The sequence below is a fragment of the Gordonia sp. 'Campus' genome (genome assembly GCF_022206305.1).
GTDB lineage: Bacteria > Actinomycetota > Actinomycetes > Mycobacteriales > Mycobacteriaceae > Gordonia.
Window position 1 is genome coordinate 1 of record NZ_JAKOIW010000018.1, and the last position, 57,671, is coordinate 57,671.

The 57,671-nt window shown below is 67.7% G+C and carries 54 protein-coding genes and 1 tRNA gene (1 of these 55 running past the window's edge); 28 read left to right on the forward strand and 27 right to left on the reverse strand.

From position 1 onward, the window contains the following. The 4 genes from MAY35_RS17710 to MAY35_RS17725 form a co-directional block, all read right to left on the reverse strand. Positions 1-987 (reverse strand): beta-ketoacyl-ACP synthase 3 (locus tag MAY35_RS17710; protein ID WP_245404243.1); only part of this gene is annotated, 987 nt, incomplete at its 3' end. Between the two features lie 100 nt (positions 988-1,087). Beyond that, on the reverse strand, positions 1,088-2,920 hold the full coding sequence (locus MAY35_RS17715) for an SLC13 family permease (RefSeq protein WP_238422618.1): 1,833 nt from the start codon (positions 2,918-2,920) through the stop codon (positions 1,088-1,090). Positions 2,921-2,992: 72 nt separating this feature from the next. Then, positions 2,993-3,559, reverse strand: coding sequence for an aminoacyl-tRNA hydrolase (gene pth, locus MAY35_RS17720; RefSeq protein WP_238422619.1), 567 nt, complete (start codon positions 3,557-3,559; stop codon positions 2,993-2,995). Positions 3,560-3,605: 46 nt separating this feature from the next. Then, positions 3,606-4,247 (reverse strand): 50S ribosomal protein L25/general stress protein Ctc, encoded by a 642-nt coding sequence (locus MAY35_RS17725; RefSeq protein ID WP_238422620.1) that lies wholly within the window; start codon positions 4,245-4,247, stop codon positions 3,606-3,608. A 233-nt stretch (positions 4,248-4,480) separates the two neighbouring features. Between MAY35_RS17725 and MAY35_RS17730 the strand changes: the two genes are divergently transcribed. Then, on the forward strand, positions 4,481-4,927 hold the full coding sequence (locus tag MAY35_RS17730; RefSeq protein WP_238422621.1) for a limonene-1,2-epoxide hydrolase family protein: 447 nt from the start codon (positions 4,481-4,483) through the stop codon (positions 4,925-4,927). Positions 4,928-4,975: 48 nt separating this feature from the next. On the opposite strand, the gene arsC is transcribed toward MAY35_RS17730, so the two are convergent. The 3 genes from arsC to glmU all read right to left on the reverse strand — a co-directional run bounded on the left by arsC (position 4,976) and on the right by glmU (position 7,930). Continuing rightward, a complete protein-coding gene (gene arsC / locus MAY35_RS17735) occupies positions 4,976-5,317 on the reverse strand; it encodes an arsenate reductase (glutaredoxin) (protein ID WP_238422622.1) in 342 nt (113 codons plus the stop codon). 99 nt (positions 5,318-5,416) lie between these two features. Then, positions 5,417-6,394, reverse strand: coding sequence for a ribose-phosphate diphosphokinase (locus tag MAY35_RS17740; RefSeq protein WP_238422623.1), 978 nt, complete (start codon positions 6,392-6,394; stop codon positions 5,417-5,419). 75 nt (positions 6,395-6,469) lie between these two features. Continuing rightward, positions 6,470-7,930 (reverse strand): bifunctional UDP-N-acetylglucosamine diphosphorylase/glucosamine-1-phosphate N-acetyltransferase GlmU, encoded by a 1,461-nt coding sequence (glmU, locus tag MAY35_RS17745; protein WP_238422624.1) that lies wholly within the window; start codon positions 7,928-7,930, stop codon positions 6,470-6,472. A gap of 316 nt (positions 7,931-8,246) precedes the next feature. Here glmU and fabG point away from each other — a divergent pair, with 316 nt between their 5' ends. Then, positions 8,247-9,002, forward strand: coding sequence for a 3-oxoacyl-ACP reductase FabG (fabG, locus tag MAY35_RS17750; protein WP_238422625.1), 756 nt, complete (start codon positions 8,247-8,249; stop codon positions 9,000-9,002). A 109-nt stretch (positions 9,003-9,111) separates the two neighbouring features. Next, a tRNA-Gln gene (locus tag MAY35_RS17755) sits at positions 9,112-9,183 on the forward strand. A 1-nt stretch (position 9,184) separates the two neighbouring features. Here MAY35_RS17755 and MAY35_RS17760 read toward each other — a convergent pair. Together MAY35_RS17760 and MAY35_RS17765 are read right to left on the reverse strand one after the other, a co-directional pair. Next, complete coding sequence (locus tag MAY35_RS17760; protein ID WP_238422626.1) at positions 9,185-10,531, reverse strand: NtaA/DmoA family FMN-dependent monooxygenase; 1,347 nt, start codon at positions 10,529-10,531, stop codon at positions 9,185-9,187. Next, positions 10,528-11,700 (reverse strand): LLM class flavin-dependent oxidoreductase, encoded by a 1,173-nt coding sequence (locus tag MAY35_RS17765; protein ID WP_238422627.1) that lies wholly within the window; start codon positions 11,698-11,700, stop codon positions 10,528-10,530. The genes MAY35_RS17760 and MAY35_RS17765 overlap by 4 nt, the downstream gene beginning before the upstream one ends. Before the next feature lie 179 nt (positions 11,701-11,879). On the opposite strand from MAY35_RS17765, the gene MAY35_RS17770 reads away from it, so the two are divergent. The 3 genes from MAY35_RS17770 (at position 11,880) to MAY35_RS17780 (ending at position 13,804) form a co-directional block, all read left to right on the forward strand. Beyond that, a complete protein-coding gene (locus MAY35_RS17770; RefSeq protein WP_238422628.1) occupies positions 11,880-13,022 on the forward strand; it encodes an LLM class flavin-dependent oxidoreductase in 1,143 nt (380 codons plus the stop codon). Between the two features lie 55 nt (positions 13,023-13,077). Then, complete coding sequence (locus MAY35_RS17775; RefSeq protein ID WP_238422629.1) at positions 13,078-13,218, forward strand: hypothetical protein; 141 nt, start codon at positions 13,078-13,080, stop codon at positions 13,216-13,218. A gap of 76 nt (positions 13,219-13,294) precedes the next feature. Next, the gene (locus MAY35_RS17780) at positions 13,295-13,804 is read left to right on the forward strand and encodes a pyridoxamine 5'-phosphate oxidase family protein (protein WP_238422630.1); all 510 of its coding nucleotides are present in this window, start codon (positions 13,295-13,297) and stop codon (positions 13,802-13,804) included. A gap of 345 nt (positions 13,805-14,149) precedes the next feature. Here MAY35_RS17780 and MAY35_RS17785 read toward each other — a convergent pair whose 3' ends face one another. Genes MAY35_RS17785 through MAY35_RS17800 form a run of 4 tightly spaced genes read right to left on the reverse strand, consistent with a single transcriptional unit; the run spans position 14,150 to position 17,926 of the window. Then, the gene (locus MAY35_RS17785; RefSeq protein ID WP_374237978.1) at positions 14,150-15,085 is read right to left on the reverse strand and encodes a glycine betaine ABC transporter substrate-binding protein; all 936 of its coding nucleotides are present in this window, start codon (positions 15,083-15,085) and stop codon (positions 14,150-14,152) included. A gap of 56 nt (positions 15,086-15,141) precedes the next feature. Continuing rightward, positions 15,142-15,960, reverse strand: a complete 819-nt coding sequence (locus MAY35_RS17790) for an ABC transporter permease (protein WP_238422632.1) — start codon at positions 15,958-15,960, stop codon at positions 15,142-15,144. After that, a complete protein-coding gene (locus tag MAY35_RS17795; protein ID WP_238422633.1) occupies positions 15,957-17,285 on the reverse strand; it encodes an ATP-binding cassette domain-containing protein in 1,329 nt (442 codons plus the stop codon). Before MAY35_RS17795 ends, MAY35_RS17790 begins: the two co-directional genes overlap by 4 nt. Next, the gene (locus MAY35_RS17800; protein ID WP_238422634.1) at positions 17,282-17,926 is read right to left on the reverse strand and encodes an ABC transporter permease; all 645 of its coding nucleotides are present in this window, start codon (positions 17,924-17,926) and stop codon (positions 17,282-17,284) included. The genes MAY35_RS17795 and MAY35_RS17800 overlap by 4 nt, the downstream gene beginning before the upstream one ends. 149 nt (positions 17,927-18,075) lie before the next feature. Here MAY35_RS17800 and MAY35_RS17805 point away from each other — a divergent pair, with 149 nt between their 5' ends. Next, positions 18,076-18,723, forward strand: coding sequence for a vitamin K epoxide reductase family protein (locus MAY35_RS17805; protein WP_238422635.1), 648 nt, complete (start codon positions 18,076-18,078; stop codon positions 18,721-18,723). 79 nt (positions 18,724-18,802) lie between these two features. Next, entirely contained in the window at positions 18,803-19,504 is a 702-nt protein-coding gene (locus tag MAY35_RS17810) for a TetR/AcrR family transcriptional regulator (RefSeq protein WP_238422636.1), read from the forward strand. A gap of 15 nt (positions 19,505-19,519) precedes the next feature. Here the strand turns inward: MAY35_RS17810 and MAY35_RS17815 are convergent, their stop codons facing one another. Then, on the reverse strand, positions 19,520-20,074 hold the full coding sequence (locus MAY35_RS17815; protein WP_238422637.1) for a GNAT family N-acetyltransferase: 555 nt from the start codon (positions 20,072-20,074) through the stop codon (positions 19,520-19,522). 90 nt (positions 20,075-20,164) lie between these two features. On the opposite strand from MAY35_RS17815, the gene mfd reads away from it, so the two are divergent. Further along, positions 20,165-23,743, forward strand: coding sequence for a transcription-repair coupling factor (gene mfd / locus MAY35_RS17820; RefSeq protein WP_238422638.1), 3,579 nt, complete (start codon positions 20,165-20,167; stop codon positions 23,741-23,743). A 119-nt stretch (positions 23,744-23,862) separates the two neighbouring features. Beyond that, entirely contained in the window at positions 23,863-24,789 is a 927-nt protein-coding gene (locus MAY35_RS17825; RefSeq protein WP_238422639.1) for a MazG family protein, read from the forward strand. A gap of 118 nt (positions 24,790-24,907) precedes the next feature. Here the strand turns inward: MAY35_RS17825 and efeB are convergent, their stop codons facing one another. From efeB to efeU, 3 genes are read right to left on the reverse strand one after another with little or no spacing between them, the layout of a single operon-like run. Continuing rightward, positions 24,908-26,233, reverse strand: a complete 1,326-nt coding sequence (efeB, locus tag MAY35_RS17830) for an iron uptake transporter deferrochelatase/peroxidase subunit (RefSeq protein ID WP_308192468.1) — start codon at positions 26,231-26,233, stop codon at positions 24,908-24,910. Beyond that, positions 26,230-27,438, reverse strand: a complete 1,209-nt coding sequence (gene efeO / locus MAY35_RS17835; protein ID WP_238422640.1) for an iron uptake system protein EfeO — start codon at positions 27,436-27,438, stop codon at positions 26,230-26,232. The genes efeB and efeO overlap by 4 nt, the downstream gene beginning before the upstream one ends. After that, positions 27,435-28,394, reverse strand: a complete 960-nt coding sequence (gene efeU, locus MAY35_RS17840; protein WP_238422712.1) for an iron uptake transporter permease EfeU — start codon at positions 28,392-28,394, stop codon at positions 27,435-27,437. Before efeU ends, efeO begins: the two co-directional genes overlap by 4 nt. A gap of 334 nt (positions 28,395-28,728) precedes the next feature. On the opposite strand from efeU, the gene MAY35_RS17845 reads away from it, so the two are divergent. The 11 genes from MAY35_RS17845 to MAY35_RS17895 all read left to right on the forward strand — a co-directional run bounded on the left by MAY35_RS17845 (position 28,729) and on the right by MAY35_RS17895 (position 39,750). Continuing rightward, on the forward strand, positions 28,729-30,138 hold the full coding sequence (locus tag MAY35_RS17845; RefSeq protein WP_238422641.1) for a sulfatase: 1,410 nt from the start codon (positions 28,729-28,731) through the stop codon (positions 30,136-30,138). A gap of 141 nt (positions 30,139-30,279) precedes the next feature. Further along, positions 30,280-31,122: a Stf0 family sulfotransferase gene (locus tag MAY35_RS17850; protein WP_238422642.1), complete on the forward strand. Its 843-nt coding sequence runs from the start codon at positions 30,280-30,282 to the stop codon at positions 31,120-31,122. 17 nt (positions 31,123-31,139) lie between these two features. Next, positions 31,140-32,105, forward strand: coding sequence for a sulfate adenylyltransferase subunit CysD (cysD, locus tag MAY35_RS17855; RefSeq protein ID WP_238422643.1), 966 nt, complete (start codon positions 31,140-31,142; stop codon positions 32,103-32,105). Then, on the forward strand, positions 32,105-34,018 hold the full coding sequence (cysC, locus tag MAY35_RS17860) for an adenylyl-sulfate kinase (protein ID WP_238422644.1): 1,914 nt from the start codon (positions 32,105-32,107) through the stop codon (positions 34,016-34,018). Before cysD ends, cysC begins: the two co-directional genes overlap by 1 nt. Beyond that, positions 34,015-34,935 carry a formylglycine-generating enzyme family protein gene (locus MAY35_RS17865; protein WP_308192469.1) on the forward strand — a complete coding sequence of 307 codons (921 nt, stop codon included), beginning with the start codon at positions 34,015-34,017 and terminating at the stop codon, positions 34,933-34,935. Before cysC ends, MAY35_RS17865 begins: the two co-directional genes overlap by 4 nt. A gap of 169 nt (positions 34,936-35,104) precedes the next feature. Beyond that, complete coding sequence (locus MAY35_RS17870) at positions 35,105-35,878, forward strand: lytic transglycosylase domain-containing protein (protein WP_238422645.1); 774 nt, start codon at positions 35,105-35,107, stop codon at positions 35,876-35,878. A gap of 197 nt (positions 35,879-36,075) precedes the next feature. Then, positions 36,076-37,359, forward strand: coding sequence for a phosphopyruvate hydratase (eno, locus tag MAY35_RS17875; RefSeq protein WP_238422646.1), 1,284 nt, complete (start codon positions 36,076-36,078; stop codon positions 37,357-37,359). Positions 37,360-37,371: 12 nt separating this feature from the next. Next, complete coding sequence (locus MAY35_RS17880) at positions 37,372-38,040, forward strand: septum formation initiator family protein (RefSeq protein ID WP_238422647.1); 669 nt, start codon at positions 37,372-37,374, stop codon at positions 38,038-38,040. 10 nt (positions 38,041-38,050) lie between these two features. Next, the gene (locus MAY35_RS17885; RefSeq protein ID WP_238422714.1) at positions 38,051-38,599 is read left to right on the forward strand and encodes a DUF501 domain-containing protein; all 549 of its coding nucleotides are present in this window, start codon (positions 38,051-38,053) and stop codon (positions 38,597-38,599) included. Then, complete coding sequence (locus MAY35_RS17890; protein ID WP_238422648.1) at positions 38,596-39,543, forward strand: Ppx/GppA phosphatase family protein; 948 nt, start codon at positions 38,596-38,598, stop codon at positions 39,541-39,543. The genes MAY35_RS17885 and MAY35_RS17890 overlap by 4 nt, the downstream gene beginning before the upstream one ends. 30 nt (positions 39,544-39,573) lie before the next feature. Then, positions 39,574-39,750 (forward strand): hypothetical protein, encoded by a 177-nt coding sequence (locus MAY35_RS17895; protein ID WP_238422649.1) that lies wholly within the window; start codon positions 39,574-39,576, stop codon positions 39,748-39,750. Between the two features lie 9 nt (positions 39,751-39,759). On the opposite strand, the gene MAY35_RS17900 is transcribed toward MAY35_RS17895, so the two are convergent. The 4 genes from MAY35_RS17900 to MAY35_RS17915 all read right to left on the reverse strand — a co-directional run bounded on the left by MAY35_RS17900 (position 39,760) and on the right by MAY35_RS17915 (position 43,426). Beyond that, positions 39,760-40,257 (reverse strand): DUF4395 domain-containing protein, encoded by a 498-nt coding sequence (locus MAY35_RS17900; RefSeq protein ID WP_238422650.1) that lies wholly within the window; start codon positions 40,255-40,257, stop codon positions 39,760-39,762. Positions 40,258-40,376: 119 nt separating this feature from the next. Beyond that, positions 40,377-40,883, reverse strand: a complete 507-nt coding sequence (locus MAY35_RS17905; RefSeq protein WP_238422651.1) for a hypothetical protein — start codon at positions 40,881-40,883, stop codon at positions 40,377-40,379. A gap of 145 nt (positions 40,884-41,028) precedes the next feature. After that, positions 41,029-42,243 (reverse strand): acyl-CoA desaturase, encoded by a 1,215-nt coding sequence (locus MAY35_RS17910; protein WP_238422652.1) that lies wholly within the window; start codon positions 42,241-42,243, stop codon positions 41,029-41,031. Between the two features lie 61 nt (positions 42,244-42,304). After that, positions 42,305-43,426: a ferredoxin reductase gene (locus MAY35_RS17915; RefSeq protein WP_238422653.1), complete on the reverse strand. Its 1,122-nt coding sequence runs from the start codon at positions 43,424-43,426 to the stop codon at positions 42,305-42,307. Between the two features lie 159 nt (positions 43,427-43,585). On the opposite strand from MAY35_RS17915, the gene MAY35_RS17920 reads away from it, so the two are divergent. The 4 genes from MAY35_RS17920 (at position 43,586) to MAY35_RS17935 (ending at position 48,007) form a co-directional block, all read left to right on the forward strand. Next, on the forward strand, positions 43,586-44,248 hold the full coding sequence (locus MAY35_RS17920; protein WP_238422654.1) for a TetR family transcriptional regulator: 663 nt from the start codon (positions 43,586-43,588) through the stop codon (positions 44,246-44,248). A 174-nt stretch (positions 44,249-44,422) separates the two neighbouring features. Beyond that, a complete protein-coding gene (locus MAY35_RS17925) occupies positions 44,423-45,601 on the forward strand; it encodes an LLM class flavin-dependent oxidoreductase (protein WP_238422655.1) in 1,179 nt (392 codons plus the stop codon). A 52-nt stretch (positions 45,602-45,653) separates the two neighbouring features. After that, positions 45,654-46,766 carry a dimethylsulfone monooxygenase SfnG gene (gene sfnG / locus MAY35_RS17930; RefSeq protein WP_238422656.1) on the forward strand — a complete coding sequence of 371 codons (1,113 nt, stop codon included), beginning with the start codon at positions 45,654-45,656 and terminating at the stop codon, positions 46,764-46,766. Then, entirely contained in the window at positions 46,763-48,007 is a 1,245-nt protein-coding gene (locus tag MAY35_RS17935; protein ID WP_238422657.1) for an SfnB family sulfur acquisition oxidoreductase, read from the forward strand. Before sfnG ends, MAY35_RS17935 begins: the two co-directional genes overlap by 4 nt. Positions 48,008-48,062: 55 nt before the next feature. Here the strand turns inward: MAY35_RS17935 and MAY35_RS17940 are convergent, their stop codons facing one another. After that, positions 48,063-49,256, reverse strand: a complete 1,194-nt coding sequence (locus MAY35_RS17940) for a TerD family protein (protein WP_238422658.1) — start codon at positions 49,254-49,256, stop codon at positions 48,063-48,065. 175 nt (positions 49,257-49,431) lie between these two features. On the opposite strand from MAY35_RS17940, the gene MAY35_RS17945 reads away from it, so the two are divergent. The 3 genes from MAY35_RS17945 (at position 49,432) to MAY35_RS17955 (ending at position 53,104) form a co-directional block, all read left to right on the forward strand. After that, a complete protein-coding gene (locus MAY35_RS17945) occupies positions 49,432-51,174 on the forward strand; it encodes a serine/threonine-protein kinase (RefSeq protein ID WP_238422659.1) in 1,743 nt (580 codons plus the stop codon). 65 nt (positions 51,175-51,239) lie between these two features. Further along, a complete protein-coding gene (locus tag MAY35_RS17950; protein ID WP_238422660.1) occupies positions 51,240-52,103 on the forward strand; it encodes a hypothetical protein in 864 nt (287 codons plus the stop codon). Between the two features lie 155 nt (positions 52,104-52,258). Continuing rightward, positions 52,259-53,104 carry a hypothetical protein gene (locus MAY35_RS17955; RefSeq protein WP_238422715.1) on the forward strand — a complete coding sequence of 282 codons (846 nt, stop codon included), beginning with the start codon at positions 52,259-52,261 and terminating at the stop codon, positions 53,102-53,104. 15 nt (positions 53,105-53,119) lie between these two features. Here the strand turns inward: MAY35_RS17955 and MAY35_RS17960 are convergent, their stop codons facing one another. The 5 genes from MAY35_RS17960 to MAY35_RS17980 all read right to left on the reverse strand — a co-directional run. Next, positions 53,120-54,454: a YibE/F family protein gene (locus MAY35_RS17960; protein WP_238422661.1), complete on the reverse strand. Its 1,335-nt coding sequence runs from the start codon at positions 54,452-54,454 to the stop codon at positions 53,120-53,122. 83 nt (positions 54,455-54,537) lie between these two features. Further along, the gene (locus MAY35_RS17965) at positions 54,538-55,476 is read right to left on the reverse strand and encodes a MetQ/NlpA family ABC transporter substrate-binding protein (RefSeq protein WP_238422662.1); all 939 of its coding nucleotides are present in this window, start codon (positions 55,474-55,476) and stop codon (positions 54,538-54,540) included. Between the two features lie 37 nt (positions 55,477-55,513). Beyond that, complete coding sequence (locus MAY35_RS17970; protein ID WP_238422663.1) at positions 55,514-56,221, reverse strand: methionine ABC transporter permease; 708 nt, start codon at positions 56,219-56,221, stop codon at positions 55,514-55,516. Next, positions 56,218-57,267: a methionine ABC transporter ATP-binding protein gene (locus tag MAY35_RS17975; protein ID WP_238422664.1), complete on the reverse strand. Its 1,050-nt coding sequence runs from the start codon at positions 57,265-57,267 to the stop codon at positions 56,218-56,220. The genes MAY35_RS17970 and MAY35_RS17975 overlap by 4 nt, the downstream gene beginning before the upstream one ends. Next, positions 57,264-57,671: the 3' end of an LLM class flavin-dependent oxidoreductase gene (locus tag MAY35_RS17980; protein WP_308192470.1), read on the reverse strand. The gene runs 1,044 nt beyond the window's last position; the window shows 408 of its 1,452 coding nt (coding positions 1,045-1,452); the start codon falls outside the window, past its right edge; the stop codon is at positions 57,264-57,266. The genes MAY35_RS17975 and MAY35_RS17980 overlap by 4 nt, the downstream gene beginning before the upstream one ends.

Sequence of the window (57,671 nt, forward strand, 5' to 3'; positions counted from 1 at the left end):
GAGGGTGACGACCGCACCGGCATAGCTCAGTCCGGCACCGAAGCCGAGGAGCAGTGCGGTCTGCCCGCCCGCCGCCTTGCCGGTGGCGAGCATCTCCTCCATCGCGAGCGGGATCGACGCGGCGGAGGTGTTGCCCGTGTTCTCGATGTCGTTGGCCATCGGGAGGTCGTCGGGGAAGCCGAGGTTCTTCTTCATCAGCTCGTTGATGCGGGCGTTGGCCTGATGCGGGACGAAGACCTCGATGTCCTCGACGCCCACCCCGGAGGTCTCCAGTACGGTCGCCAGGGCGCGGGGGAGCGTGATCGCCGCCCACCGGAACACCTTCGGTCCGGCCATCGTCACCACCATCCGGCCGACAGGATCGGCCGCGGGGTCCTTGTGCTGATAGGCCTGGGCACGGTCCATGTATTCGGGGATCTCCCAGTTCTGGCCGATCGCCTCGGCGTTCTCCCCGTCGCTGCCCCACACCGTCGGGGAGATGCCGTTGTCCTCGCTGGGCCCGACGACCACGGCTCCGGCGCCGTCGCCGAAGATGAACGCGGTGTTGCGGTCGGTCGGATCCATCACCACCGACATCGTCTCGACGCCGACGAGAAGGACGTACTCGGCGCTGCCCGCACGGACGGTGTCGGCGGCGACGCCGAGGCCGTATCCGAAGCCTCCGCATCCGGCGGCGACGTCGTAGGCCGCGATGCCGTTCAGGCCGATGTCGGAGGCGACGATGGGTCCGCCGTGCGGGATCTTGGTCTTCCAGCTGTTCGTGGCGAGGATCAGCGCGCCGATCTTCTCCTTGGGGATTCCGGAGTTCGCGATCGCGCGCTCCGCGGCGGCCGCCGCCATCGACCGGGCGCTCTCGTCGCCGCTGATCCACCGGCGGTTGCGGATGCCGCTGCGTTCGAATATCCACTCGTCGGTCGAGTCGAGGACCTCGCACACCTCGTCGTTGCTGACCAGGCGCCGCGGCCGGTATGCGCCGATGCCCAGCATCGAGACGTTCTGATGTCCGGTCTTCACCGAGAGGTTGACCACTGTTGTCGATCCCTTCGCAATGTGCTGCCGCAGCGATTCTAGAGCCCGGTCGACGACGTCAGCCGTTCAGCGGCCAGAAGACCGGGATCAGCGCGACCGCGATCACGAGCCAGCATGCCGTCGTGAGCAGTCCGAGGCGCCAGTAGTCGCCGAACCGGTACCCGCCGGGGTTCATCACGATCATGTTCGCGGGGGTGGCGATCGGGGTCAGCAGGGACGCGGCGCCCGCGACGCACACGAGCATCAGGACCGGCCGCGCGTCGACGCCGACGTCGGCCGCCGCGGCCATCGCGATCGGGATGACGATGAGGACGGTCGCCGCATTCGAGATGAACTGCCCGACCACGGTGGTGAGCAGGAAAAGAGCGATGAGCAGCACATACGGGCTGTGTCCGGACACCAGGTCGACAATGGGCCGGGCGATCATCTCGGCGCCGCCGGAGGTCGAGATGGCCGTCGACATCGGGATCAGGGCCGCGATGAGAACCAGCGTCGGCCACGACACGGCCCGGTAGGCCTGCTCGGAGTTGATGACGCCGGACAGGACCATCGCGAGCGCGGCGAGCAGGCCGGCGACGACGGGTGGGACCACGCCGGTGGCCAGGAGCACGATCATCGCGACGAGAACGACGCCCGCCCGCGGCGCGGTCCGTCCCAGCCTGCCGGTCTGGCGGCGCACCTGTTCGCTCGAGTCGACGACGAGGACGCGCTGGTCGTCGGCGAGGGCGTCGATGGCGCCCCACGAGCCGTGGACGAGCACCATGTCGCCCTCCTCGAGAGTGATGGCCCGTGGGCCGACGTCGCGGTTGCGCCTGCGGATCGACAGGACCAGCAGGCCGTCCTCGCGGATCATCCCCGGGAACGCCGACGTTCCCACCCAGTCGGAGCGTGGCGGCACGACGAGCTCACAGATGCCGACGTCCCGGCCGATGAGTGACCCCTGCCGGCTTCGGCGCCCCGCCACGTCTTCGAGGGTCAGCCCGTGATCGCGCGCGAGCTGTTCGACGGTCTCGCCGGCACCGGAGATCACCAGCACGTCGCCGACGTCGAGCGGCGTGTCGTCGTCGACGATTCGCGCGCCGGGCCGTTCGGTGGCGACGAGGACCACGCCGGATTCACCGGCCGGCGGATCCCCCGGTGCCGTCATCAGGCCGGCCGGGGTGGCGGCGACCGCGGCCGACCCCGGTCCGACATGGAGGCGGTAGATGCGACGGTCGAGTCCGTAGTGGTCGACGACCGTGCCGAGATAGTTGCTGAAATCGCGTGGCAGCGTCGTCGATTCGCGATGGGGGAGGAGCCGATCGCCGAACAGGATCGACACGCCCGCGGTCACGAGGACCAGCGGCAACCCGACGAGCGCGAAGGAGAAGTAGCCGAAGCCGGAGCCGGTCTGCTCGACGGCCGCATCGTTGACGATGACGTTGACCGGACTGCCCGACAGTGTCAGGAGTGCCCCGGCGCTGCATGCATAGGCGAGTGGGATCAGGACCCGGGACGGGACGAGGCCCGCATGCCGCGCGATGGCCACGGTGACGGGGACGAGCGCGGCGGCCGCGCCGTTGACCGTGATGAGGGCGCTGAGGACGGCAGCGAGCGTCATGATCGCCAGCACCGCACGTGCCCGGCCGGTACCGGCGAGGCGACCGACCGATCGACCGATCCAGCCGGTGATGCCCGACGCCTCGAGGGCTTCACTGACCACGAACAGCGCTGCGATGAACACGATGACGGTGGCACCGAGGCCGCTCGTCATCGAGTCCACGCTGATGAGTCCGCACAGATAGAGCGCGATCGCGGAACCGATGGCGACCACCCCGACGGGCAGTCGGTTCCAGACGAACAGGACGACCGTCACCGCCAGGATGATCAGACTCGTGGTGGCGTCCGACATCGATCCATGGTCGCACCGCGTCCGGTCCCGCGCAGGTCCGCCGCGAAGTCGCGTGTCAGCGACGAGGGCGGATCACCAGGTGTGCACGGTGTTCTGGGCGGTCTCCAGATCCTGGCCGGTCAAGAGTTCGACGGCGTCGCAGCCGTTGCCGATCAGCAGATCGACCTCGGCGCGCGCTGCGGCCGGGAACGGCTTCAACACGAAGTCGGCCGGATCCTGACGACCGGGCGGCCGGCCGATGCCCAGACGCACACGGAGGTAGTCACGCGTGCCGAGCGCCTGACTGATCGAGCGCAGACCGTTGTGGCCCCCCTCGCCGCCGCCGCGCTTGAGGCGGACGGCGCCGAAGTCGATGTCGAGTTCGTCGTGCACGACGATGAGGTCATCGACGGGGACGGAGTAGAACTTCGCCAGCGGACCGATCTGTCGTCCGGACTCGTTCATGTACACACGTGGCTTCGCCACGAGGACCGGGTGGCCGCCGAGCCTGAGCTCGGCGACCTCGGCGCCGGACTTCTTGTGTACCTTCCAGCGCTCCCCGGCGGAGGCGACGAGGCCGTCGGCGACCATCGCGCCGACGTTGTGCCTCGTCTTCTCGTACTTGGGCCCGGGATTACCGAGCCCGACAATCAGTTTCACGATTGTGCAGTTTCCCCACTCGAACCGAGTAGGCGTGAGAGTCGGATTACTCCGAGTCCTCGGCGGCTTCCTCGGTGCTCTCGCCCTCGGCGTCGGCGGCTGCGTCGGCGGTGCCGTCGGCCTCGGACTCGGTGGCCGCGGCCTGCGCCTCGTTGACCGCCACGATGAGGGTCTCCGGATCGGCGGTGAGGGTCACGCCCTCGGGCAGGTCGAGATCCGAGGCGTGAACGGACACGCCCACCTCGGCGCCTTCGACGCTGACGACGATCTGCTCGGGGATGGACAGGGCGTCGGCCTCGACCTCGACGACGCTGGCGTCCTGGACCACGAGGGTGCCGGGAGCGGCGTCGCCCTCGACGATGATCGCGACCTCGACGGTCACCTTCTCACCGCGGCGGACGATGAGCAGGTCGGCGTGCTCGATGTAGTTGCGGATCGGGTGGACGTCGACCTGCTTGGTCAGTGCGAGCTGGCTCGAGCCCTCGATGTCGAGGTCGATGATGGCGTTCAGGCCGTTGTTGCGCAGGATCGCGGCGAACTCGCGGGCGGGGAGGTGCAGGTGCTGCGGGTCGGTGCCGTGCCCGTAGAGCACCGCGGGGACCTTGCCCTCGCGGCGAGCGCGACGTGCGGCGCCCTTGCCCTTCTCGGTGCGGGTGTTGACCGTGAGCTTGCTGGCCTGGTTCGACATGGGGATCTCCTGGTGTGGTGTGCGGTCTGTCGGCGTCGCGACGAGCAACACCGGGCACGGGCTCCGACCGCGGACACCCACCGGCCCGAGGGGCACAGGAGGACTGCGATGGCCGCGCCGATCACGGTGACATGGTCACCCTCGCCGAGACAACGGGGGCCAGAGTAGCCGATGACCTGCCGGGATGTCACATCCCTATCCGGTCGGCCCGACCTCGGGGATACTGGTCTGCCATGACCTCACAGACTCCGATCGAGATCGTGACCACCCTGCTGGACGAGTTCGCGCGCGGCGACGTACCTGCCGCCCTCGAGACCATCGACGACGACATCGCGTACACCAACGTCTCGCTCCCGACCATCCGCGGCAAGAAGAAGGTGGCCGGTGTGCTCGGCGGGGTCGCCCGCAACGACGGGGTCGGGTTCAACTACCGGATGATCAACGTCAGCGCCGACGATGCCGGGGTGGTGCTCACCGAGCGCGTCGACGAACTGCGCTTCGGCCGGTTGCACATGCAGTTCTGGGTGTGTGGACGCTTCGAGGTCCGCGAAGGGCGAATCACGGTGTGGCGTGACTACTTCGACTACTACGACATGACCAAGGCGCTCATCCGTGGTGTCGCGGCGCTCGCGGTGCCGTCGATCCAACGGCCGCTTCCCGCGCCGGCTCTCTCGGCCTGATCGACCGGGGCGTGGGCTCGGCGGCCCTGCGGCCGAAGCGGTCGTGACTCAGAGGATCTCGTCGAGCTTCTCGATGGGCCGCGGGATACGGGTGCCCTTGTCGGTCACCACGATCGGGCGTTCGACGAGAATCGGGTGCTCGACCATCGCATCGAGGATCTGCTCGTCGGTCGCGGACGCGAGGTCGAGCTCTTTGTAGAGGGCCTCGCGTTTGCGCACCGCCTGGGCGGGGGTGACGCCGGCGCCGGAGAACAACTCGACGAGTTGTTCCCGGCTGTAGGGCTCGTCGAGATATTTCACGACGGTGGGCTCCACGCCCGCATCGCGCAGTGCCTGCAACGCCTTTCGCGAGGTCGAGCACTTCGGGTTGTGATAGATCGTCGCGTCCACGGGACACACGGTACCCCGGTCGGTGACGCTGCCGCGAACATGACGAAGGGCCCCCGGCGAGAACGTCTCGCCGGGCCCTTCGTTGGTTCGTTCAGCCGGTCAGGCGATGCCGTCGAACAGGCTTGTCACCGAACCGTTTTCGAAGACCTCGCGAATCGTCTGGGCAAGGAGGGGGGCGATCGAGAGGACCGTGAGGTTCGCGAATCGCTTCTCGTCCGGGATCGGCAGGGTGTCGGTCGCGATGACTTCCTTGGCGCCGCAGTTCGCGAGCCGCTCGGCTGCCGGGTCGGAGAACACGCCGTGCGTGGTGGCGATGATGACGTCGCCGGCTCCCGCATCCTTGAGGACGCGCACCGCGCCCGCGATGGTGCCGCCGGTGTCGATCATGTCGTCGATCAGGATGCAGGTGCGGCCTTCGACCTCACCGACCACCCGGTTGGACTTGACCTGGTTGGGCACGAGGGGATCGCGGGTCTTGTGGATGAACGCCAGCGGTGCGCCACCGAGGGTGTCGGCCCACTTCTCGGCCACGCGCACGCGACCGGAGTCAGGGGAGACCACGGCGATGTTGTCGGTGCCGTACTTGCCGCGGATGTACTCGGCGAGCTGCCCCTGGGCGTGCATGTGGTCGACGGGGCCGTCGAAGAAGCCCTGGATCTGATCGGTGTGCAGGTCGACGGTGATGATCCGGTCCGCGCCCGCGGTCTTGAGCAGGTCGGCGATGAGCCGGGCCGAGATCGGCTCGCGGCCGCGGTGCTTCTTGTCCTGGCGGGCGTACGGATAGAACGGGAGGATCACGCTGATGCGCTTGGCCGAGCCCCGCTTGAGGGCGTCGATCATGATGAGCGCCTCCATGACCCACTGGTTCAGCGGGAACGGGCAGCTCTGCAGGACGAAAGCGTCCGATCCGCGAACCGAGTCCTCGAAACGAACGAACAGCTCGCCGTTGGCGAAGTCGCGGGCGGTCTGGGGGGTGACCTTGATGCCCAGTTCATCGGCGACGGCTGCGGCGAGTTCGGGATGGGCACGACCAGAGAACAGCATCAGGTTCTTCTGGTTGTCGGTGGTCCAGGTCATGAAAACTCTTCTGTTCGTGTCGTTTCGGATCAGGAAAAGCTGCCCGCCGCGACGGCGGGGTCGTGTCCGGACCGGTCAGGCCGATCCGGGGTCGTTCTCGCGGGCCTTCAGGGCCGCGCGTGCCGCCGGGGTGTCGGGTCGCTTGCGTACGACCCAGTCGTCGATGACACGTTGTTCGCCCGCCGAGACCGCAAGGGCTCCCGGCGGTACATCTTGCCGCACGACGGTTCCGGCTCCGGTGTATGCCCCGTCGCCGACCGTCACCGGTGCGACGAACATGTTGTCCGAGCCGGTGCGGCAGTGGTCGCCGATCACCGTGCGGTGCTTGCTCACCCCGTCGTAGTTGACGAAGACACTCGACGCCCCGATGTTGGAGTGCTCGCCGATGGTCGCATCCCCGACATACGTGAGGTGCGGGATCTTCGAGCCGTCGCCGATGGTCGCGTTCTTGGTCTCGACGAACGTGCCGATCTTGCCGGCGACCCCGAGTGATGTTCCGGGCCGCAGGTAGGCGAATGGGCCGACGCTGGCGTCGGCGCCGATGACGGCGTCGCTGCCGTGAGTCCGGATCACGTGGGCACCCGGTCCCACGGTGACGTCGGTGAGCGTCGTGTCGGGGCCGACGACCGCGTCGGTGGCGACGGTCGTCCGGCCGAGCAGCTGGGTTCCCGGTTCGATGCGGACGTCGGGCTCGATGGAGACCTCGACATCGATCCACGTGGTGGCCGGATCGACGACGGTCACGCCGTCGAGTTGGTGGCGACGCACGATTCGCCGGTTGAGTTCGGCGCCGAGTGCGGACAGCTGGGCGCGGTCGTTGCAGCCGGCCACCAGGACCGAGTCGGCGACGGTGTGGCCGCGGACCGTGCGGCCGGCGGCGCGGGCGATCTCGACGATGTCGGTGAGGTAGTACTCGCCCTGCACGTTGTCGGTGGAGAGCTGCGACAGCCCGTCCCGAAGGGCTGCGGCGTCGAAAGCGTAGACGCCCGCGTTGACCTCGGTGATCGCGCGTTGCCCGGCGGTGGCGTCCTTGTGTTCGACAATGGCCGCGACGTCGGTTCCGTCGCGGACGATGCGTCCGTAGCCGGTCGGGTCGTCGGCGACGAAACTGGTCAGGGTCACCGCGGCGCCGCCGTCGGCGGTGTGGGTGTCGATGAGGTCGCGCAGTGTGCCGGCGTCGAGCAGCGGGACGTCGGCCGCGGTGACGATGACGGTTCCGTCGAACTGTTCGGGCAGTCCGCCGAGTCCGACGCGGGCCGCGTCACCGGTGCCGCGGGGCGCATCCTGTTCGGCGATGCCGACCTGCACAACCAGCCGGCCGGCGATCTCGGCGATCGCGGCGGTGACGCGCTCCTTCTCGTGGCTCACGACGGCGATCAGATGCTCGGGCGAGATGCCCGCGGCGCCGTGGAGCGCGTGGCCGACGAGGGATCGCCCGCCGATGGTGTGGAGGATCTTGGGGGTCTTGGACTTCATGCGGGTACCGGCGCCCGCGGCCAGGACGATCACGGCCACGGATGTCGACGTCTCCGTCATCGAATGTCCACCCTCTTCCTGATCGGGTCTGCCACGATCATGTCTGCCCGACGCGTTCGCGGGACTGTTCGGGCAGCGTCCACGGTCGCACGTCGGGTGCGATCCTACGCATCGGTAGCCGGGGGCAGAAATGCACTGCGCAGAATGGAACGGTTGGTCACAGCCGGGCCTGATAGAACACAAGGGACCGCGAATCCCGAGCGATCAGTCGGTAACAGACGGCGGTACGGCCGTCGGATCGTGTTGGATGCGGGATGAGGAAACGCATGCGCGCCGGAGTTGTCCGGTTCGTCAATCGAACACACGGAGGTTGTGAATGAGCACGCAGAAAACGGCGATCGTCACGGGCGCGGCTCGGGGAATCGGTGCGGCAGTGGCCAAACGCCTCGCCGACGACGGGCTGGCCGTCGCCGTCCTGGACCTCGATGCCGATGCCTGCGCGGACACCGTCAAGGCCATCACCGATGCGGGTGGCAAGGCCATCGCGGTCGGCGCCGATGTCGCCGACGAGGCCTCGGTGAACGCAGCGGTCGAGAAGGTCGTCGCCGAACTCGGCAAGCCGACCGTCGTGGTGAACAACGCCGGCATCACCCGGGACAACCTGCTCTTCAAGATGACGGTCGACGACTGGGACGCCGTCATGGCCGTCCACCTGCGTGGCGCGTTCAACGTCACCAAGGCCGCTCAGAAGTACATGGTCGAGGCCGAGTGGGGACGCATCGTCAACCTGTCGAGCACCTCGGCTCTGGGCAACCGGGGCCAGGTCAACTACTCGGCGGCCAAGGCCGGCATGCAGGGCTTCACCAAGACCCTCGCGATCGAACTGGGCCGCTTCGGCGTCACCGCCAACGCCATCGCACCGGGCTTCATCGAGACCGAGATGACCGCGGCGACCGCCGAGCGCGTCGGCGTGCCCTTCGAGGACTTCAAGCGCGCCGCGGCGAGCCAGATCCCGGTCAACCGGGTCGGTGTGCCCGAGGACATCGCGCACACCGCGTCGTTCTTCATCAGCGAGGGTGCGGGCTTCGTGTCCGGCCAGGTCGTCTACGTCGCCGGCGGCCCCAAGGACTGACCGACCCGCAGACTTCGACTCGACTCCCAGACCTCGATCGAGGTCTGGGAGTCGAGTGGTCACCTGGCGTGAGTGCCCGCAGGCTGTGGCACAATCGTCAGCGCAGTGATCCGCCATGGTGTAATCGGCAACACTCCTGATTTTGGTTCAGGCATTCTAGGTTCGAGTCCTGGTGGCGGAGCTCATGAGTCGGCGCGCGGTCGTGGGAGCCCCAGATTGTCCCGCAGCGTGGTGCCCTCGTAGTCGGTGCGATACACGCCCAGCTCCTGCAGCACCGGCACCACCTCGTCGACGAACCGGTCGAGTCCGCCGGGCACGATGTGGGGTACCAGGATGAACCCGTCCGCGACGTCGGCCTGCACGAAGTCGTTGATCGTGTGCGCGATGGTCTGTGGCGAACCGACGAACGACTGGCGGCCGCTGACCTCGATGATGAGTTCGCGCGTCGTCAGGTTCTTCGCCTCGGCCAGGTCGCGCCATTCGCGCGCGACGGCCACCGGGTCGCGGTGCATACGTACGCTCGCGCGTCCCTTCGCGATCGTGTTCTCGCCGGGAACCGGATCCACCTGCGGCAGCGGACCGTCGGGGTCGTGGTCGGACAGGTCGCGATTCCACAACTGCTCCAGGAATTTGATTGCCGTCTGGCCGCTGACCTGTTGCAGGCGCACTTCGTGGGCTTCTTCGGCGGCCTGGGCGTCGGTGTCGCCGACGACGAAGGTGGCGGCGGGTAGCACCAGCAGTTGTTCGGGGCGACGGCCATAGGAGTCGAGTCGCTGTTTCACGTCGGTGTAGAACGCCCGGCCGGCATCGTAGGTGGCGTGCCGGGAGAAGATGGCGTCGGCCGTGGCGGCCGCGAACTCCCGGCCGTCGCGGGAGTCCCCGGCTTGGAAGATGACCGGCCGCCCCTGTGGCGGACGAGGGGTCGGAAAGTGCCCACGGATGTCGAACTGTGAACTGGTGAAGTCGAATCCACCCGCCTCTTGACGAGCCAGGAACCGGCCGCTCTCGGCGTCGGCGACGACGTCGTCGTCGCGCCATGAGTCCCAGAGCGTTGCCGCTGCGGTGAGGAACTCCTTCGCGCGTGCGTACCGCTGGTCCTCGGGCAGGTAACCGCCCCGCCGGAAGTTCTCGCCGGTGAACTCATCCCACGAGGTCACCACATTCCAGGCCGCGCGTCCGGCGGACAGATGGTCGAGGGTCGCGAACTGCCGTGCGACGTCGACCGGTTCGTTGAAGGTCGAGTTGATGGTGCCGGTGAGGCCGATGTGGGTCGTCACCGCGGCCAGGGCCGACAGGGCAGTGAACGTGTCCGGGCGTCCGACCACGTCGAGGTCGTAGATCAACCCGTTCTGCTCGCGGAGACGCAGGCCTTCGGCGAGAAAGAAGAAGTCGAACTTCCCGCGCTCTGCGGTCTGTGCGAGATGGACGAACGAGGCGAACTCGATCTGACTGCCCGAGTCCGGGTCGCTCCACACCGTGGTGTTGTTGACCCCGGGGAAGTGCGCAGCGAGATGTACCTGTTTGGTCATGCGACACCGGCCCTTCCGGAGGCGAATCGGTTGGACGGACGGTCCAGGCCGAGATGGCCGCGCAGCGTCGACTCGGCGTACCGGGAGCGGAAGAGGTTGCGGCGCTGCAGTTCCGGTACGAGCTCTTGCGTGATCGAGCGCAGATCCTCGGACAAGGCGGCCGGGTGCAGACGGATTCCGCTGATTCCCTCCACCGCTGCCCAGCGCTCGATCTCGTCGGCGAGTCCGGTCGGTGTGTCGATGAAGACCGCACTGTCGGGTGTGAACGGTTCGCCGGCCCAGTCGTCGAGTTGCGCCCGGCGCCCTTCTGCCTCCGCGCGCGAGGCGGCGAGCACGACGAACAGGTCGACGAACAGCAGTGCAGGGTCGGCGATCTCGCGACCGGCGTCCGAATGGGCGGCACCCACGGCGTCCACCGCTCGCACGGCGTCATCGACATCGCGTGGGCTGATGAACCCGACGTCGGCACCCCGCCCGATCACCCGCAGGTCGGTGGGATGTGCGCCGGTCGTGGCGATGACCGGCCGTCCCTGCGGTGGGCGCGGGGTGATGGCGGGGCCCCGCACCGAGAAGTGGTCCCCGGCGAAGTCGATGTGGTGCAGCTTGTCTCGGTCGATGAAGCGACCCGTTGCGACGTCGCGGATCTCGGCGTCGTCCTCCCATGAATCCCAGAGCAGTCCGAGCACGGTCGCGAAATCGAGGGCCTCGGACGCGAGATCGGCGAGCACCTTCGGGTCGTCGGGGAATCGTCGCCGACCGAAGAGAGCGGCCTCGCCTGGGTTCGCGGTCGTACGCAGCACGACGCCGGCACGGCCGTTGCTGACGAAATCGAGGGTCGCGATGGCCTTGGACACGTGGAACGGCTCGGTGTGCGTGGCGGTCGCCGTCGGGAGCAGCCCGATCGAGCGGGTTGTCGGTGCGAGACGGGAGGCGAGCAGCACCGAGTCCAGACCTCCGGTCGCCCGGTCGGTGCGGGGGCGCCCGCGGTGCAGGGCGAATGAGTCGGCGAGGGTGATGAAGTCGAGCAGACCGGCTTCGGCCTCCTCCACCAGGTTCTGCCAGTGCGCTGCCGTGGTGAGAGCGGTGCCCCGGGCCCGGGGTGTTCGCCACGCAGCCGGGTGAGAGCCGAAGCCGTCCAACGCAACAGCCAGGTGCAGGTGCTCGGCCATCGAATCCTCCCATGTCGTGTAGTCGTTCATCGTCGAGAACGGCGCTACGAGGAACGAGGATTCCGGGGGACGGGCATCGGATCGGGGTGGGTCAAACCCTTTCGTTATCCCGCGCGCCGCGCTTCGGTGATCAGGGTGACGCGTGTTCGGCGGAGGACTCGAGATGGTCGGGGAGAGGCATGACAGGAAAAGAACCGATACCGCTGTCGGTGCTCGACCTCGCCCCGGTCACCGAGGGGAGTGACGCCGCGACGGCGGTGCGGCGCAGCGTCGTCCTGGCCCGGCATGCCGAACGCCTGGGCTACCGGAGGTTCTGGCTCGCCGAACATCACTTCGTCGCGGTCGCCAGTTCGTCGACGACCACTCTCATCGGGCTGATCGCCGGCTCGACCGAGTCCATCCGTGTGGGGTCGGCGGCGGTGCAGAGCGGATTGCACACCCCGGTGTCGATCGTGGAGGCATTCGGGACGATCGACGCGCTGTACCCCGGCCGGCTGGACCTTGGTCTCGGTCGATCCGCTCAACGTCGCGCCGAGCTGTCGACCGCCGACCGGCAACCCGCACCCCGCGAGCCGGCACCCCGACAGCCCGATCAGATCGTCGACGGTCTGCTCATTCCGACGCCGTTCCCCGTCGAGTCGATCCTGACCGCGCCGCGGGTCGTCGCCGCGTTCGAGGCGTCGCAATTCGACGGTGCGTCACCGCCGGATTTCGACGACGCCGTCGGTGACGTGCTCGCGCTCCTGGCGGGCGACTTCCATCACCACGACGTCGAACTGACCGCGGTGCCCGGGCGTGGCGCGGACGTGGCGGTATGGATCTTCGGGAGCAGCAAGGGACAGAGCGCCCAGACCGCGGGTGCGCGGGGCCTGCCGTTCGTCGCCAACTATCACGTCAGCCCGAGCACGGTCCTCGAGGCCGTCGAGGCGTATCGCAGTGCGTTCCGGCCGTCGCAGGTTCTGGCCGAACCCTATGTGGTCGTGTCCGCGGATGTCGTTGTCGCCGAGCATGAACCGACCGCACGTCACCGCGCGTCCACTTACGGGCACTGGGTGCACGGCATCCGCAGCGGGGCGGGCGCGCAACCGTATCCCGACCCGGACACAGCGCAACCCCTCGATGGCGATGCGCGGGTTCTCGTCGACGACCGGGTGAGCACCCAGTTCGTCGGTGATCCCGAGACCGTCGTGGACGGCCTGCGGACGCTCGCCCGGGTGACCGGCGCCGACGAGTTGCTGGTCACCAGCGTGACCCACGACTTCGACCATCGGCTGACGTCGCACGAACTGCTCGCCACCGCATGGGGATTGGGAGGGCGGTGACGTGACCGGTTTCGCGGCGGAGGGTTTCCGACCACGCGCGGGTGCGCGGTCGTCGATGAGCGCTGTGTTCGCCGGCATCAGGCGCCACGTCGACGTCGATCTCCTCGCCGTCGGCGCGGCACTGCATCCCGAGGCGCCGCCTCTGGGTCTACCCCTCGAGACAGCAAGAACGGTCGGACGCGGACAGCCCTCGTAGCCGGTTTGCGGTGGCACCATGGGGTTCCTCGGCGACGACGGTCGTCGCCGGTGAACGGCCACGAGGAACTCCCACCATGTACGAGACCCCGGATGAACTCCACGAACTCCAGACGCTTCTCGATGCGTCGCTGTCCCGATCGACCGACCACCTGCGTTCCATCATCACCACCGAGAACACCGTCGACGCACCGCGATTGATCGAGATCCTGACCGGTATGCGGGTGCTCGCGCTCTCGACGGTGACCGCGTCGGGTGAGCCGAGGATCAGCGCTGTCGATGGCCACTTCCTCCACGGCAAGTGGGTGTTCGGGACCGCGCGCACCGCCGCGAAGGCCCGGCACCTCGCCGCCCGCCCGGCTGCCAGTGTCGCGCACATCCGAGGGGAGGAACTCGGGGTGTTCGCGCACGGGACCGTCGAGATTCTCAACCCGATCGATGGTGACCGCGCCGACGACTGGCCGGAATTGGTGGCGCACTTCAAAAAGACCTACGGAGACGACGCCTTCGACTGGGACGTCGAGGTCATCTACTTCCGGTTGCACCCGCACTGGATGACGGTCTACGCCCCGAACCCATCTCGTTGACTGTGCGTCCGATTTCGTCGAGCGTGCGTCGTATTTCGTTCGCCGTGCGCCCAATCACGTCGACCGTGCGTCGCACTTCGTTGACTGTGCGTCCCGATCTGCCCACTGTGCGGGACTCGTCACGTGTGCGCGGTCTCAGAACACCTCAGCTGCTTCGCACCGCCGAGCGAGCGGACGAGCCTGTCGCACAACCGACGAGTACCGACGCACGGTCGACGGGGTCGGACGCACGGTCGACGGGGTCGGACGCACGGTCGACGGGGTCGGACGCACGGTCGACGGAAGCGGACGCACGGTCGACGTAACTGGACGCACGGTCGACGAAAATCGACGCACGGTCGACGGTCAGTCCACCGGGACGATGAACCCCTCGTCCTTGAGCCAGTCGTAGGCGACATCGGCGGGGTCTGCGCCGTCGATGTCGATGAGGCCGTTGAGTTCTTGCATCAGCGGGTCGGTGAGCTTGGCCGAGACGGGGGCCATCAGCTCGGCGATCTTCGGGTTGGACTCGTTGAGGCCGCTGTTGATCACCACACAACCGCTGTAGGGGAGGAAGAACTTGCGGTCGTCCTCGAGCACGGTCAGGTCGAGGTTCTTGATGCGACCGTCGGTGGAGTAGACCATGCCGAAGTTGCACGGTTCGCTGCGCGCGGTCGAGGTGTAGACGACGCCGGAGTCCATCGTGGTGACATTGCCCTTGGGGACGCCGCCCGGGGCGCCGAGCGGGATGTCGTACGCCTTGAGCATCGGAATGAAACCGTCGGCACGCGAGAGGAATTCGTCGTTGATGCAGAAGGTTCGCTCAGACTCGGGCAGCTTTGCGATGTCGGACATTTTGGTGACGTTCAGGGCCTTGGCGGTCGGTGAGGCCGCGGCGAACGCATAGGTGTTGTTGAACGACGCGGGCGGAAGCCATTCGACCCCGTTGGGGCGCTCGGCATCCCGCACCCGCTCCCACAACTGCTGCGGGTCGGCGATCGTCTCGGTCTCACCCAAATAGGTCTGCCACGCCGTGCCGGTGTACTCCCACACGATGTCGGCGTCGCCGTTGAGGACGGCCTGACGAGACGACATGGAACCCGGTGCGTTGGTGAGGTCGTCGACGTCGGCGCCCGCGGCGGCCAGGTACGTCGCGGTGATCTTGCCCAGCAGGACCTGTTCGGTGAAGTTCTTCGACGTCACGGCGATCGACGTGCCTTCGAGGGGGCGTTCGCCACCGGGTAGCGAGGCCGCTCGGTACGTTCCGGAGGAACTCACGAGCCCGCACGCCGACAACATCATCAGCAGGGCGGCCGACGCGGCGAGGACCGCGACCGGGCGGCCGGACTTCAACGCTCTCATGAGATCCCCCGTGGTGTGGCCGCGAGTTCGATCAGGCGGCCGAGCCAGTCGATCGTCATCGCCAGGAGGGCGACCAGGATCGCGCCGGCGACGAGCAGCTTGGGCAGGAACAGGGTGATCCCCGTGGTGATGACGGTGCCGAGGCTCGGGGCCCCGATGAACGTGCTCAGCGTCGCGGTGCCGACCAGGATCACCAGCGCGGTGCGCACGCCGTTGAGGATGACCGGTACGGCCAGCGGCAACTCGACCTGGACGAGCGTGCGGATCGCCGACAGCCCGATCCCGCGCGAGGCCTCGACCGTCCGTTGATCGACCTGACGGAGACCCACGATCGTGTTCTGCAGGATCGGCAGCACCGCGTAGACGACCAGACCGACAACCGCGGTGTTGAAACCGGTGCCGAGCCAGAAGGTGAACAGCACCAGCAAACCGATGGCCGGTGCGGCCTGACCGATGTTGGCGATGTTGACCGCGATGGGGTTCAGCCACCGCAATGACGGTCGGGTGAGCGCGATGCCCAGCGGAATGGCGATCAGGACGACGATGATCGTCGCGACGAGCGTGAGCTGGATGTGATCTAGAATGGTGGCCCGCAATGCGGGCCACGCCATGGAGGCGCTCTCGGTGGTGGTGAAAGTCGTGTTCTGGTACCAGATCAGGAATCCGACGCCGACGACGACGATCACGAGCGGTTCGAACCAGACGTCGATCGGGATGCGGGCGAAACGGCGTCGAAAACCGCTCGGGACCGATTCCGGTGCAGGCGGTTTCGAGGTCTCGGTGAGGCGCGCCTCCTCGGCGATGAAGCCCGTCACCGGTCGGCGCTCGTCTCGGGTGTGCCCACCGGAGCTGCGCCGGCGTCGGTGGCGGACTCGAAGCCGGGCTCGTCATCGGCTGCGACGACCGGGGTCTCGACGGGGGCTGAGCCTTCGGCATGGTCGAGGTAGCCGACGTGATCGTCGTCGTCGCGCACCGTGGCGAGTTGCCCGCGGATGGCCTCCATGACCGCGGCGATGTTCAGTGCGCCCACCACCGCGCCGCGACCGTCGGTGACGAGCACCCCGCCCTGACTGGTCGCGAGCATCGAATCGAGAGCGTCGTTGAGTGTCGAGGACTGCGCGACCACGGGGAGTCGTTGATCGAGATAATCCGAGATCTCGGGCTTGGCCCGCACCTCGTCGATGGAGGGCCAGGCCCGCGGGCGGCCGTGCTGGTCCACCACCGCGACCCACTCCTCGCCGGCGGCCCGTGCGCGGGACACGACAGCGCCGGAGGGTTCGCCGACGTGGGCGGTGACGACATCGCGGATGTCGACGTCGCGGACGCGGGTCAGGGTCAGGTGGGCAAGCGTCGCACCGGAACCCACGAATTCTTCGACGAAGGGGCTCGCCGGGTTCGCGAGGATCTCCTCGGGCGGGGCGAACTGTTCGATACGGCCGCCCTCGGACAGGATGAGCACCTTGTCGCCGAGCTTGGTCGCCTCCTCGAAGTCGTGGGTGACGATGACGATGGTCTTGGCGAGTTCGTGTTGGATCGCGATCAGCTTGTCCTGCAGGCGGGCTCGCGTGATCGGGTCGACGGCGCCGAACGGTTCGTCCATCAGCAGCACGGGGGGATCGGCGGCGAGTGCGCGCGCCACGCCGACGCGCTGCTGCTGGCCCCCCGACATGTCCTTGGGCAGGCGGTCGGCGAACGTCGCGGCGTCGAGACCGACGAGATCGAGCAGGTATTCGGTCCGTTCGGCGATGCGTTTCTTGTCCCACTTGAGAATCCGGGGGATCGCGCCGATGTTCTTGCTCACCGACCAGTGCGGGAAGAGCCCGCCGGACTGGATGACGTACCCGATGGATTGGCGCAGGCTGTCGGGGTTCTCGGCGGTGACGTCGCGGCCGCCGATGTAGATCCGGCCCTCGGTGGGCTCGATGAGCCGGTTGATCATCTTGAGCGTCGTCGTCTTACCGCAACCCGATGGTCCGACGAAGGCGACGATGTCACCGGCGTCGATCTCCAGATCGAGTCGGGCAACGGCGGGTTCGGACGAGCCGCGGTAGCGCTTCATCACGCCTTCGAGGCGGATCGACTCGCCGGTGACGTTGCGGCTCGTGGGGTCCGCAGGAGACGAGGTGGTGGAGTCGGTCATGAGAGTCCCTTGGAGATGGTGAGTCGGCCGAGCAGAACCAGGAGTGCGTCGAAGACGAGGGCGATGATGACGATGAGAATGGTTCCGGCGAGCGCCATCTCGAGTGCATTGGCGCCGCCGAGGCGGGAGAGTCCGTTGAAGATCAACGAGCCGAGGCCGGGGCCGAGGACGTAGGCGACGATGGCCGCGACGCCGACGATCATCTGCGTCGAGACCCTGATGCCGGTGAGGATGACCGGCCACGCGATCGGGAGCTCGACCGTCAGCAGGATGCGCCATCTCGAAAGTCCGATGCCACGGGCAGATTCGACCACCGATGGCGGGACCGAACGCAACCCGACCACCGCGTTGCCGATGACGGGCAGCGTCGCGAAGAACGCGAGCATCAGAAACGACGGTGTCACACCGAGTCCGAACGGCACGATCAACAGGGCGAGCAGGGCGAGTGACGGAATGGTCAGTGCCACACGGCTCGACGTCAGGGTCAGCGCGCCGACCAGCGGAAGTCGGTACACGACTGTGGCGATGAGGATCGCGACGAGGGTTCCGACCAAGACGGTCTGGAACGACAGCGAAGCGTGTTGGTAAGTCAGAAACGTGAGAGAGCGTGCGTTCTCGCTGATGTAGTCCCACAGTTGCACTGTTGATGTCCCATCCCCGGCGCTCCCGCCCCCGGTGTCTGGATCGACATTACGCAGGGTTCGCACCGGACGCCGACATTTGGACCGATCCAGTGTGACTTCGACGCAGACCGAGCCGAACTCTCAGGTCGCGGTGTCATCCTGGAGTCGTGAGTGACAGTGCCTCGACCACGACGACGACCGAAGACGACGACCGCGCGCACCTCGACGACGCGGTGCGTTCCTGGACCCGGGTGGTCGCCTGGATTCTGAGCGTGGGGGGCGCCATCGGTTTCGTGGCGTCCTTCGTACTCACCGTCGAACGATTCGAACTGGCCGCCGACCCGAACTACGTGCCGTCGTGCAACTTCAACCCGGTGCTGAGCTGCGGGTCGGTGATGGCCGAACCCCAGGCCGCGCTGTTCGGTTTCCCCAATCCGCTGCTCGGCATCGCCGGTTTCGCCGTTGCGATCACCACCGGCGTCGCTCTGCTGGCAGGCGCGCGTCTCGCCGGGTGGTACTGGGCGGGACTGCAGGTCGGTGTGACCGCGGCCCTGGTGTTCATCTCGTGGCTGATCTACTCGAGTCTCTACTCGATCGGCGCGCTGTGCCCCTACTGCATGGTGGTGTGGGCGGTGACCCTGCCGATCTTCGTGTTCGTCAGCGTCCGCAACGCCCACGCGAGCGGCCTGACATCGAGGTCTCGTGCCGCACTGCTGCTGGCGCGCAACCACGCCCCGATCCTGGTCCTGGCGGTGGGCGTGGTCATCGTGCTGATCGCGGTGCGGTTCTGGTCGTACTGGTCGAGCCTCTACTGACCGTCCATCGTGTCGCCGCGGCCGGGTCGTGGATGTCGTTCCGTTCGTGATCCCGGTGGCCGCCCCCTACCCTGGGCACATGGCGATCGGACGTCCTTCGGAAGGTTCGGCCGAGGTGCAGCGCGCACCTCGGGCGCGGATGACCGGCGCCCAGCGGCGGCTACAGCTCATCGAGGTCGCGCGCGGTCTGTTCGCCGAACGCGGTTTCGAGGGCACCTCCATCGAGGAGATCGCCCAGCGCGCGGGGGTCTCGAAGCCAATCGTGTACGAGCATTTCGGCGGCAAGGAAGGTCTGTACGCGGTCGTCGTCGACCGTGAGATGGAGACATTGCTCGAGATGGTCACCTCGTCGCTGTCGAAGAATCGCTCGCTCTACCGCATCCAGCAGGTCGCACTGGCGCTGCTGACGTACATGGAGGAGCGCACCGACGGATTTCGCATCCTCGTGCGCGGCGACAGCACCGCGGGCACGAGCGACACCGCGACGTATTCGAGCCTGCTCAACGACGCCATCAGTCAGGTCGAGCACATCCTGGCCGGCGATTTCGAGCGGCGCGGCTTCGACCCGTCGCTCGCCCCGCTGTACGCCCAGGCTCTGGTCGGGATGGTGTCGGTCACCGCGCAGTGGTGGCTCGACGTGCGGGAGCCGTCGAAGGAAGTCGTGGCCGCGCACCTGGTCAACCTCTGTTGGAACGGCCTCACGCGGCTCGATCCCGACCCGGCGCTCGTCGGACCCGACTATGTGGAGTCGCAGCGGCGCACATCCGTCGACGACAACTGAGCCCCCACCGAGACGTCAGTCGGATGCCGGCCACAGATCCTTCTGCATGTAGACGCAGTCGATCCACTGATCGGCCTTGTGGCCGATCGCTCGCAGCCGACCCACCTGCTCGAATCCGAACCGGGCGTGCAGGGCGATCGAGCCCTCGCCGCCGGTGGCGGCGATGACCGCCACGATCTGCCGGACGTTCGTGGTGTCCGCCCGGTCGAGCAGACCGGACATCAGTGCCGACCCGATGCCGCGACCTGCGTAACCGGGGCGGACGTAGATCGAGTCCTCGGTCGACAGGTCGTAGGCGGGCATCCCGCGGAAGGTCCCCAGGTAGGCGTACCCGACGACGCTCTCGGCGCCGTCCTCGACGATCCGCGCCACGACGAACGGGCGCCCGGCCGCGGTGATCGCGGCATGTTTGGCATGCCACTGGGGCAGTGACGGGACGACGTAGTCGAAGGTCGCGACGGTGTGTTCGACGTAGTGCGCGTAGATCTCCGCGACCGCTGCACAGTCGTCGATCGTCGCGTCACCCACAGCGATGCGGGACGCCTGTGCGTCCGGTGTCCGCTCGGTCATGCGCCTGAGGTTAGGACAAGGGCGGCGACGGCGAGAACTCGTCATGACCGGGGGGAGCTCCGGAAAGCGGCGCCCCATAGAATCGGCGGAGTGTCATCGCTCCGCGCCCTGTCCGGTCTGGCTGCACTCGCGTGTTCGGACAAGTCCTTCGGCGAGGTCCACTCGCGCCGCGACGAGCGCACGCTCGACATCACCGCGCCGGATGCGGCGCGGCCCTTCCTCGTCTCCTGCCTGACCTCGGCGAACGATGCGCCGCTGCTCGTGGTCTCCGCGAACGGTCGCGAGGCCGACGACCTGACGGCCGAGCTCGCCGAGCTGCTCGACGACGCCGGCGCCGTCGCGCAGTTCCCGTCGTGGGAGACGCTCCCGCATGAGCGGTTGTCGCCGAGTGCGGACACCGTGGGCCAGCGGCTCGCGGTGCTGCATCGCCTCGCCAACCCCGGCGACACCCCGCTGCGGGTCGTCGTGACGACCGTCCGCTCGCTCGTGCAGCCGATGGCGCCGGGGCTCGGCAACGTCGCCACCGTGACACTCCGCGAGGGCATCGAGATCGACTTCGACGCGCTGCTGGCGCAACTGGTCGAGATGGCCTACGAGCGCGTCGACATGGTGGGGCGTCGAGGCGAATTCGCCGTGCGCGGCGGCATCCTCGACGTCTTCCCGACCACCGCCGACCATCCGGTTCGTGTGGAGTTCTGGGGCGACGAGATCACCGAGATGCGCGCGTTCTCGGTGGCCGATCAACGCAGCCAACCCGAGGTCGAGACCACCGAGGTCCGCATCCACCCCGGACGTGAACTGCTCCTCACCGAGAAGGTCCGCGCACGCGCGGCCGATCTCGCCGCATCCGACCCCGGCGACACGACGATGGTCGAGATGCTGGGCAAACTCGCCGAGGGGATCCCCGTCGAGGGCATGGAAGCGTTGATCCCGGCGCTCGTCGACGGCGAGATGCAGTTGCTCACCGAGGTGGTCCCCGCCGGCACCCGCGTACTCATCCTCGACCCCGAGAAGGTGCGGACCCGCGCGTCGGACCTGTCGAAGACCGGCGCGGAGTTCCTCGAGGCGTCGTGGACCGCGGCCGCGATGGGCGCGCAGGCCCCGATCGACGGGCGGTCCGCGCAGGGGTTGGGCATCGATCTCCAGGCCAGCGCCTACCGGCCACTCGACGAGGTCCGTACGGCCACACTCGCGGCGGGACGCCCCTGGTGGACCCTGAGTCCGCTCTCCACGGGCAGCGGCAACGAGCTCGAACTCGATCTCGCGCCCGGCCCTGCGCCGCGAGGCGATGAGAAGGAGATCGCCGCCACCTTCGCGCAGTTGCGCGCGCATGTGTCCGACGACAAGACCGCGGCGATCGTGGTCGCGGGCAAGGGCACCGCGCAACGCGTCGGCGAACGGTTGTCCGAAGCGGAGGTGCCCCACGTGCTCGCCGAGCCCGGGCATCGTCCGGTGCCGGGTGAGGTGGCGGTGTTCTGCGCCCCCCTGCGCGCCGGGATCGTCTGCCCCGATGCCGGTCTCGTGGTGGTGGCCGAGGCCGATCTCACCGGTACCCGGGTGGCGAATGTCCGTGACGGGCGCCGACTTCCGGCGAAGCGGCGCAACCAGGTGGATCCGCTCGCGCTCGCGGCGGGCGACCTGGTGGTGCACGACCAGCACGGGATCGGCCGGTTCGTGGAGATGATCGAGCGCACGGTCTCGGGCGCACGCCGGGAGTACCTGGTCCTCGAGTACGCGTCGAGCAAGCGTGGTCAGCCCGCGGACCGCCTGTATGTCCCGATGGACGCGCTGGATCAGTTGTCGCGCTACGTCGGTGGCGAGCAGCCGTCGCTTTCGAAGCTCGGCGGGTCGGACTGGCAGAACACCAAACGCAAGGCGCGCAAGGCTGTTCGCGAGATCGCGGGAGAGCTCGTCCAGCTCTACGCGGCACGTCATGCCGCGCCGGGCCACGCCTTCGGGCCGGACACCCCGTGGCAGCAGGAGATGGAGGACGCCTTCGACTTCACCGAGACCGTGGATCAGCTGACGGTCATCGCCGAGGTCAAGTCCGACATGGAGCGCGCGGTACCGATGGATCGCGTCGTCGTCGGCGACGTGGGGTACGGCAAGACCGAGATCGCGGTCCGCGCCGCGTTCAAGGCGGTGCAGGACGGCAAGCAGGTCGCCGTGCTCGTCCCGACAACCATTCTCGCGCAACAGCATCTGCAGACCTTCACCGAGCGCATGAGTGGATTCCCGGTGCGTGTCCGCGGCCTGTCACGGTTCACCGACGCCAAGGAGTCCCGCGAGATCACCGAGGCGATGTCGAAGGGGGAGGTGGACATCGTCATCGGTACGCACCGGTTGTTGCAGACCGGCGTCGTGTGGAAGGACCTCGGGCTCGTCATCGTCGACGAGGAGCAGCGATTCGGCGTCGAACACAAGGAACACATCAAATCCCTGCGTACCCACGTCGATGTATTGACGATGTCGGCGACCCCGATCCCGCGAACCCTGGAGATGTCGATGGCCGGCATCCGCGAGATGTCGACGATCCTCACGCCGCCCGAGGAGCGCCACCCGGTCCTGACCTATGTCGGGGCCTATGCGCCGAAGCAAGTGGCCGCCGCGATCCGCCGCGAGCTGTTGCGCGACGGTCAGGTGTTCTACGTGCACAACCGCGTGTCGACCATCGACAAGACGGCAAAAGACATCGCCGCGATGGTGCCCGAGGCGAGAGTCGTTGTCGCGCACGGTCAGATGGGCGAAGACCAACTCGAGCGGACGGTGTCGGGGTTCTGGAACCGCGAATACGACGTACTGGTCTGTACGACGATCATCGAGACCGGCCTCGACATCTCCAACGCCAACACGCTCATCGTCGACCGCGCCGAGAACCTGGGTCTGTCGCAGCTCCACCAGCTCCGCGGACGCGTCGGCCGTAGTCGCGAACGCGGGTACGCGTACCTGCTCTACAGTCCCGAACGCCCGCTGACCGAGACCGCCTACGACCGGTTGGCGACGATCGCGCAGAACAACGAACTCGGTGCCGGCATGGCGGTGGCCCTGAAGGACCTCGAGCTGCGTGGCGCCGGAAACGTGCTGGGGGCCGAACAGTCGGGACACGTGGCCGGCGTCGGATTCGACCTCTACGTCCGCCTCGTCGGCGAGGCCGTCGAGGCGTATCGCGCTGCGGCGGACGGGAAGCCGGTGGAATCGCAGGAGACCGGGGAGGTCCGCATCGACCTGCCGGTGGATGCGCACATCCCGGTCGAATACGTCGATTCCGACCGCCTGCGTCTCGAGGCGTACCGCAAGCTCGCATCGGCAGTGGACGACGCCGCCGTCGATGCCGTCCTCGTCGAGCTCAATGACCGTTACGGCCCACCGCCGGTGGAGACCACGCGTCTGGCCTCGATCGCCAGGCTGCGGTTGAGGTGCCGCGAGCGCGGCATCACCGAGATCGGTCTGGCCGGTCAGGGGCTGAAGATCTCGCCGCTGCCGTTGCTCGACAGTGAACAGGTGCGCCTGCGCAGGCTCTACTCCTCGGCGACCTTCCGGGCGACGACGTCCGTGGTCACCCTGCCCATCCCGCGGACCGGTGGGGTGGGTTCGGCACGTCTACGCGACGACGAACTCATCGACTATCTGACGACCTTCCTCACCCAGCTCAAGCCGGAGCCGGTCTGAACAAGCGGCGGGAAGCGCCCTTCATGACCGGGTGGAGATGCCGCGCCGGCGGGTGGGTTTTCATCGGTGGGGGATAGGTTGATCAGAGACGGCGGGGGTAGCGAAAGGACGTACGACGCATGACGGTGGTGCTGCTGGACCCGGCACGGCCCGATCTGATCCCCATCCGTGCGCGCGGCATGCTCGCCGGGCCGGTCAAGGTCACCGAGGACGTCCCCGCAACGATCCTCTGGGAGTTCGATCACGTCGAGCCCGTTTTCGATGACACCGCCGATGACCCCGAGTCGGTTCTCGTCAGCACCGATCCCGACCATCCGCTGGTCCGTGCGCGCGTCGACCGCGGCGAGGAGATCGTCGCCTCCTCAACGGCTTCGGGGTCGGCGCTGCTCGAGTCCGTCGCCCTGATGGACACGCTGCGTCGTACCGGCCCCTGGGAGAGCACCCAGACGCACCACTCGCTGCGCCGCTACCTGCTGGAGGAGGTCTACGAACTCCTCGACGCCATCGAGTCCGGTGACCGGGACGAGCTGAAGGAGGAACTCGGCGACCTCCTGCTCCAGGTTCTGTTCCACGCGCGGATCGCCGCCGATGATCCGCAGGCGCCGTTCGACATCGACGACGTCGCCCGCAGTTTCACCGAGAAGGTGATGGGCCGCACCCCCGGCGTTCTGTCGGGTGCGCACTCCGATCTCGAGACGCAGATCCGGGAATGGGAGGAACGCAAGGCGGCCGAGAAACGGCGCGGTTCAGTCCTCGACGGGGTGGCGACCACCCAGCCCGCCCTCGCGCTGCTGCAGAAGGTGCTCGAACGACTCACCGCCGCGGGTTATCCCGTGGACACCATTCCCGCGGAGACCCTGACCGTCACCGTGACCGCAGGCAACGACAGCATCGAGGCCCAGGCGCGTGACCGTGCGCTCGCGTTGATGTCCGACGTACGGGCCGCCGAGGCGCTCGCCGCCGAGCGGGGCGTCACCCTCGACTCGCCCCAGGCGTGGGCGGGTGTGCTCGCCGAGCAGCGGGTGCGTCGAACCTCGGACGCCTAGCGCGGCTGTCTCGCCTGCCCTTCGAGGCTCGTCGCTTTCGCTCCCCGCACCTCAGGGGGCGGGATGGCGCGGTGCTCCTCGCACCTCAGGGGGCGGGACGGCCGGTCGCGGCCCCGCCTCACTCGAACAGCCGCTGGCCCCACCATTCGCCGGGCGCCAGCCCCGGTGGGATCGCGAACACCGACGATCCGTTGGGGATCAGGTATTCGGTCATCGCGTCCTTGCGGGACAAGGTCTGCTGCATCGGTACGAACTGCCGGCCGGTGTCTCGGTTGAAGGCGATGAAGAACAGGCCTGCGTCGAGGTGCCCGAAGCCGTCCGATCCATCGGTGAAGTTGTAGCCGCGGCGCAGGATTCGGACACCGCCGAGGTTGTCCGGATGCGCCAGCCGCACGTGCGAGGTGCGGGGGATCACGGGCGACCCGCCGGAGGTGACGACGAAGTCGGGGTCGTCGAACTCGTCGGTCTTGCCGAGCGGAGCGCCGGACGCCTTGGTGCGGCCGACGATCTGCTCCTGTTCGAGCAGATGCGCACGGTCCCAGGGTTCGATGTCCATGCGGATTCGTCGTGCGACGAGATAGGTGCCGCCGGTCATCCACTGTGCAGACGGCGGGTTGTCCTCGGGACCGACCCAGACCCAGCGATCGAGCAGGTCGGTGTCCTCGGCGCGCAGGTTGTTGGTTCCATCCTTGAAGCCGAACAGGTTTCGCGGAGTCGACTGGGTCTGGGTGGTGGCCGACGTCCGGCCGAAACCCAGTTGCGACCAGCGCACGGAGACCACGCCGACCCCCATCCGAGCGAGGTTGCGGATCGCGTGGACGGCGACCTGGGGGTCGTTCGCGCAGGCCTGCACACAGATGTCGCCGTACGATCGCGCCGGTTCGATCTTCTCCGCCGCGAACATCGGGAGATCAACCAGCGCAGCGGGTTTGCGTTCGGCGATGCCGAAACGGTCGGGCCGATCGGGGTCGGCCGCGCACGGGCCGAACAGGCCCGGACCGAAACCGATCGTCAGAGTGAGATCGGCGGCGCCGAGGCCGAGGGCCTCCCCGGTGTCGGCGGGGGGTGTGTAGTCCCCGAGGCCGGTCGCGCCGTCCTCGACCGTCTCCTGCCCGCGGCTCATCCGTTCGGCGGCATCGGTCCAGCGGCGGAGCATCGCGATCAGCTCGTCGCGGGAGTCGGTGATGACGTCGAAGCTGGCGAAATGCAGACGATCCTGTGCCTCGGTGACGATTCCGGCCTGGCGCTCACCGCGGAACGCGACGACCTGTGGCCGCGGCTCGTCGGAGGCCGCCGATGCGCGACCGACGGCCACCCCACCTGCGGCGACGAGGATTCCGGCGCCGGCACCGCCGATCATCGCCCGACGCGAGAACCCGCGGCGCGTCGGGTCGCCCGGCACCTCGGGTGCCGGTGACTGCGGGTGGGGAGCCGACTCGCTCACTGCTGCAACACGATCCCGGGCACCTGCGAGAGCGTGGCGGAGAGCGCGTCGATCTGGTTCGACAGCTCTTTACGCTGGTCGGGTGTGACCTCGGTGTAGGACACGTAACCGTCGCCCGAGCGGTAGGTGTTGACCGAATCGCGCACGGTGGCGAACTGGGCGGTGATCTTGTCCATCAGTGCCTGGTTCTTGGCCGAGATGATCGGCTGCATGGTGGCGATCGCGGTCTCGGACCCGTCGACGTTGGCGGCGAAGTCCCAGAGATCGGTGTGCGAGTAGCGATCCTCCTCGCCGTCGATCTTCGTGGCGGCGACCTCGTCGATGAGTGCCTGCGGTCCCTTGACGAAAGAGCCCGTCTCGAAATCGAACTCCGGCTTGTTGACCTCGTCGCGAAGCATGGTGACGTCGGCGAGCAACTGGTCGGCGATCGGTGCGATGGCCTGCGGGTTGTCGGTGGCGCGTGCGTTCTCCGCGTCGGCGGGGGTGATCTGCCCCGGCGCATCGCCGATCTCCGCGGGCGTGGGCGGCCACAGGAACCGTTCGATGCGGTGGAAACCGGTGAAGGGAAGGGTGCCGTCCTCGGTGTCGTCCCAGCGCATGTCGATCGCGGGATCGAGGTCGGGGAACGATTCGGCGACCGGTTCGATGCGCTCGTAAGGTGTACGGGCCAAACCGAACTGGGCGCGAGCGCCCTCGAGATCACCCGATTTGACCTTGCCGACGAACTCGGACACCTGTGTCTGCAGCGTGTTCACCTGATTGCGCACGTATTCGAGGTACTGCGCCTTGGCCGCGGTGACGTCGGACGGCACGTCGGCCTTCTCTTTGCGCTCGCCGCCGACTGTCAGATCGGTGCGGATTCCGGTTCCGACCATGCCCGGTTTGCAGGCCACCGTGTAGGTGCCGGGTTCGACGATCTCGACACTCAGATTGCTGGACAGGCCCGGTCCGATGTTCTCGACCTCGCCGAGGACACGGTTGTTGTTGCCGTAGACGTAGAACTCGGTCACCTTGCTGCCGGAGTTGGTGACCGTGAAATCGACGTTGCCGGTGGAGGCCTCGGTGCTCGCGAGATCGCAGGCGTCGTTGGTCGAGGTGACCGCGATGGCGCCGTCGGAACCGGCCTTCTCGGTACATCCGGCCAGCAGCACGGGTAGAACGACCACCGCGGCCGCGGCTGCGGCCTTCCCGGTTCTGCGATTCACTGAGGGTTCCTCTCGGTCGCGGGCTTCGCGGTCGCGGAGCTCTGCGCGGTGTGCGGGCCGGGCCCGGTGTGCGGTTCGGTATTCGGATCTGCCGCGGTGTCTGGCAGCGCGGTGTCTGGGGCCGCGGTCCCTTGGTTCGCGACCGATGCGGGCAGGGGGCCGTGCTGTCGCCGCCAGAAGACCGTCGTGACGACGGCCACGTAGGCGATCCACGCGATGACCTGCAGCACGGTGGGGTCCGGTCGGAAGTTGAAGATGCCGCCGAGAACGGTGCCGTACCAGGACGATGCGTCGTAGCCGGCGGATATGTCGAAGGCCACGACGTTACCCCCGGGCAGCCACCCGACGGTCTGCAGCGCGCCGATGCCGTAGGTGAGGATGCCGGCCGCCACGAAGATCAGGAAGATGCCGGTGTAGGTGAAGAAGAGCCTGAAGTTGAGGCGGATGGCCCCCTGGTAGATCAGCACCGTCAGCGCCACCGCCACGAGAACGCCGAGCAGCAGGCCGACCAGCGGCCACAGCCCGCCGGAGACGCTCTCTGCGTATCCGACCATCAGCAGGGCCGTCTCGAAGCCCTCGCGCCCGACCGCGAGGAAAGCCAGTCCGAGGACCGATGCCCGTCCGGCGACCAGGGCTTGGGACATCCCGCTCTTGAGGTCGGCCGAGATGTGCGTCGCGGCCTTGCTCATCCACAACACCATGAAGGTGACGATGACGACGGCGACAAGTGACGCGATACCGGCAATGGTCTCCGCAGCGAGCGGCGTCATCGTGGAGGTGCCGAAGTGGATCACCAGGAAGACCGCGATGACCATGGCGACGGCGGCGGCCACACCGGTCCAGATCCAGACGAGCGCGTCGCGTCGGCCGGTTTTCACCACGTAAGCGACGAGAACCATGACCACTATGCCGGTTTCGAGGCCTTCGCGGAGGCCGATCAGGCCGCTGCCGAACATCTGGGTGAACGTCGACGGTGCACCGTCCGCTGCTGCGAACCACGTGCCGCCCGAAGCGACTACTGACACGAACCCATCCCCTCCGGCGCGGATCTCGCCGGCTACTTCGCTGAGGCTAACCACGCTCAGCCTGACCTGAGAAACGTTAGCTGCGGAAACGCATCCGGCATAGGGCATATCGCCTCATATCCACGCCTGCCCCGCGAGAACCTGCCCCGGCCAGGACTTTTGCTCACTGTGATTTCATGTGGCCGGGCAGTGGCGTGGGCGTATTGTCGGATTCGCTTCCGCGCGTGGGCATCGGATCGGTAGCGGTCTGGGTCATCATGGGTGCATGATCTCCCCCCGCGACGGCGTCGACCGCGACAACGTGATCCTCGTCCACTGGCATGATCTGGGCAGGCATCTGGCGTGTTACGGCGCCGACGGGGTCGACAGTCCGGTTCTCGACGCGTTGGCCGGTGATGGCATCCGGTTCACCGACGCACACGCGACCGCGCCGCTCTGCTCACCCGCGCGGGGTTCGCTGTTCACCGGTCGCTACCCGCACCGGAACGGACTCGTGGGACTGGCCCATCACGGATTCGAGTACTTTCCCGACGTCCGGACGCTGCCGGCCCTGCTCGGTGGTGCGGGTTATCGTTCGGCATTGTTCGGGATGCAGCACGAGAGCGCGGACCCGGCCACGCTCGGATTCGATGCGGTGGATGTGTCCGATTCGCGATGCGACTACGTGGTGGAGCAGTCGCAGGATTGGTTGCGGCGTCACGTCGCCGACGACCGGCCGTTCTTCATGACCGCGGGCTTCTTCGAGACGCACCGGCCCTACCCGGCCGATGAGTACACCCCCGCCGACACGAGTGGTATCGCGGTACCGGGATTTCTGCCCGACACCGCCGACGTACGCGACGACCTGGCAGGTCTGCACGGTTCCATCACGAAGGCGGATGCGGCGGTGGGACGTCTGCTGGACACCGTCGCCGAACTCGGTCTGGACCGGTCGACATGGATCGTCTTCGTCACCGACCACGGGCTGGCGTTCCCGCGCGCCAAATCGACGCTGTACGCGGAGGGGACCGGCGTCGCACTGATCATGCGCCCGCCGACGCGACGCGGGCTCGAGCCCAGGGTGTACGAGGACTTGTTCTCCGGGGTCGACCTCACTCCGACGCTGCTGGAGCTGCTCGACGTCGGCATCCCGGAATCGATCGATGGTGACTCGCACGCCGATGCGATCCTCGACGACGACGGCGGCGGGTCCGTGCGCACCGAGGTGTTCACCGAGAAGACCTACCACGACGCGTTCGACCCGATTCGCGCCGTGCGGACCAAGGAGTACAGCTACATCGAGAACTATGCGGCGCGGCCGGCGTTGCTGCTGCCGCTCGACGTCGCCGACAGCCTGTCCGCGAGATCGCTGGATCAGCAGGATCTACAACGGGATCGACGTCGAGTCGAACTGTACGACCTGCGTTCCGATCCCCATGAGCGCAACAATCTGGCCGACGACCCGTCCTGTGCCGGCATCCGGTCGGCCATGGCCGCCTCGCTCGCGCGGTGGCGCGCGGACACCGGCGACGACCTACCCGACGAGGCCACCGGCACGGCGATCGCGCAGGCCTTCATGGATGCGTTCCACGCCAAGGCCGCGCAGGTCGCGACCGAGGAGGAGGTGCTGCCGTCACGGCGACCGCAGGGGGCCCGGCGCGAGCTGGCCGGAGAGGTCACGTCCGGCGACCGCTGAGCCCGGCATGTCGATGTCCGTCCTGTCCGGGACGGTTGATCTAGCGGACCCACGACCGCGCCCCGGTGTCAAGGGTTTTCGGCTCGGTGGGCGTAAAAGTCCAGGTTGCGGCCGGTTTTTGGCTCGTTAGACTCGACTCTCATGTCAGCAACGTCTCCGCCGAGGCCGGTGAACTACCTGGTGTGTGCGAGCCAGCGCAGCGGCAGCACGCTTCTCGTGGAATCGCTCGGCGCCACTCGGGTGGCGGGCCGACCCGAGGAGTTCTTCCAGTTCTTCCCCGCGACGTCGCGGGCCCCGCAGCCACGCGAATGGTTTGCCGGCGTCACCGATCCTTCCGTCCTCGACTTGCTCGCCCCCGTCGAGCCCGGGGAGGTCGACATCCGTGACGCCGAGACCTGGCGCGCCGACGTGCTCGAGGCCGGGCGCACCGAGAACGGCGTATGGGGAGGCAAATTGATGTGGAATCAGACGCCGCTGCTGATCGCCCGTTCCCGCATCGGCGCCGGCTCACTCCGAGAAGCCATCCGGTGGCTGTTCGACGGGGACCCGCTGTTCGTCCATGTCCACCGTGAGGATGTCGTGCCGCAGGCGGTGTCGATGTGGCGGGCGGTGCAGACCCGGGTGTGGCGCGACGGCGGGGCCGAAGAAAGTGGGGCCCAGGATGACGGGGCCCAAGAAGACGGGGCCCAAGAAGACGGGGCCCAGTATCACGCGGTCGGGATCGCGCACCTCGCCGGAATCCTTCGCGAACAGGAACGCCAGTGGCGCAAGTGGTTCGCCGCGGAGGGGATCGAACCCCTCGACATCGAGTTCCGGGAGCTCGTCGACGATCCGACGAAAGCCACCGCCAGGGTCCTCGAGAAGATCGGACAGGACCCGGCGCTCGCGCCCCCGCCGCCCCTGAAACCCCAATCGAATTCACGGTCCAAGGAGTGGGCCCGACGCTATCGAGACGACGCCGAACGGAACGGGTACCCACTGTGACCACACTTGGCGAGACAGTGACCACCTTCGACGAGGGGGCGACCGAGGGCGCCGGGTCCGCGGGGTTCGATCACGTCGCCGCGATCCGCGTCTTGGAAGCCGAGGCGGTGCACATCATCCGCGAGGTGGTCGCCGAACTCGAGCGCCCCGTGCTCCGGTTCTCCGGTGGCAAGGACTCCATTGTTCTGCTTCGGCTGGCGGAGAAGGCATTTCGACCCGCTCCGCTGCCGTTTCCGATCATGCACGTCGACACCGGACACAATTTCGACGAGGTGATCGAGTTCCGCGACCGTCGGGTCGCGCCGACGCCCGAGAACCCCGGGGGCATCGAGCTCATCGTGGCCTCGGTCCAGGAGTCCATCGATTCCGGACGTGTGGGGGAGTCGACTGATCCGTCGGGTTCTCGCAATCGCCTGCAGACCCGTACGCTCCTCGATGCGCTCGAGGAGGGCGGATTCGACGCCGCTTTCGGCGGTGCCCGCCGTGATGAGGAGCGTGCCCGGGCAAAAGAGCGGATCTTCAGCTTCCGCGATGAGTTCGGACAGTGGGACCCGCGGGCACAGCGGCCGGAACCGTGGTCGCTGTACAACGGGCGCATCCGGCGCGGAGAGTCCGTGCGGGTGTTCCCCCTGTCGAACTGGACCGAGACCGACATCTGGCGCTATATCGAACTCGAGGATCTCGCGCTGCCGTCGATCTACTTCGCCGCCGAGCGGGAGGTGTTCGACCGTGACGGCATCCTGCTCGCGGTCTCGGAATTCTCGCGTCCGCGCGACGGCGACGTGGTACGGCGCGAGTGGGTGCGTTACCGCACCGTCGGCGACCTGACGATCACCGGTGCGGTTCCGTCCAGGGCCACGACTATTCCCGAGATCATCGCCGAGATCAGCGAATCCACTGTCTCCGAGCGTGGCGAGACACGCGCCGACGACCGGACATCGAGCGCCGCCATGGAAGATCGCAAGCGCGAAGGGTATTTCTGATGACTCTCACCACTGCGCACCATGCCTTCGACGGGACCGACACGGCGACAAGGCAATTCCTGCGTATCGCGACGGCGGGCAGCGTCGACGACGGAAAGTCCACTCTCATCGGTCGAATCCTGCACGACACGGGCAGCCTGCCGAGCGATCATCTCGCGGCGGTCACCGACCCGGACGGCGACATCGATCTCGCGGCCCTGTCCGATGGATTGCGGGCCGAACGAGAGCAGGGCATCACGATCGATGTCGCCTATCGGTTCTTCTCGACCCCCACCCGCAGTTACGTCCTGGCCGACACCCCGGGACACGAGCGGTACACGCGCAACATGTTCACCGGCGCCTCCAATGCGCATGTGGCGATCCTGCTCGTCGACGCGCGGCACGGGTTGCTGAGGCAGACCAGGCGACATGCGCGGATCGCGACGCTGGTCGGGGTTCCGCACGTGATCGCGGCGGTCAACAAGATCGATCTCGTCGACCATTCGCAGCATCGCTTCGACGAGATCCGCGCCGATCTGGCCGAATTGGCCGTGCAGTTGGGCATCGACGAGATCGAGGCGGTCCCGGTGGCGGCCAAGCACGGCGACAATGTGGTCCACCGGTCGCCGAACACTGCCTGGTACGACGGTCCGACACTTCTCGAGTACCTCGAGGACATCGAACTCCACGCCCCGGCGCCCGTCGCCGAAGAACTGCGGCTACCGATCCAATGGGTGTCGCGTCCGGGCGGATCCCACCGGCGCACGTATACCGGCAGGCTGGCGTCGGGGACGCTGCGCGTCGGCGACGAGATCGTCGTGCTCCCGTCGGGCAGCCGATCGACCGTCACCGCCCTGGACACCCTGGACCCTGCGAGAGACGTTGCAGTGGCGCCACTCTCGATCGGGATACAGATCGCCGACGACCTCGACATCGGTCGCGGCGATGTCGTGGTCAGTGGGATCGAGGGCGCCCACCTCCCCGTTGCGGCGCGGGAGATCGACGCCCACGTGTGTTGGCTGTCGGGCACGCCGCTGCGGGCAGGGGACCGGGTGGCACTCAAGCACGGACCGTCGACCGTCCGCGCCACCGTCCAGTCGCTGGAACGCCGCCTCGACCCCGACACGCTGATCGAGCACGTCGGCCCGGGGGAACTGGTACTCAACGACATCGGCACGGTCACCCTGCGGACGTCGTCGGTGGTGCCCGCGGACCCCTACGCCCACAACCGTGACACCGGCGCGTTCATCCTCATCGACGAGGCGTCGAACGACACCGTCGGGGCGGGAACGATCCTGGAGCCTCGCGAAGTCATCCCGGGCAAGGCGACTCGCAACGACATCAAGTGGCACCCGAGCTCACTCGCGCGGGCGGAACGCTGGGCGCACACCGGTCAGCGTGGCGCGACGGTGTGGCTGACCGGACTGCCCGCATCGGGCAAGTCGACGGTCGCGGTCGCCCTGGAACGGGCAGTCGTCAGCCGAGGCCGGGTCGCCTACCTGCTCGACGGCGACAACATCAGGCACGGCATCTCCGACGATCTGGGTTTCTCGGCGGGAGACCGGGCCGAGAACATCCGCCGGGTGGGTCACGTCGCGCGCCTGTTCGCCGACGCCGGCGTGATCGCGATCGCGTCGATGGTGTCGCCGCTTCACTCCGACCGGGAGATCGCCCGCGAACTCCATCGGGCCGCCGACCTCGACTTCATCGAGGTGCACGTGTCCACTCCGGTGACCGAGTGCGAGCGGCGTGACCCCAAGGGCCTCTACGAGCGTGCCCGGCGAGGCGAACTGCGCGGGCTCACCGGCGTCGACGCGCCGTACGAGAGTCCCGAACGGCCGGATCTGCGTTTCGACACCACCGGCGCCGACATCGACCGACTGGCCTCGCTGGTCCTCGGCGCGCTGATGGACCGCGGCATCATGGACGGGTGAGTTGCTGCCATCCTCCGGGGCCGTCACCCGGATTCGCCCCGCAGGCCCGCACGACCGGTTGCGAGGGGTCCGGGCGTCACCTCGTCGAGACCGTCGACCTCCCGGCCGGCAGCTTCGCGATGGGGGACGCCTTCGACGAGGGGTATCGCGCCGACGGTGAGACCCCGGTGCACGACGTCGAGCTCAGCGCGTTCTCGATCGACACGACCGCGGTGACGAACGCCGCGTTCGAGCGGTTCGTCACAGCAACCGGCCATGAGACCGACGCCGAACGGCTGGGTGGGTCGGCGGTGTTCCATCTCTACGTGACGGCACCGGGCGAACCCGTCACCACGACCCCGTGGTGGCTGGCGGTGTCCAGGGCGTCCTGGCGCGCGCCGACGGGACCCGGGAGCACCGTCGACGACAAGGCCGATCACCCGGTGGTGCACGTCAGTCATTCCGATGCCCTGGCGTACTGCCGATGGGCCGGCCGCTCGTTGCCCACCGAGGCGCAGTGGGAATACGCCGCGCGGGGCGGCCGTCACGGGGCGCGATACCCGTGGGGAAATCACGCCCCGTCGTCGGAGATGCCGCGCTGCAACATCTTTCGCGGCGAGTTCCCGGACCGCCCGGACGCGGGCGTCGGAACGATTGCGGTGCGGGAGTTCGAACCCAACGGCCACGGCTTGTATCAGTGCTCCGGAAATGTGTGGGAATGGTGTGCCGACCGGTTCAGTGCCCGGTACTACCGCGTCTCGCAACGGCGCGATCCGACCGGCCCCGAACGGGGGACTGCGCGCGTGCTGCGAGGTGGCAGCCACCTGTGCCACGACTCGTACTGTCGTCGCTACCGGGTCGCCGCCCGCTCGAACAACACGCCGCATTCGTCGGCGAGCAACATCGGCTTCCGCACCGCGGGCGCGTCGAGGAGCTGACCGACCCGTTCCGGGGCGCGGGAACCCCACGACCCCGTCGACAGTTGTCAGGGTGACTGTGTGTCGATTTTCCGCCGACAACGCCGACTGTGCGATCGTGTTCGGTCGAGTCACCAGAGAAGTCCGATCATGCGAGACCTGACGGGACCGAGACGGGAGTAGTGCTGGAATGCGTGTGCAGGGCCGAGGGCCGGAGCGTCGGAACTCGTGGAGGAACGGCGTCGTCGCCGCGGGTGTCGCCGTCGCGTCATCGGTACTGCTCGCGGGCTGCATCGACCTACCGTCGCTGACCAGGCCCGACATCCCGGAGGGTATCCCGCCGGGGGCGGGTGTGCCCCAGCCCTACATCGACATCAACGCCCCCGGGCGCACCGCGAACAAGATGCACGACTGGGCGGTGCCGATCTCGGAGTCCACCGGTATCCCGATCGTCTCCCTGCAGGCTTACGGCAACGCCGCCGAGATCCAGCGTCAGCAGCACCCCGAGTGCGGAATCGCCTGGACGACGCTGGCCGGTATCGCCGGCGTCGAGAGCAAACACGGCCAGTACCGCGGTTCCGAAGTCGCCGAGAACGGAGACGTCAGCCCGCCCATCCGAGGCGCCAAACTCGACGGCACCCGCGGCAACATGGAGATCCGCGACACCGACGGCGGCGAGCTCGACGGAGATCCCACCCACGACCGCGCGATGGGCCCGTTCCAGTTCATCCCCGAGACATGGAAGCGCTACGGCGTCGACGCCAGCGGTGACGGCGTCCCCGACCCGGACAACATCGACGACGCCGCCTTGTCGGCGGCGCGCTACCTCTGTGTCTCCTCGGGCAACGACATGACGAATCCGGAGGGGTGGGAGAAGGCCGTCCGGACCTACAACAACTCGATGGCCTACGTCCTCGACGTCCGCGATCACGCAAACGCGTACTCGATCAACGTTCGATTCTGATCCGGTCCGGTCTCCGGCAGTTCGGGGCGGGCCCGGCGATTGCGCCGACCTTGTCACATGCGGCATCGGTGCAGCCACTAGGCTCATCCCTATCGGTCGGCGCCACAAGCCGACCGTCGTCGGCGTAGGCGGCCCGAGAGCACGAATGCGCTACTGAGATCGCCGGCGAAGCCGTACACCGAGATTGGGGTTGAGCCGTGGCAATCATCGAGCAGGTAGGTGCGCGTGAGATTCTCGATTCGCGGGGAAACCCGACGGTCGAGGTCGAGGTCGTCCTGGACGACGGCACGTTCACCCGCGCCGCTGTTCCGTCCGGTGCCTCCACCGGCGAACACGAGGCCGTCGAACTGCGTGACGGTGGTGAGCGGTACCTGGGCAAGGGTGTCACCAAGGCCGTCGAGGGTGTCCTCGGTGACCTGGCACCGGCCGTGATCGGTATCGAGGCCGAGGAGCAGCGTCTCGTCGATCAGGCGCTCCTCGATTGCGACGGCACCCCCGACAAGAGCCGGATCGGCGCCAACGCGCTGCTGGGTGTCTCTCTCGCGGTGGCCAAGGGTGCCGCCGAGTCCGCCGGATTGCCGCTGTTCCGCTACATCGGCGGACCCAACGCCCACATCCTCCCCGTGCCGATGATGAACATCATCAACGGCGGCGAGCACGCCGACAACGGCATCGACTTCCAGGAGTTCATGATCGCGCCCGTGGGCGCTCCGACCTTCAAGGAAGCGCTGCGCTGCGGTGCCGAGGTCTACCACGCCCTCAAGGGCGTCCTGAGCAAGCAGGGCATGAGCACCGCCCTCGGTGACGAGGGTGGCTTCGCCCCGGACCTGCCGAACACCGAGGCGGCCATCGCGGTCATCGGCGAAGCGGTCGGCAAGGCCGGATACAACTTCGGGCGTGACGTCGTCATCGCTCTTGACGCCGCGGCGACCGAGTTCTTCTCCAACGGCGCCTACAAGCTCGAGGGCAAGGAACTCGGCGCCGACGACATGGTCTCCTTCTACGAGAAGCTCATCAGCGACTTCCCGATCGTCTCGATCGAGGACGGTCTGTCCGAGGACGATTGGGACGGCTGGGCCAAGCTGACCGAGTCGATCGGCGATCGTGTACAGCTCGTCGGCGACGACCTGTTCGTGACCAATCCCGAGCGTCTCGAGGAGGGCATCTCCAAGGGCATCGCCAACGCGCTGCTGGTGAAGGTCAACCAGATCGGCACGCTGACGGAGACCCTCGACGCCGTCGCCCTCGCACACAACAACGGCTACAAGACGATGATGAGCCACCGCTCGGGCGAGACCGAGGACACCACCATCGCCGACCTCGCCGTCGCCTGCAGCTGTGGTCAGATCAAGACCGGTGCGCCCGCTCGTTCCGAGCGTGTCGCCAAGTACAACCAGCTGCTGCGCATCGAAGAAGGTCTCGGCGATGCGGCACGCTACGCGGGCGACCTCGCCTTCCCGCGTTTCTCGTTTGGTTCGTGATTAGCTGTCCGCATGGCTTCTGAGCGTCGTCACCGCGGTGACGGGCGTCAGCGTGGGCGCGATCGTCGGGTAGACGCGCGCTCACGCGAGCGTGCCCGTCGCACGCGGCGGCGGGCTCGTCCGGTGTCCCCGGACACCGTGGACTCGGTGATCGAGACCGGCGAGCAGGAGCTCGTGCCCGATGCGACCGGAGCCGCCGACACCACCGCCACCGCCGCCGCCGGACATACGGACCGGTCCCGCACGTCACGCACCCGGGTCCGGGGCAGGTCCGGGCTCGGGTCGCGGTTGCGTGGCTTCGAGATGACCCCGGCGACGCTCGCGACGCTGGTCATCACCGTCGTCGTGGTGTGCGTCGTGGCGCTGACCCTCGCGATGCCGTTGCGGACGTACTTCAGCCAGCGGGCCGAGTTCCGTCAGCTGACGGCGTCGAACGAACAGCTGCAGCGCGAGGTCGCCGACTACCAGCAGAAGGTCAACGAGCAGAACGATCCCGCCTACATCGAAGCGCAGGCGCGGACAAGACTGCAGTTCGTCAAACCAGGAGAGATCCCGCTCGTGATGTTGTTCCCCGCCGACGAAGCGCGTCGCGAGGCCGCCGAACGCGCCGAGGAGCGCGCCCGCGCACCCTGGTACGGCAACCTCTGGGACACCCTGTCGACCCCTCCCGTGGCGCAGTGAGCCGGTGACGGTGGACGCCTCCGGCAGCGGTGTTTCCGCGGAGGACCTGGCCACGGTCGCGAGCCAACTGGGTCGCGAACCGCGCGGGGTCCTCGAGATCAGCTATCGCACGCCCGACGGGCGTCCCGCCGTCGTGAAGACCGCCCCGCGGCTGCCCGACGGCACCCCGTTCCCGACGCTCTACTACCTGACCGACCCGCGGCTGACCGCCGAGGCCAGTCGCCAGGAGTCGGCGGGCGTCATGAGGGGGATGACCGCCCGCTTGAACGAGGATCCTGAACTCGCGGCGGCCTACCGGCGCGCGCACGAGGACTACCTCGCCGAGCGCGATGCGATCGAGTCGCTCGGTACGGATTTCACCGGTGGCGGCATGCCGGACCGGGTGAAGTGCCTGCACGTCCTGATCGCACACTCCCTCGCCAAGGGGCCGGGGGTCAATCCGCTCGGAGACGAGGCGGTGGCCCTCGCCGCGGCGAATGGATTGCGCGGCACAGCGATTCCCGCGGACTGGCCGGAGGCCGAGACCTTCGCACCGCACGACGAGGGGCCCGGCGAATGACCGTCGTCGGCGCCGTCGACTGCGGCACCAACTCGATCCGCCTCCTTGTCGCCGAGCCGGGGGAGGACGGGCGGCTCGTTGATCTGCACCGCGAGATGCGGGTCGTGCGTCTCGGTTACGGCGTCGACGCGACGGGGATGTTCGCTGCGGAATCGATCGAACGGACCCGGCTGGCCCTGGCCGACTACGTCGACACCATGGAATCGCTCGGTGTCGAGAAGGTGCGGATGGTGGCGACGTCGGCGACGCGCGACGCCTCGAACCGCGACGAGTTCTTCGCGATGACCGCCGACCTGTTGGGCTGCGTGGCCACGGGCGCTGTCGCCGAGGTCATCTCCGGCGACGAGGAGGCACGGCTGTCGTTCCGCGGAGCCGTCGGCGAATTGGATGCTGCCGGAGCGCCTTTCGTGGTCACCGACCTCGGGGGCGGATCGACCGAGGTCGTGCTGGGTGATGCCGGTGGCGTCACCGCGGCCCACTCCGCGGATATCGGTTGTGTCCGGCTGACCGAACGGGCTCTGCCCTCGGACCCGCCGACGGAAGCGGAGATCGCCGCGGCGACGGAATTCGCACGAGAGCGTCTGGCAGAGGCCTTCGCGGCCGTCCCGGTGGAGTCCGCCCGTACGTGGGTCGGGGTCGCGGGCACGATGACCACGCTGGCCGCACTGGGGGCCGGACTCCCGGAGTACGACTCGGGCAGGATTCACCTGTCCCGGATCTCGCTGACCGACCTCGAACGGGTCTGCCGCGACCTGATCGGTATGACCCGAGCCGACCGCGCTGTGCTGGGCCCCATGCACCCCGGTCGGGTGGACGTCATCGGCGGTGGCGCACTGGTCACCCTGGAATTGGCGAGGGTGCTCGCCGAGCGCGCGAACATCACCGAACTCGTTGTGAGCGAACACGACATCCTCGACGGTATCGCGCTCGGAATCCTCGACTGAGCCGGGCGCGTCCCGGTTACCATGCGAGGTATGGCATACAACCTGCGTTGCCCCTGTGGCGAGTCCATCACCGCCCTCGAGAACGACTTCGTGCCGGCTGTGCAGGCGCACCTGGCGGCCGAACACCCCGGCCGCGACTACAGCGAGACCGAGATCATGATGATGGCCATGACGGTGCCTGATCGCGCGGTCAAGTCCGACGGCTGACCGGGCCGCTCAGACGGCGGCCGGGTCGCGAAGCGAGATGTTGTTGCAGGCCTCGCACACCGAGTCGGGAATGATGCCGCGGCGCTGCAGGAAACCGAAGATCGTGCAGCCCAGGCAGAATCCGAAGACCGACTCGAGAGTCGCGGCGGCGATCAGGACACCGGTGGTGATCTGGGCGGCCAGTCCGAAACCGAGCAGGCTCAACACGAAGGCCGTACCGCTGACGACGAGGCCGATCGCCTGGGCGAAACGCTTGGGCGGGCCGGGGACGAGCTTCTCCTTGCGGACGACCTTCGGTACCAGCAGCTTGACCGACAACTGTCCGAACGGCGACAGGGTCGGTCCAGAGGCGACGCGCAGGACGAATCCGAGCGCGAGCAGGCCGTACAGCACCGGGGTGTCGATCGCGACGGCGACGATGGCCAGCGCGACGACCAGGCCGGCGGTGGTCCGCGCGGCGTAGTCGTTCACGGGGTTGGGAAAGGTGAAGACCTCACGCACCGACATCGACAGAACCTCCATGACCTAGAAAAACCAGGACCAAGCTACGGGCGCGCCCGAGCTTTGGCAAAGGTTGTACCCAGCCGGATTCGAAGGGATGCCGGTTCCGGTCCTCCCGGGCTGCGTCAGAGGTGATCGATGTCGGGATCCATCCGAGGCTCCTCGGCCGCGATCTCCCGGGGATCGGCGACATCGGGCTCGTCCTGATCGGTTTCACCACCATCGGAGGGCATTTCAGCGTGGCGCGAGATCTCGCCCTCCTGGTCGATACCGGTCTGTTCTCCGACGTCGATGCGGTCGGGCAGTTCGTCCATGGTCACTCCGGTCACCTTTCTCGCCTGTTCTGATTCGGCATATGGCTGGTCCAGGTCGCCCTCGAAGTCGTCGACCTCGGGTGTGTCGGCGAATTCGGCGTCGATGATCCCGGAGGTGTCGTGTCCGGACCCCGCGTCCGCCTTCGCCTTGCGCGCCGCTTCACGCATCTCGAAGCCGTCGGTGACGATCTCACCGATCTCGCGCGTCACACCGGCGACTGCGCCGGTGATGATCGTGGCGATGCGGCCGACGTGAGTCGCTGTCGATTCGATCAGTTCCTGGAACAAGTCCTTGTTGCGTTCGATGCTGTCGACCATCGTCTCGTGGATTCCCCTCGGGTCGGTTGCGGGACGGTGCCAGTAGCAGTGTGCCCCGAGGCTACCCCCGGGGCACACTGATCAAACCGTCTCGATCTCCGGTGTCAGGCGAACCTGCCGGGCGACCGCTCTCAGGCGAACACTGTCAGGCGACGGCGCCCGGCTTCTCGCGTTCGACGATCACGGTGAGGTCGTCGTCGTCGCGGGTCATCCAGTTGGGCAGCGACAGCTTCGCGATCTTCTTCCACGTCGATGCGAGCTGGTGGCTGAGTGAGCCGGTGTTGTAGGGCAACCCGTACCGCTCGCAGATCTCCTGCACCTCGGCGGACATCTCCGGGTAGCGGCTGGCCGGCAGGTCCGGGAACAGGTGGTGTTCGATCTGATGCGACAGATTGCCGCTCATGATGTGGAACAGCGGACTGCCGGTGATGTTCGCCGAGCCGAGCATCTGGCGCAGGTACCACTGTCCGCGTGTCTCGTTTGCGCATTCCTCCGACGTGAAAGTCTGAGCGCCGGTGGGGAAGTGGCCGCAGAAGATGATCGAGTACGTCCACACGTTGCGCACCAGGTTGGCGGTCGCGTTGCCGACGAGCGTGGGCACGAACAGCGGGCCGGTGAGGGCGGGGAAGACGACATAGTCCTTGAGCACCTGGCGGCCTGCCTTGCGCCACATGCCTTTCAGCAGGCCCTTGATGTCGCTCCACTTGCGCTTGCCCTGGATGACGTTCTCGGCCTCGAGGTCGTGCAGCATGACGCCCCACTCGAACAGCAGCATGAGCGCCGTCGCGTACCCGAGGTTACCGAGGTAGTAGGGATTCCACTTCTGGTCACGGTCCATGCGCAGGATGCCGTAGCCGATGTCGCGGTCCTCGCCGATGATGTTCGTGAAGGTGTGGTGAAGGTAGTTGTGGCTGTGCTTCCACTGTTCGGCCGGACACACGGTGTCCCACTCGAACTCTCGCGAGTTGTAGGTGTCCTCACGCATCCAGTCGTACTGGCCGTGCATGACATTGTGGCCGATCTCCATGTTGTCGAGGATCTTCGACACCGACAGGGCGCCGACGGCGGCGATCCATGCGGGCGGGAAGAACCCGAGGTACATGAGAGCCCGGCCCCCGATCTCGAATCCACGCTGGGCGCGGATGACCTTGTACAGGTAGTCGCGGTCCTTCTGTCCCAGATCGGCGACGATCCGGCTGCGCAGCTCGTCGAGATCGCGGCCGAGGGCCTCGACCTGTTCGTAGGACAGGACAACGGTGTTGGCGTCGCGCCGGGGCGGTGTGTCGAGCGACTCGAGACGCGGTGCGGGCAGGTTGTCGGCGACGGTCGGGTCGATGTCGCGGCTGATGTCGATGGTCATCGGTGTGCCTCCTTGAGGAGAGGAGATGAGGGGAATGAATGGATTGGGGCGAGGCAGCGTGTCAGATCTCGACGTCGACCGAGCCGACGGGAGCGCTGATGCACAGCTGGATCTGGGTGTCGGACTCGTCGTCGATCTCGCCGGTGAGGACGTTGCGGGTGCAGCCGGACTTCTTCGTCGCGACGCAGGAGAAGCAGATCCCCATCCGGCACCCGGACTCGGGTGAGAGGCCTGCGGCCTCGGCCTGGTCGAGGATCGGCCGTCCGTCGTTGGTCGCCGACGTGTCGGACCGCGAGAAGGTGATCTCGCCGTCGACCGAGTCGGGGTCCACCGCCGGAGCTGCCAGCGTGAACGCCTCGCTGTGCAGCGGCTGGGAGATGCCGATCTCCTCGTGGGCGGCAGCGACAGCATCCATCAGGGCTGTGGGGCCGCAGACGAACACGTCGGCGTCGGTCAGGCCCGGGATGTCGTCGAGGTGGGCGGCGGTGAAGTGTCCGTCACCGTCCTCGCGCGTGTGGTGCATGCGCAACTCGACGTTCGGGTGGGCGGCTGCGAGCTCCGCCAGTTCGTCGCGGTAGGCGACGTCGGACGGGGTGCGTGCATAGTGCACGAATGTGAGCGGACCACCGTACGATCGGGCGACGAGTGTTCTTGCCATTGAGAGTACAGGTGTAATCCCACTGCCACCGCTGACGAACACGGCCGAGGTCGGGTCGGTGTCCGGCAGGACGAACTCGCCTTCGGCGTTGGACAGGCCGACGACGTCGCCGACGCGTGCATGCTCGCGCAGGTGCGTGGAGACCAGGCCGTCGTCGTGGGCGGTGACGGTCAACTCGATGTCTCCGTCGGGTCCCGCGGCGGCATTGGCCGGCGAGAAGCAGCGGGTGTGGCGGACGCCGTCGACAACTACCTTGAGCTGGACAAACTGTCCTGCCTCGTGCCCGCGCCACTGGCGGGTCGGGCGAATGGTGAGGCGCACGGTGCGCGAGGTGGGGTGGTCGACCCGGACGATCTCACCGCGCAGGTCTCGCCAGGTCATCATGGGATCGACCAGCTCGAGGTAGCGGTCGACCGGATGCGGCGACAGCGCCGCCTCGACGATCGACCCGACCAGGCGGCTCCACCGACCGGGGGTGGCGCCGTCCGTGCGGCGGGTCGGATTCTGGGGCATGCGGATGCTCATGGGCTGGGCTCCGTTCCGGATATTTCGGTGTACATGTGTACACCCGATAGTGTGACACGGGTCGGCAGGTGAGAGTCAAGGATTCGCTGATGTGACGGCTGTCACCACCGCCGACGGGTCCTGGGATTCGCGACCGCGTGCGGCGCTTAGACTCGGCATGTGACACGCACCCGAGAGTCGAGCCAGCGCGACGCTCAGACGCGTGCCGATCGGAAGAACCAGACGCGGCAGGCTCTCCTGGACACGACGCGGTCGCTGGTGGGTGAGCGCAGCTTCGGCAGCATCAGCCTGCGCGAGGTGGCTCGGGGTGCCGGGATCGTGCCGACGGCGTTCTACCGCCATTTCGCCTCGATGGAGGACCTCGGCGTCACCGTGGTCGAGGATTCGATGCGGGTGCTGCGCCGTGCCCTACGTGACGGTCGGCGAGACCTGGCGGCCCGTGAGGCGATGCCCACGGCCAAGAACTCGCTCGCCATTCTGTTGCGGCATGTGCGGGAGAACGAGTCGCAGTTCCGCTTCCTCGTCCGCGAGCAGCACGGCGGTATCGCGGAGATCCGTCGTGCCATCGACACCGAACTCCGCCTGTTCTCGAAAGAACTCGCGATCGACCTGGCGCGGTTGCCCGATCTCGCACGCTGGCAATCCGACGACCTCGAACTCGCGGCCGAACTGATCGTGACGATCATGCTGACCGCGGTGGCCGACCTGCTCGACGGCGAGTACCGGGGGCGGGGTGCGGAGAAGGAGATCGTCGAGCGCACCGAACGTCGTCTCGTCATGGTCTTCCTCGGAATGGGGCAGTGGCGTCCGACCACGGACTGACCTGCGGCCGCCGGTCGTCGTAGCGTTCGCGGCCGGTGATTGTCGATTTGCCCTCAGCGCGATTTCAATGGTGGCCCGGGTTCGGACCCGTGCAGACACTGGGCGAGTACACCGCGCGGCTTCGTGGCGGTGTCGTGCCCGACTCCTGCCGACCGAGCGAAAGGTGCCCTCGCGGTGTCTCTGCATTTCCACTGGTTCCTGCCCACCTATGGCGACTCGCGCAACCTGATCGCGGGCGGGCACGGGAGTCAGATGACGGGGGACCGCCCGGCCGACCTGCGATACCTCAAGCAACTGGCCGGCGCTGCCGAGGCCAACGGTTTCGAGGCCGTGCTGACGCCAGCGGGCCTGTGGTGTGAGGACGCGTGGCTGACCACCGCGGCTCTCATCGACGCCACGGAGAGTCTCAAGTTCTTGGTGGCCTTCCGTCCCGGGCTCATCTCGCCGACCCTTGCCGCCCAGATGGCCGCAACGTTCCAATGGCATTCGCAGGGCCGGTTGCTCGTGAACGTCGTCACCGGCGGAGAGTCGAGCGAACAGCGCGCGTTCGGCGACTTCCTGGCGAAGAACGCCCGGTATGAGCGATGCGACGAGTATCTGGAGATCATCCGCCGGCTCTGGACAGAGGAGGAGCCCGTCGATGTGGTCGGGAAGTACCTGCGCGTAGAAGGCGCACAACTCGGCCGACGCCCCGACCCGACTCCCGAGATCTTCTTCGGGGGGTCGTCGCCTGCCGCCGGTGATGTCGCGGCCAAGCACGCCGACACCTACCTCACCTGGGGTGAGCGTCCGGATGCGGTCGCCGAGAAGATCGCCTGGGTGAACGGCCTGGCCGCCGCTCAGGGGCGAGAGCTGAAGCACGGCATCCGTTTCCACGTCATCGCCCGCGAGACGTCGGAGCAGGCATGGGCCGAGGCGGCGCGTCTGCTGGGGGCTCTCGACCCCGCCCAGGTGGCGACAGCGCAGCAGAACCTCGCACGCTCGGAGTCCGAGGGGCAGCGGCGCATGTCCGAACTACACGGCCGCGGTGCGGGTTTCGGAGGTCTCGACGATCCGCATTCCCTCGAGATCCATCCCGGGGTCTGGGCAGGCGTGGGACTCGTTCGCGGCGGCGCGGGCACCGCGCTCGTCGGCTCCTACGATGAGGTCGCCGCGCTCATCGCCGAATACGCGGCGCTGGGTCTCGACCACTTCATCCTCTCCGGGTATCCGCACCTCGAGGAGGCCTATCACTTCGGTGACGGAGTCCGGCCCGCCCTCGCACGACTCGGGCTGCTCGACCCGGAGTCGGCCGGCCCGTCCGAGGCCGTGCGCACCGCGTTCTTGCCGCGCCTGCAGGCCGCATCATCCTGACCCGCAGTCTCTTTCACCCCCATCACGTCACCGACACCTCGCGGAGGTAGCCATGTCCACCGAGTCCATCGCGGACCAGATCAAGTTCGCCTACTGGGTGCCCAACGTCAGCGGCGGGCTGGTCACCAGCACCATCGAGCAGCGCACCGGCTGGGACCACGAGTACAACGTCAAACTCGCACAGACCGCCGAGAACAACGGTTTCGAGTACGCGCTGTCGCAGGTGCGGTACGAGGCGAGCTACGGAGCCGAATTCCAGCACGAGTCCACCAGTTTCAGTCTCGCCCTCCTGCTCGCCACCCAGCGGTTGAAGGTCATCGCCGCGGTGCACCCGGGGTTGTGGCATCCGGCCGTCCTGGCGAAACTGGGGGCGACCGCGGATCATCTGTCCAACGGTCGGTTTGCCATCAACGTCGTGAGCGGCTGGTTCAAGGACGAGTTCACCCACCTCGGCGAGCCCTGGCTCGAGCACGACGAGCGGTACCGGCGCAGCGGCGAATTCCTCGAGGTGATCCGCAAGATCTGGACCGAGGACAACGTCGACTACCGGGGCGATTTCTACCGCATCCACGACTTCACGTTGAAGCCCAAGCCGCTGAACACCCCTGAGCGTCCGAACCCGGAACTGTTCCAGGGCGGTAACTCGTCGGCTGCCCGCAACAACGGGGGACGTCACGCGGACTGGTACTTCTCCAACGGCAAGGATTTCGACGGGGTCACCGAACAACTCGACGACCTCCGCGCCGTCGCACGTGCCCACGAGCGCGAGGTGAAGTTCGGACTCAACGGCTTCATCATCGCGCGCGACAGCGAGAAGGAAGCGCGCGACACCTTGCGCGAGATCGTCGAAAAGGCCAATCGCCCTGCGGTGGAGGGCTTCCGGGACGCGGTCCAGCAGGCAGGCAACTCGACCGGTGACAAGAAGGGCATGTGGGCCGACTCGTCCTTCGAGGACCTCGTCCAGTACAACGACGGCTTCCGTACCCAGCTGATCGGTACACCGGAACAGGTCGCCGAGCGCATCGTCGCCTACAAACGCCTGGGCGTCGACCTCATCCTCGGTGGCTTCCTGCACTTCCAGGAGGAGATCGAATACTTCGGGGCGAAGGTCCTGCCGCTCGTCCGCGAGATCGAGGCCGCGCACACGCCCGCGGGGGTGGCGTGACCGCAGTGGACCAGCCCCGGGCCGGTACCGCGGCGCGAATCGCGACCGACGCCGAGGCGCTGTCGGTGGCCCGCGAACTGGCCGCCGAGTTCGCGGTCGGCGCGGCCGAACGTGACCGCGAGCGGCGCCTGCCCCATGCCGAGATCGACCGGCTCTCGGAGTCGGGTCTGCTGGCGCTCACCGTGCCCGCACGATTCGGGGGTCTCGATGTGCGGCCGAGCGTGCTGGCCGAGGTGGTGTCGATCCTGGCAGCCGCGGACGCGAGCATCGCCCAGATCCCGCACAGTCACTTCGTCTACCTCAACCTCGTACGGCTCTCTGCGCGGGAGTCGTTGCAGGAGCGGATCTTCACCGAGGTGCTGGGCGGCGGGCGAGTCGCCAATGCCCAGTCCGAGCGCGGCGGCAAGACGGTCGCCGACATCTCCACCAGTCTGCGTCCCGCTGCCTCGGCCTCGCGGTTCGTTCTGGACGGAGAGAAGTTCTATTGCACGGGTTCGTTGTTCGCGGACACGCTGGCCGTGCTGGCCCGAGCGGAGTCGACCGACGGGCACTCACCCGCAGGCGACTACGTGGCGTTCATCGCGGCCGATGCGCCCGGCGTGGAGATCGTCGACGACTGGGACGCCGTCGGCCAGCGCACGACGGGCTCGGGAACGGTTCGGTTCACGGGGGTCGACGTCGGAATCGACGACCTTGTCGAGCGAGCGCCGGCCACCTCGGCGCCGACGGGATATGGGGCCTTCGCCCAGCTGCTGCACGTCGCGATCGACGTCGGTATCGCCCGGGGAGCACTCCGCGAGGCGTCGGAGTTCGTCCGTACCAAGTCGCGGCCCTGGTTCGAGGCGGGCGTCGACCGTGCCGTCGACGACCCGTTGGTGGTGCAGCGGTTCGGCGAGCTCGAGGTGGACGTCGCAACCGCGGAGGCGACACTCGCGGCGGCGGGCCGTCGGGTCGACGAGGTGACGGGCGGCGCTCACCCGACGGCGGCACGCAGCGCGGTCGCGGAGGCGTCGATCGCGGTGGCGACCGCCAAGGCCGTGGCGGATCGGGTGGCGACACCCGTGGCGTCGGCGCTGTTCGAGGTGAGCGGCACCCGCAGCGCCGCGGCGGGAACGGGATTGGACCGCTACTGGCGCGACGCACGGACCCACACCCTTCACGATCCGGTGCGATGGAAGTACCAGCACATCGGTCGTTGGGTGCTCCGCGGTGAGGAGCCGCCGCTGCACGGCGTCATCTAGTCGCGTGGCATCGCGTTGCGTTCAGGCCCGGTCTCCGGGCGAGATCACAACGCGATCAGAGGTATCGGCCGACGTGCGCGAGTGCCTTCTTCGGGGTCTTCGCGTCGAACCCATCGCCGATGGCCCGGAGCTTCCATTCGCCGGCGTCGCGACTGATGACGGCCATCGCGACGGCGGTGAACGGCATTCCGCCCTGGAGGGTGAACCGCGCCAGCTCGGCGGATGTGGTCTCGTCGACGAGTCGGCAGTAGGCGTTCTCGATCCGCTCGAAGGTGTGCCCGCGGTACGACGTGACGATGAACATCAGAGCGTCGATCCGTTCCGGGACCGATTGCAGCGCAACGCGGATGACCTCGTCGTCACCGGCTCCCTCGCCGGTGAGGTTGTCACCGGAATGCAGGATCGAACGGTCCTTGGAGTTCAGGTGGCCGTAGTAGACGGTCTCCACGCACTTGTCGCCGGAGAACATGAGCACCGACGCGTCGAGGTCGATCGAACCGCCGCGGCCGAAGCCGCCCCGCACCGGATCCCACCCGAGTCCCATGCGGATGTCGGTCAGATGGACGCCGCCCTCCTTGCGGAGCGTGACCTTCTGGCCCTTGGTCAGACTCACCGGCCGGTCCTTGCTCAGGCTGATCTCGGGAGCGCGTGGCGGGGCGGGCGGAGCAGGCGCCGGCGCGGGTGGTGTGGGTGCCGGTGGTGTGGGTGCAGGCGGGGTTGCCACCGGTTCGGGTGCCGGGGCCGCGGGCTCGTCGTCGACGCTGACGCCGTGGTCCCGGACGAGATCGGCGAAGCCGCCCGCGTAACCCTGCCCGACCGCACGCACCTTCCAGTCACCGTTTCGCCGGTAGACCTCCAGCGCGATGACCACCGACTCGGTCGCGAGTCCGGTGATGGCGTACTCGTACAGTTCTCGGCCCTGGGCGTCGGCGACCCGTGCCACCGGAGGGGCGAAGCGCCCGAAGGTCGACGACGCGTCGTCGAGTGTGATGACCGCGCGGACCGCGTCGACGTCTCCGGGGATGCCCGCGGTGGAGATGTGCAGCCGAGCCGTGCCGCCGGGCACGGGCTGCAGCCGGACGCCGGGTCCGGTCGGCTGGTTGTAGAACACGAAGTCGTCGTCGCTGCGCACGACCCCGTGATCGGTGACCAGGAGCGCGGAGAGGTCGGCTGCGGTGGCGAGATCCACCGAGATCACGACGTCCGGGGTCGACAGCGGACCGTTCTGTCCCTTGCTCAGCGCAGGCATGTCTGGAGTGGTTCCTCACGTGTTCGGGGTGCGCCGGACAAATCCGGCACCTTCGACCCACAGCGTAGTCACGCGCATGCAGTCGGGACGTCGGTCGAGCATCCGCCGACGGCGTTTCCAGATGCAATCGTCCGGTCGACAGACGGTGTCCGATTGTGCGCTTATGCTCCTGAACATGGCTGGAAGTCGGGTCGACACGCAGTTCGGGCCGTACAGGCTCGATGCGCTCCTCGGCCGCGGTGGTATGGGAGAGGTCTACCGTGCCTACGACACCGTCAAAGACCGTGTCGTCGCGCTCAAGTTGCTCGATCCGGCGCTGGCTCATGACCCGACCTTTCAGGAACGGTTCCGGCGTGAGTCGCACGCCGCAGCGAGATTGGGCGAGCCGCACGTCATCCCGATCCATGACTGGGGTGAGATCGACGGCGTCCTCTTCATCGACATGCGTCTGGTCGTCGGCGAGGATCTACGCGCGACCCTGGCCCGGGAGCAACGACTGCCGCCCGAACGTGCGGTGTCCATCGTCGAGCAGGTGGCCGCGGCTCTCGACGCTGCACACGCCGAGGGCTTGGTGCATCGGGACGTCAAGCCCGAGAACATTCTCATCGGTCCCGGCGAGTTCGCGTATCTCGTTGATTTCGGGATCGCCCATGCGGCCGAGGACACCCACCTCACGCAGACGGGAACCGCTGTCGGGTCGATCGCCTACATGGCGCCCGAGTTGTTCGATGCGACACCGGTGAGTCCGGCCAGCGACATCTATGCATTGGGTTGCGTGTTATTCGAATGCCTCACCGGCCGCGTACCGCATCCGGCGAAGACGGTGAGTGCGGCGATCAAGGCCGCGTTGCTGTCCGCCCCACCCTCACCGAGTGCGGTCAACGGAGATGTACCGGAGGCGATGGATGAGGTCATGAGATCGGCGCTCGCCCCCGATCCGGTGGTACGCCCGCGGCGCGGCGCCGACCTCGCCCGCGCCGCCAGGGATGCGTTGACAGGTGGTTCTCCTCCCGCACCTCCCGTACGGCTGTCACTCGACAAGAGTTCCGCGTCGGCGACGCCGGTGGCCGAGCGACACCACTCGGCGACCGACGCCGATCGGGCACCGGACACCGTCATCGCGCCCACCGACCCCGTGTACGAGCGGACGCAAATCCGTTCGACGACGGGCCCCGAGGCAGGCGCCGGAACCGCACGCTTTTCCGAGCCGCAGCAGTTCTCGGGCCCCCAGCAGTTCTCGGGCCCCCAGCAGTTCTCGGGCCCCCAGCAGTTCTCGGGCCCCCAGCAGTTCTCGGGCCCCCAGCAGTTCTCGGGCCCCCAGCAGTTCTCGGGCCCGCAGCAGTTCTCGGGCGCTGAGCCGTACACGGGTCCACAGCATCACCCCGGGCGGCCGGACTTCGCCTACCCGCCGGGGCCCGTCGGGCCTCCCCCGAATGCGTACCCGCCGGCCTATCCGCCGGTGTATCCGCAGGCGCAGAACCGTCGCTCGGTGGCCGTCCCCGTACTGCTGGGTCTCATCGCCGTGGCATTGGTCGGTCTGGCTGTCCTCGGCGGCTTGCTACTAGCCGGATCGAATGGCTCAGATGTGGCCGAGGAGAGCCCGACCACTCCCACGGTCACCGAGACGGTGGCACCGCCTCCCCAGGCTCAACCTGCCCCGGCGCCACCGATCCCGGCCGCACCGCCGGCGGGGTCGGCGCCGTGCGACGGGACGGTCGGGGTCGGTACGTCGGTGACGAGTTGTCCGTTCGCGTTCGCCGTTCGCGATGCGTATCTGGGCTCGGGTCCCACCGGGTCGTCGCGCGTGGTGATCGCCGCCAGTCCGGTCACCGGGGAGACATACGCGATGACCTGTGTACCTGAGGGCGCGATTGTGGCCTGCCGAGGTGGCAATGACGCGGTGGTGCACATCTATTGACGGGCAACAGGTTGAAGCGGTACCCGCTTGGCCGGGCCGCGCGCACAGTGTTGTCGCTGTCGTGCATGGTGGCAGTCGTCGGTGGGTGCGCGGAGGACTCCGAGCCCGGTCCCGTCGATCCTGTGACGGTGACCGTGACCGCCTCGACGCCGGTGGCGGTCCCGTCGACCTCCAGGCCATCGACCGCCCCGGCTCCCTCGTCCGATCACGCCGCACTCGCTGCTAGCTTTCGCCGGGTGGCGACGGCGACTGGCCTGGCCGTGGGCGTCGCGATCGCCCCGGTCGGCGGCGACGCCGTTCCCGCTCTCACTCTCGGAGACCGCACTCCACAAGTTGCCTGGTCGACGATCAAGGTTCCCCTGGCTGTCGCGGCCGAGCGTGTGAACGGACCGAGCGCGGCGGGCGTGTCCGCGATCGTCGCGTCCGACAACGACGCCGCGGAGTCCCTGTGGGCGTCGCTCGGCGGCGGGCAGGCCTCGGCCGATGCGGTGACGGATGTGCTGCGTGAAGGAGGCGACACGAAGACCGTGGTGCCGGCGACTCGACGCCGAGCCGGTTACACCATCTTCGGTCAGACCGTGTGGACCCTGCCCGACGCTGCGACCTTCACCGCCCATCTGCCGTGTATGCCCGGGACCCAGAACGTGCTGTCGTCGATGGCCCGGGTGGCGGGCAACCAGCAGTGGGGTGTCGAGATCATGCCCGCACCCAGGGCGACCGCGGTCAAAGGAGGGTGGGGACCGGGGACAACCGGCGGTTACCTCGTGCGGCAGATCGGACTGGTCACCTTCCGTGACGGCGCCGCCGCAGCGGTGGCGATGAGTGCTGTCGGCGGCTCGATGTCCGGGGGAGTGGCGGCACTGAACTCTGTGGCCAACTGGCTCGACCGTCACCTAACCCGCTTGCCGCGAGGACGCTGCTCGGCCTGACCCCAGGGTGTGGCACCGGTCCCGAGATGGTTCCGATTGCATATACGGCCTGGTCGAGATCGCTCGTCCAGCCGTAGGGTTCTGTGTCGGAAGTGACTCAGGAGAAAATTGTGAAAGTTGTGACCAGAATCGCGGTCGTGGTCGGTGCCTTGGTGATGGCCTTGGTCATCGGTGCGGGTTCCGCGACAGCGATTCCGCTGCCGACGCTGCCCCCGCTACCCGAACCGTTCGCGTCGTGGTTCAAGCCGCCCGAACCGGTCGACAAGAAGCTGGCCCGCAGTTATGCGGCGTTGCAGAAGTCCATGCGGAAGTCGCTGCCCGGGCAGCTGGGGATCGCGATCGTGCCGGTCGGCAGCGAGCAGGTGATCTCGCTGGGCACACTCAAGACGGGGCGCGCCTGGTCGACGATGAAGGTGCCGGTGTCGCTCGCGGCGCAACGACAGCGCGGAGCGGCGGTCGCGACGATGGAGGACCGGGCGATCACGTTCTCCGACAACGACGCGGCGGGCGAACTCTGGGGTCTGCTCGGGGGCGGACACGCCTCGGTCGACGCCGTCACCAACGTCTTGCGGGAAGGACATGACACCCGCACGCACGTGTCGTCCGAGGTCGACAACCCGCCGTCCTACCCCGGGTACACCGCGTGGGCGCTGCGGGACCAGGCCGTTTTCGGTGCGCACCTCCCGTGCCTGCCCGGCAGCGAACACCTCATCCGGCTGATGAGTGCGGTTGCGCCCAATCAGCAGTGGGGGATCGCCCGGGTCGGGCGGGCGCAGGGCGCCGTGACGGCCGTCAAGGGCGGCTGGGGCCCGGCGTCGTCGACATCGCAGGGCCACCTCGTCCGCCAGCTGGGCATCATCACCACCACCGGCGGTCAGGTCGCGGTGTCGATGGCCGCGATACCCCGCAGCGGATCGTTCACCGACGGCACCAAGATGCTGACGCGCCTGGGCAATTGGCTCGGCAAGAATCTGGCCGACCTACCCAAGGGCAGGTGCTGATCAGCGCCGCGACCGTCACGCAGCCGCGTGCGAGCCCGAAGAGCGTTGTGCCCCGGCCGGAGTGGTGAGGGCAGCCGCGATGGCGGTGGTCAGCGGAACCGACAGTGCGATCGCGATACCGCCGACGAACGAGCGGGCCAGCTCCACGGCGACCACGTCGGTCGTCAGCAGACCGCCCAGGGGTTGCTGGGCCACCGAGAACAGGAGCATGAGCGGCAGAGCGCTACCGGCGTAAGCGAACACGAGCGTGTACACCGTGCTGGCGATGTGGTCGCGACCGACGCGCATCGCGGCGCGGAACGTCGCCAACCGAGAGGGTTCACCGGCCGCCGCGAGCTCGAAGGCGGCCGACGCCTGCGTGATGGTGACATCGTTGAGCACACCCAATGTGCCGATGATGAACCCGGCGAGCAAGAGTCCGCTGACCGAGATGTTGCCCTGATACACCTGCAGACTCGTGGTCTGATCGCCGGACAACCCGGTCAGGTTCATCGTCCGGATGGCAAGCCAGCTCAGGAAACCCGCCATCAACAACGAGGTGAGCGTGCCGAGCAGTGCCGAACTCGTACGCAGACTGACGCCGTGAGCGAGGTAGAGGACCACGAACAGGATGGCCGCCGATGACACCACGGCAACCGCGACCGGCGACGAACCGTCGAGGATGGCGGGGAGTGTGAACACCGTCAGGATGCCGAAGGCGAATGCGAGACCGATGATCGAGCGGAAGCCCCGCCACGCGGCGACGAGCACGATGGCCAGGATGAACAGGATGGCCCAGAAGATCGTCGCGGTTCCGCGTTGGAAGTCGAAGAACGTGTACCGGTTGCCATCTGCTGCGGGCACCGTCGAGAGCCGGATGGCGTCGCCGACGTTCAGCGTCGGTTGTCCGGCCTGCGGCTCGTCGAGGGTCGCGGGATTCGGTGCCGGGGTGTCGGGACCCGAGCCGGCCTGAGCCCGGTTCGTGGGAATCTCCAGAACGGTGTACTGCCCGGCCACGTCACCCGAGTCGAACCGCACCGCGTTGAGGATGCACGGGCCCTCGGGAACCGGATTGATCGGGATGTCGGCGGTCTCCAACACCGTTCCCGCCGCCGAGTTCAGGCAGTTCGCGTGGAACTGGTCGACGATCTCACCGTCGACGGTGGCGATGGGACCGCCGTCGGCCGACCGGAACTGGGTGGGGATCGGATGCTCGGAATCCGACGGCCACAGCACGATCATCCCGATGGCGACGACCGCGGCGGTGACCGCCAGCGTCCCGATGACGAACCACCGGGCGAACGGGGACAACGTGTGGGAGATGTCGGTCAGCGAGTGCGTGTGACCGTGCCCATGGTGTGTGCGGCTCACGCGGAGAGCCTATGCGCACCGCATCCGGGCCGCGACCAGCGACCCGGATGCGGGAACCGAGTGGACGACGATGCCGACCGAGCTCACAGGGGCAACAGGATTCCCTGCACGCGCGGGTCGGTGCGGAGGAAGTCCTGCACCTCCGGATCCTTGAACGCGGCGACGAGGTTCTTGATGTTGTCGGTGTCCTGCCACCGGGTCCCGATGGTCAGCTGGCCGGCGAACTCGTCGGGCGCGGGCGGCGCGAAGATCTGTTTGGCGATGTCGATGTTCGCCGCGAGGTAGTACTCGGTGTATCCCACCGTCGCATCGAAGTCGGCGAGCGAACGGGACTGCGCCGCGAAGTCGAGCAGGACGAACTGCAGATTGCGCGGATTGGTCGCGATGTCCTTCTGCGTCGCCTTCCACTTGTCGACACCCGGTTTGAGGGTGATGAGCCCGGCTCGCTCGAGCAGCCAGAGCCCCTGCGCCTCGTTGGCGGGATCGGAATAGAGGGAGACGCGCGCATTCTGTGGCAGGTCGGCCACGTCGCGGTAGCGGTCCGACCAGATCCCGAATCCCCATCGGAAGACGGGGGTGGCGGCCACCTCCTCGAAGTCCGGATTGGCCTCGAGGACCTGCGACAGCCAGAGCTTGTGCTGGTAAACGGTTCCGGCGACCTCGCCGTCGCTGACCGCGCGGTTGAGCGTCGTCGAATCGGCGAGACCCCTGAACGCGACCTTGATGCCGTAGCGCGGCGCGACCTCCCGGCCGATGAACTCCACCAGTGCTTGCTCGGAGGCATTGCCCTCGGCGGTGACGACGGTCAAAGTTGCGCCCGCGGTCTCGTTGGGGGAGGCCGACTCCGAGCCGAGGAACCGCCAACCGGCCACGGCCGCGACGACCGCGACGACGATGAGTGCGCCGACGATCAGTGGCCAACGGCGACGTTTGGCGAGCTCGATGCCGGAATCTCCTGGCGGAGTGGAGGTGCCGGGAGGGCTGGACGAGGTGTCGGTGGAAGAACCGGTGTCCTGGGACATGGGTGGACCTTTCGAGGTGGGGCTGGATACGCGGCGGTCAGTGGTTGACGCGGCGCGATGTGACCGGGTTGAGGCTGCGGGCGAGCGCGTCACCCGCGACCTGGATGACGGCAACGGTGACGATGAGCACGATGATGGTGGCGACCATGACGCCCTGGTCGAATCGCTGGTAGCCGTAGGTGACCGCCACGTAGCCGAGACCGCCCGCGCCGATGGTGCCGGCGATCGTGGAGTACTCGATCATCGCGATCGTGTTGATCGTCAGCCCGCCCACGATGCTGGGCAGGGCCTCGGGAACCTGTGCCTTCCAGATGATCTGAGCATGCGAACCACCGGAGGCCCGTGCGACGTCGATCGTCGAGGCCGGCACCGACCGCAACGAGTTCTCGACGATCCGCGTGAAGAACGCGATCCCCGCGATCGACATCGGGACCACCGCGGCGGCGATGCCGATGTTGGTGCCGGTGAGCAGGCGGGTGAACGGGATGATCGCGGTCATCAGCACCAGGAACGGCAGCGATCGTCCGATGCTGATCACCCAGGACAGCGGGGTGTGCAGGGTGCGGTTCGCGAACAGGCCTCCCGGCGCGAGGTTGTGGATGAGCGCACCCAGTGGCACTCCCACCACCAGCACGACGACCATCACGATGCTCACCATGAGGACGGTGTCCACCGCAGCGGGGATGAGCAGGTCGGGGATCTCGTCGAGCGGCACGGTGATGTTGGCCAGGTACGTCGTGCTCACGCCGCCACCTCGGGGTCCTTGTCGGCGGCCGCGCTCGTCGCGGACTCGCCGGGCGGTTGCGCGGTCGCGGTCGGGCGGGCCACCAGGCCCAGCTCACCCGCGGCGCCGATGAATGCGGCCGCGTGTCCGCTGGGAACAGCGACGGTGAGGTCGCCGAACGCGGTTCCGTCGATCGTCTGGATGTTGGCCCCCAGCATCGAGATCGGCAGATCCAGTCGTCTGCTGAGCCGCGTCAGCCAATCGGCCGGAACCCTCGCCGAGTTGTAGACGACCGACACCGAGGTCTCCGTGGATGCAGGTGGTGCGCTGGGACCGCGGGGCCGGAGTGATTGTCCGAGAACAGAATTTGAATCGAGGACCAGATCCTGCAACCGGCCGTGCTCCACGATCCGGCCGTGGTCGAGCCTGCCGACGGTGTCGGCGACGCGCACGATCGTGTCCATCTCGTGGGTGATGAAGACGACCGCGAGCCCGAGTTCGTCCCGCACTGCGGCGAGAAGTCGCAGGAAGGTGTCTGTCGCAGCCGGATCGAGTCCCGAGGTGGCCTCATCGGACAACAGGACCGACGGCTTCAGCGCGAGAGCCCGGGCGATGCCGACACGTTGACGCTGGCCGCCCGACAGTTGATGCGGGTAGAGGCCGGCCTTGTCCGCGAGGCCCACGAGGTCGAGCAGTTCCGCGACCCTCGCGGCAGTGGACCGCCGCGTCGCGCCGAGGTACTCGAGAGGCAGCGCGACGTTCTGCGCGGCGGTCCGTCGCGAGAGCAGGCTCGCCGACTGGAAGACGGTGCCGATCCGCCGCCGTGCGTCGCGCAGACCCGACGAGCCGAGCGCGGTGAGATCCTCACCGTTGACGACGACGTTCCCGGATGTCGGACGCTCCAACAGGTTCAGGCATCGCGCCAGGGTGCTCTTGCCCGCTCCGGACGGTCCGACAACGGCGAAGATCTCACCTGCGTCGACCGTGAACCCCACATCGTCGAGCACGGTGGTCGGGTCGGGCGACCCCACCCCGAACACCTTGGTCAGGCCGACGACCTCGATCACCTGGTCGCTCCATCCGTGATGAGCCGACTCTTCTCGCGTACGGAATCATCGATCGTCGAGTTGACCCCGCCGACCCGGTAGCTCGCGCCGCGATGAGTGTCGGGCAGGTGATCGCCCCGGTTGAACAGCTTGTGCCGCAACGTTCCCGGAACGTAGTCGCGGTCGTAGAGACCGCGGCGTTCCAGTGCAGGCAGGACGTGGGTGATGATGTCCTCGAACGACCCCGGTGTCACCGCATAGGCGACGTTGAACCCGTCGACGTCGGTCTCGGTCACCCAGTCCTGCAGGGCTTCGGCCACCTCGTCGCCGGAACCGATGAGCACCGGACCCATTCCGCCGATGCCTCCCCATGCCGCGATGTCTCGCACGCGCCATTCCTCGCCGCTCTCACTCGCCTGTGAGAA

Bases quoted from the DNA above. Each gene is read 5' to 3' on its own strand.
- MAY35_RS17715 (WP_238422618.1), bottom strand. From the start codon at position 2,920: ATGTCGGACGCCACCACGAGTCTGATCATCCTGGCGGTGACGGTCGTC.
- MAY35_RS17725 (WP_238422620.1), bottom strand. From the start codon at position 4,247: ATGTCGAACCAGGCCAGCAAGCTCACGGTCAACACCCGCACCGAGAAG.
- MAY35_RS17730 (WP_238422621.1), top strand. From the start codon at position 4,481: ATGACCTCACAGACTCCGATCGAGATCGTGACCACCCTGCTGGACGAG.
- MAY35_RS17740 (WP_238422623.1), bottom strand. From the start codon at position 6,394: ATGACCTGGACCACCGACAACCAGAAGAACCTGATGCTGTTCTCTGGT.
- glmU (WP_238422624.1), bottom strand. From the start codon at position 7,930: ATGACGGAGACGTCGACATCCGTGGCCGTGATCGTCCTGGCCGCGGGC.
- fabG (WP_238422625.1), top strand. From the start codon at position 8,247: ATGAGCACGCAGAAAACGGCGATCGTCACGGGCGCGGCTCGGGGAATC.
- MAY35_RS17760 (WP_238422626.1), bottom strand. From the start codon at position 10,531: ATGACCAAACAGGTACATCTCGCTGCGCACTTCCCCGGGGTCAACAAC.
- MAY35_RS17765 (WP_238422627.1), bottom strand. From the start codon at position 11,700: ATGGCCGAGCACCTGCACCTGGCTGTTGCGTTGGACGGCTTCGGCTCT.
- MAY35_RS17770 (WP_238422628.1), top strand. From the start codon at position 11,880: ATGACAGGAAAAGAACCGATACCGCTGTCGGTGCTCGACCTCGCCCCG.
- MAY35_RS17775 (WP_238422629.1), top strand. From the start codon at position 13,078: ATGAGCGCTGTGTTCGCCGGCATCAGGCGCCACGTCGACGTCGATCTC.
- MAY35_RS17780 (WP_238422630.1), top strand. From the start codon at position 13,295: ATGTACGAGACCCCGGATGAACTCCACGAACTCCAGACGCTTCTCGAT.
- MAY35_RS17785 (WP_374237978.1), bottom strand. From the start codon at position 15,085: ATGATGTTGTCGGCGTGCGGGCTCGTGAGTTCCTCCGGAACGTACCGA.
- MAY35_RS17795 (WP_238422633.1), bottom strand. From the start codon at position 17,285: ATGACCGACTCCACCACCTCGTCTCCTGCGGACCCCACGAGCCGCAAC.
- MAY35_RS17810 (WP_238422636.1), top strand. From the start codon at position 18,803: ATGGCGATCGGACGTCCTTCGGAAGGTTCGGCCGAGGTGCAGCGCGCA.
- MAY35_RS17815 (WP_238422637.1), bottom strand. From the start codon at position 20,074: ATGACCGAGCGGACACCGGACGCACAGGCGTCCCGCATCGCTGTGGGT.
- MAY35_RS17825 (WP_238422639.1), top strand. From the start codon at position 23,863: ATGACGGTGGTGCTGCTGGACCCGGCACGGCCCGATCTGATCCCCATC.
- efeU (WP_238422712.1), bottom strand. From the start codon at position 28,394: ATGTTCGGCAGCGGCCTGATCGGCCTCCGCGAAGGCCTCGAAACCGGC.
- MAY35_RS17845 (WP_238422641.1), top strand. From the start codon at position 28,729: ATGATCTCCCCCCGCGACGGCGTCGACCGCGACAACGTGATCCTCGTC.
- MAY35_RS17850 (WP_238422642.1), top strand. From the start codon at position 30,280: ATGTCAGCAACGTCTCCGCCGAGGCCGGTGAACTACCTGGTGTGTGCG.
- cysC (WP_238422644.1), top strand. From the start codon at position 32,105: ATGACTCTCACCACTGCGCACCATGCCTTCGACGGGACCGACACGGCG.
- MAY35_RS17870 (WP_238422645.1), top strand. From the start codon at position 35,105: ATGCGTGTGCAGGGCCGAGGGCCGGAGCGTCGGAACTCGTGGAGGAAC.
- MAY35_RS17880 (WP_238422647.1), top strand. From the start codon at position 37,372: ATGGCTTCTGAGCGTCGTCACCGCGGTGACGGGCGTCAGCGTGGGCGC.
- MAY35_RS17890 (WP_238422648.1), top strand. From the start codon at position 38,596: ATGACCGTCGTCGGCGCCGTCGACTGCGGCACCAACTCGATCCGCCTC.
- MAY35_RS17895 (WP_238422649.1), top strand. From the start codon at position 39,574: ATGGCATACAACCTGCGTTGCCCCTGTGGCGAGTCCATCACCGCCCTC.
- MAY35_RS17900 (WP_238422650.1), bottom strand. From the start codon at position 40,257: ATGTCGGTGCGTGAGGTCTTCACCTTTCCCAACCCCGTGAACGACTAC.
- MAY35_RS17905 (WP_238422651.1), bottom strand. From the start codon at position 40,883: ATGGTCGACAGCATCGAACGCAACAAGGACTTGTTCCAGGAACTGATC.
- MAY35_RS17910 (WP_238422652.1), bottom strand. From the start codon at position 42,243: ATGACCATCGACATCAGCCGCGACATCGACCCGACCGTCGCCGACAAC.
- MAY35_RS17915 (WP_238422653.1), bottom strand. From the start codon at position 43,426: ATGAGCATCCGCATGCCCCAGAATCCGACCCGCCGCACGGACGGCGCC.
- sfnG (WP_238422656.1), top strand. From the start codon at position 45,654: ATGTCCACCGAGTCCATCGCGGACCAGATCAAGTTCGCCTACTGGGTG.
- MAY35_RS17940 (WP_238422658.1), bottom strand. From the start codon at position 49,256: ATGCCTGCGCTGAGCAAGGGACAGAACGGTCCGCTGTCGACCCCGGAC.
- MAY35_RS17945 (WP_238422659.1), top strand. From the start codon at position 49,432: ATGGCTGGAAGTCGGGTCGACACGCAGTTCGGGCCGTACAGGCTCGAT.
- MAY35_RS17950 (WP_238422660.1), top strand. From the start codon at position 51,240: ATGGTGGCAGTCGTCGGTGGGTGCGCGGAGGACTCCGAGCCCGGTCCC.
- MAY35_RS17955 (WP_238422715.1), top strand. From the start codon at position 52,259: ATGGCCTTGGTCATCGGTGCGGGTTCCGCGACAGCGATTCCGCTGCCG.
- MAY35_RS17965 (WP_238422662.1), bottom strand. From the start codon at position 55,476: ATGTCCCAGGACACCGGTTCTTCCACCGACACCTCGTCCAGCCCTCCC.